The sequence below is a fragment of the Ralstonia flatus genome (assembly GCF_958439105.1).
GTDB classification, from domain to species: Bacteria; Pseudomonadota; Gammaproteobacteria; order Burkholderiales; family Burkholderiaceae; genus Ralstonia; species Ralstonia flatus.
In genome coordinates this window covers 113,782-168,509 of record NZ_CAUDLI010000005.1, presented here as the reverse complement: position 1 = coordinate 168,509, position 54,728 = coordinate 113,782, and the positions used below count along the sequence as shown (strand labels likewise).

Below are 54,728 nucleotides of genomic sequence, written 5' to 3'. Positions count from 1 at the left end.
CGACGAACTTGGCGACGGTGTCACGCACCACGCCCAGCGCTTCCTCGGTCTGGTCCTTGCGCGTCTGCAGCGCCAGTTCGAACGGACCGGGCTGCGCAGCGGGCGCGAAGTAGCTGCCGATGCTGTACGTCAGGCCGCGCTTCTCGCGCACTTCATTGGTCAGACGCGCGCTGAAGCCGCCCCCGCCCAGCACGTAATTGCCGACCAGCAGCGGGAAGTAATCCTTGTCGCCTCGCGCGATACCCGGTTGCCCCAGGATGATCGTCGCCTGCTGCGCCGGGTGCGGAATGCGGATCGTCTCCGCCTTCGGCAGCGGCATCTTGACGTCAGGCAGCGCCGGCGGCGTGGCGCCGTCAGCGGGCAAGCCGCGCGTAATTTGCTCGGCGATGGCCTCGGCTTCCTGGCGGCTGATCGCGCCGATCAGCGTCACCACCGCGCGCTTGGCCGTGTAGTTGGCCTGGTAGTAGCGCACGATGTCGTCGCGCGTGATGCTCTCCACCGTTTCCGGCGAAGCGGTCTGCCCGTACGGATGCGTGCCGTAGATGGCCTTGCCGAATGCGCGCTCGGCGAGCACCGACGGCTTGGTCAGGGATTCGCGAATCGCAGCCACCAGGCGCTGCTTGTCCCGCGCGAGCACGGCATCGGGAAAGGTCGGCGCCGAGACGATCTGCGTCATCAGCGCGATGGCCGGGCCGCGCTCAACGGGGTCGGACAGCGTGCGCAGGCGCAGGCTCGTGCGGTCGCCACCGGCGCCGCCGCCAAAGCTCGCGCCCACATCGGCAAACGCATCGGCAATGGCCGCTTCATCGCGCGCTGGCGCATTGCCCTGCGCCGCGACGCCCTTGTCGAGCATGCCCGCTGTGAGCGAGGCGAGGCCCACCTTGGCAGCCGGCTCATAACGCGAACCCGCATCCACATCGAGATTGATGTCCAGCATCGGAATCGACGGGCTCGGCACGAAGAACACGCGTGCGCCGGTCGGGGCCGTCCAGTGTTCGATCGGCAGCGCGGCCAGAGCGCTCTGCGCCGCCGCAGCAACAATGGCGACCAGCGCCGTCTTCAGGGTCAGAGACATGGCGCGCATCAACGCAGCCCTCCTTCATCGCGCATGCCGGGAACAGCCTTGCGCGCCGGTTTATTGGGATCGATCGGTTGCGGCAGCAGCGTGGCGACGACGAGGTTGTCTTCGCTGAAGTAGGTCTGGGCCACGTGCTGAATCTGCGCCGACGTCACGGCCTTGATCTTCTCGAGCTGGCGATCGATGGAGCGCCACGACAGGCCGCTCATCTCGTTCATGCCGATCTCCATGCCCTGGCCGAAGACCGAGTCGCGCTTGTAGATCTGCGCGGCCACAACCTGTGCCTTCACGCGCTTCAGTTCGGCATCGGTCACGCCTTCCTTGGCGATGCGCTCGATCTGCGCGCGCAGCGCCTGTTCGATCTCGGCGGTGGTGTGGCCGTCGGCAGGCGTGCCGTCCATCAGGAAGATCGACGGGCCGCGGTTCAGGCCGTCGTAGCCGGCATTGACGTCGTCGGCGATGCGCTTTTCGCCCTTGACGAGCTGGCTGGACAGGCGCGCGTTGTCATAGCCATCGAGCACGGCAGACAAGACCTCCAGCGCATACGGATCGACGTCTTTCTCCACATCGCTCAGGCGCGGCACCTTGTAGGCCAGCACAACGTACGGGTTCTCGGCCGGCGCCTTCACCCAGATGCGCTTCACTCCGATCTGCTTGGGCTCTTCCTGCGCATAGCGACGCGGCAGCGCATGCGGCTTGAGCTTGCCGTAGGTGCGCTGCGCAAGGCGGAAGACTTCGTCGGGTTTCACATCGCCCGCGACGATCACGGTGACGTTGTTGGGCGTGTACCAGGCGTGATACCAGTTCTGCGCGTCCTGCACCGTCATCGTGTCGAGATCGCCCGGCCAGCCGATGGTCGGGTTGCGGTAGGGCGCGGCATTGAACAGCGTGGCGAGCATCTGCTCATACACGGTGGAACGGGCGGAGTCGTCGATGCGCATGCGGCGCTCTTCCTTCACCACGTTCATCTCCGGCTTGAACTCCTTGTCGGTGAGCTGGAGATTGGCCATGCGATCGGCTTCGAGCCCCATCACATCTGCCAGGTGCGATTTCTCGATCTGCTGGAAGTACATCGTGAAGTCGCGCGTTGTCATGGCGTTTTCACGGCCGCCCAGGGCCGCCACGCGGCGGGAGAACTCGCCCGGGCCGACTGCCTTGGTACCCTTGAACATCATGTGTTCGAGCATGTGGGCGACACCCGTGGTTCCGTTGTGCTCGTCGATACTGCCGGCGCGATACCAGACCATGTGCGCCACGGTGGGGGCGCGGTGGTCTTCCTTGACGATCAACCGCAGCCCATTGGGCAGTTTGTATTCGTGCGTGTCGGACTGGCTGGCGCCCACCTTGCCACCGGTGACGGCTGCGGCGGGATGCCCCGGTGCAGCGGCCAGCTCCTGCGCGCCAACATGACCGGCCAGCAGGCCGGCCGCCAGGGCCGTCGCGGCCAATTGCCAGACTCGCGACCGAGCCCGGTTTGAAACGATTCGCATGGAAGAGCGCATAAGGGCTGTCTGATAAAATTCGACGCTTGATTCTAACGGCGAAATAGACTGCCTTTTACGATGTTTAGTTTCTGGAAGAAGCGCAAGGCAGAGCCCCAACCGGCCGCCGAACCCACGCCCGCAGCGGCACCCGAAGCCGCGCAGGCGCCTGCCCCGGCTGCCATCCCTGGCGCCGCCCCCACCCCCATACCCGCACCGGTTACCGCCCCCCAGCCCGTCTCTGCACCGGCTCCCGCGCCCGCACCTGTCGCGGCGCCGGCCCACGTTGCCGTGCCGGACGCACCTGCTGCGCAACCTGCGCTCGACGTGCAAGCCGACGACGTCGAAACCGTGCCCACGCCCGCCGTGATCGAACAGGCCCGCAAGGGGTGGATGTCACGCCTGCGCTCCGGACTGTCGAAGACGAGCAAAGGCCTGACCACGCTCTTCGTCGGCGTGAAGGTGGACGAAGCGCTGTTCGAAGAGTTGGAAACCGCGCTGCTGATGGCCGATGCCGGTGTCGACGCCACCGAATACCTGCTCGGCGAACTGCGCCGCCGCGTCAAGGCACAGCGCATCGAAACGGCCGAAGGCGTGAAGACGGCCCTGCGCGATCTGCTGGTCGAACTGCTGCACCCCTTGGAAAAAACCATGGTGCTCGGCCGCGAACAGCCGATGGTGATCATGATCGCGGGCGTGAACGGCGCCGGTAAGACGACCAGCATCGGCAAGCTCTGCAAGCACTTCCAGACCTACGGTCAATCGGTGCTGCTGGCAGCGGGCGACACGTTCCGCGCCGCCGCGCGCGAGCAGCTCGTGATCTGGGGTCAGCGCAACAACGTCACGGTCGTGGCGCAGGAATCGGGCGACCCGGCCGCCGTGATCTTCGATGCAGTGAACGCAGCGCGCGCACGCGGCATCGATATCGTCATGGCGGACACCGCCGGCCGTCTGCCGACGCAGCTGCACCTGATGGAAGAACTCAAGAAAGTGCGCCGCGTGACCGCCAAGGCGATGGCCACGGCGCCGCACGAAACGCTGCTGGTGATCGACGGCAACACGGGGCAAAACGCCCTCGCGCAAGTCAAAGCGTTTGACGAAGCGCTTGGCCTCACGGGCCTGATCGTCACCAAGCTGGACGGCACGGCCAAGGGCGGCATCCTGGCCGCCATCGCGCGGCAGCGTCCGGTGCCGGTGTACTTCATCGGCGTGGGCGAGCAGGTGGAGGATCTGCAGCCGTTTTCCGCGCGCGAATTTGCGGATGCGTTGTTGGGGTAACCCCCTCGCACACAACGCTTCAACGTAAAAACGCCCTGATTTGGTCAGGGCGTTTTTGTTTTGCGCAGTAACGCTGCAGATTATGCGGAAGCCGCATCCGGCTGCGCCGCAGGCGCCGCCCGCTGAAACGCCTCCTGGGCCATACAGTGCTCAAAGATGCGCGCAAGCGTTGGGTAATCCTCCACCGCCACATCAAACCGCTTGCCGTTGAACACCTGCGGCACGAGGCACACGTCGGCCAGCGTCGGCGTGTCGCCAACACAGTAGGCACCGGTCAGCGGCGACTGTGACAGCCGCGTTTCCAACGCCGCAAACCCCAGCTTCACCCAGTGGCGATACCAGTCGTTGCGCGCTTCTTCTTCCACGTTGAACGTGTTCTTCAGATACTTCAGCACGCGCGGATTGTTCAGCGGATGGATCTCGCAGGCAATCGCAAGGGCAATCGCGCGGATGTGTGCGCGATTGCTGGGCGAGCCCGGCAGCAGCGTGGGCTCGGGGTGCGTCTCTTCCAGGTATTCGACGATCGCCAACGACTGGTTCAGCACGTCGTTGCCGTCGCACAGCACGGGCACCAGCGCGTCGGGGTTCAGCTTGACGAAGTCGGGCGCCAGTTGCTCGCCCTTGAGCAGGTGCACCGGCGCGTAGTCGTACGGCAGGCTCTTGATCTCCAGGGCGATGCGCACACGGAACGACGCCGAACTGCGGAAGTAGTTGTACAGCTTGATCGACATGGCTTCTGACTCTTCTGTCGCGTCTATCAAATGACCTTGACGTGCAGTTCGCCCACGCCGTCGATCTTGCCGACCATCAGGTCGCCGACGACCACGGGGCCAACGCCTTCGGGCGTACCTGTGTAGATCAGGTCGCCCGGGCGCAGCTCGAACAGGCGCGACAGATACGCAATGGTTTCCGGCACCGACCAGATCAGGTCCGACAGGTCACCGCGCTGGTGTTCGCGGCCGTTGACCGACAGCGTGATGGCGCCCTTGTCCGGATGCGCCACATCCTTGGCCGGCACGATCGGGCCGATGGGCGCCGAGCCGTCGAAAGCCTTGCCGGTCTCCCAGGGGCGGCCGCCCTTCTTTGCCGCGTTCTGCAGGTCGCGGCGCGTCATGTCCAGGCCGATGGCGTAACCGTAGATATGGTTGGCTGCCGTTTCCACGGCGATGTCGCGCCCGCCCGTGCCGATGGCGACCACGAGTTCGATCTCGTAGTGGCAATCCTTCGTTTCAGTCGGGTAGACGAACTGGCCGGTCTCGCCGTCTGCGATGTAGCGCACGGCGTCGGCCGGCTTGCAGAAGAAGAACGGCGGCTCGCGGTCGGGGTCGGAACCCATCTCGCGTGCATGGGCGGCGTAGTTGCGGCCGACGCAATACACACGGCGCACCGGAAACTGGCCTTGCCCGCCACGCACGGGAATGCCATTGACGGCGGGCGGGGTGACGACGAAATCGGTCATGCGGGTCTCCTCTGACTAAGCGGATTGGAACAGGTGGGAAACTGCGGCCACCGCCCCCCGGCGACCGACGAGTTTGCGAGGATACACCCGCACCGGGCCGGCGCGGTTCTTGCATGAGCAGCGTGCACCCTGCCCCACTTTGCACCATGCAAACGAAGCCGCCCATTCCAACCGCCCCACCCGCCGCTGCGCCCATGCGCGTGCTGCTGGTGCGTGATCCGCTCGACGCTGAACAGATCAATCTTGAGCTGATCCGCGCCGGGCTGGCGGAGGCCGGCTTTGTGGACGTCGGCCTGGCGGACGCCGACCTGACGCTGCCCGAGCGCATCGCCGAGACACAGCCGGACATGGTGATCGTTGCCTCCGAATCGGCCGCGCGGGACACCATCGAGCACGTCTGCGTGGCCACGCAGCATGCACCCCGCCCGATCGTGCTCTTCACCGACAACGACGACGCCACGCGCATCAAGACGGCGTTTGCCGCCGGCATCACCGCCTACATCGTCGACGGGATCAAGCCCACGCGTGTGAAAGCCGTGCTGGACGTCGCCTATGCCCGCTTCGAACACGAGCGTGAATTGCGGGCCGAGCTGGACACCGCCAAGACGCAACTCGCCGAGCGCAAGGTGCTCGAGCGCGCCAAGGGCCTGCTGATGAAGCAGATGAACCTGTCGGAGGACGACGCCTTCAAGCGCCTGCGCAAGATGGCGATGGATCGCAACATCAAGCTGGTGGAAGCCGCCCAACGCGTGATCGACGTGATGGCCGGCTGAGCAGTCAGACCGCCGCCCAGTTTTGGTGCGTCGCACAACTCCGGCGCTGGAAACGCACCAGTCGCGCGCGGCGTTCCGAACCCCACACGTGGCGTTCCGAGCCTCAATCGCCGAGCTAAAAGCCTCGCGCGCCGAGCTCTGAGCCTCAACCGCCGAGCTAAAAGCCTCACGCGCCGAGCTCTGAGCCTCAACCGCCGAGCAAAAAGCCTCGCGCGCCGAGCTCTGAGCCCCAATCGCCGAGCTAAAAGCCCCGCGCGCCGAGCTCTGAGCCCCAACCGCCGAGCAAAAAGCCCCGCGCGCCGAGCTCTGAGCCTCAACCGCCGAGCAAAAAGCCTCGCGCGCCGAGCTCTGGGCTCGGAACGCCGAGAAAAAAGCTCGGCGCGTGGAGATCGGAGCTCGGAACGCCAGCATGCCTCGGTCAACGTTGGCATACCCCTTGCAAGTGTCGCTGCGAAGCCGGTGCCAACGTGGGTACCGGCACGGGACAACGGCGTCCCGATGCACGGCAGCGTGCCCCTCTTTCGGATGGGCGGCGGTCGCGCGTCGGGACGCTTTTTCTTTGGAGCCATGGATGGCCGCGCCAGACAAGACCGACGCTCTCGTCAACCCGATCAACCCGAAGCGCCGCAGCATCATGAAAGCCGCGGCGACGATTGCAGGAGGCAGTGCCGTGGCATTGATCGATCCGCTGGTGCGTGCCGGGGCCTGGGCCGCCGGCTCCGATGCGCCCGAGAAGACCGAGCTGAAGGTGGGTTTCATCCCCCTCACGGACTGCGCCTCGGTGGTCATGGCGTCCACGCTCGGCATCGACAAGAAGTACGGCATCAAGATCACGCCGTCGAAAGAAGCCTCGTGGGCGGGCGTGCGCGACAAGCTGGTATCGGGCGACCTGGATGCGGCGCACGTGCTGTACGGCCTGATCTACGGCGTGCAACTCGGCATTGGCGGCCCCAAGAAAGACATGGCCGTGCTGATGACGCTCAACAACAACGGCCAGGCGATCACGCTGTCGTCCAAGCTCAAGGACGCGGGCGTCAAGAATGGCGCGTCGTTGAAGGCCGTCATGGCGAAAGACAAGCGCGAATATGTGTTCGCGCAGACCTTCCCGACCGGCACGCATGCGATGTGGCTGTATTACTGGCTGGCCGCGCACGGCATCCACCCGCTGCAGGAGGCGAAGGCGATCACCGTGCCGCCGCCGCAGATGGTCGCGAACATGCGCGTAGGCAACATGGATGGCTACTGCGTGGGCGAGCCGTGGGGTGCCCGCGCAATTGCAGACAACATCGGCTTTACCGCCGAGACAACACAGGCCATCTGGAAAGACCACCCGGAGAAGGTGCTCGGCACCACGGCCGAGTTCGTGCAGAAGTATCCGAACACGGCGCGTGCCCTCACCGCGGCAGTGCTGGAGGCGAGCAAGTTCATCGATGCGTCGGCGTCGAACCGCCGCAAGACGGCCGAGACCATCGCCGCCAAGTCCTACGTCAACACCGACATGGACATCATTCTCGACCGCATGCTCGGCCGCTACACCAATGGCCTGGGCAAGACGTGGGACGACCCGGACCCGATGCGCTTCTACCACGACGGCGCGGTCAACTTCCCGTACCTGTCGGACGGCATGTGGTTCCTCACGCAGCACAAGCGCTGGGGGCTGCTGAAGGCGCATCCGGATTACCTGGCCGTCGCCAAGCAGGTCAACCGCATCGACATCTTCAAGCAGGCGGCAACCGCCACCGGCACGCCGCTGCCCAAGAGCGACATGCGCACGGCCAAGTTGATCGACGGCGTGGTGTGGGATGCGAAGAACCCCGCCGCGTATGCGGACGGCTTCAAGCTGAAAGCCTGACGCCTCGGGCCTTCCAAATTTCTGATTGCGGTCCCTCACATCGATGGAGCCCGACATGAACACGCTCGTCAAAACGTTGTCCGGCGTGCAGTCCGACGCCGCCCCTGAACGTCGCCGGTTCGTTGCGCGCGACTGGTTTGTCGCTGCCGTGGTGCGCGGCTTTCCGCCGGTGCTGGGCTTGGTGCTCTTCGTGCTGGCGTGGCAAGGCATTGCCACGGCCATCCCCGCATTGCCGACACCGGCGGTGACGTGGAAAGCGGCCGTTGCGCTCTTCGCCGATCCGTTCTATCGCAATGGCCCGAATGACCAGGGCGTAGGCTGGAACGTGCTGGCCTCGCTGGCGCGCGTGGGTGCGGGCTTCGGCATGGCGGCCGTCATCGGCATTCCGGCGGGCTTCCTGATCGGGCGCTTTGCGTTTCTCAACGCGATGACCTCGCCCATCATCAGCCTGCTGCGGCCGGTATCGCCGCTGGCGTGGCTGCCGATCGGGCTGCTGCTGTTCAAGTCGGCCAACCCGGCGGCCATCTGGGCGATCTTCATCTGCTCGATCTGGCCGATGGTGATCAACACTGCCGTGGGCGTGACGCGCGTGCCGCAGGATTACCTGAACGTGGCGCGCGTGCTGAATCTCTCCGAATGGAAAGTGTTCACGCGCGTGCTGTTTCCCGCGGTGCTGCCGTACATGCTGACGGGCGTGCGGCTGTCGATCGGCACGGCGTGGCTGGTCATCGTGGCGGCGGAGATGCTCACCGGCGGCGTCGGCATCGGCTTCTGGCTGTGGGACGAGTGGAACAACCTGAAGGTCGAGCACATCGTCATCGCCATCTTCGTGATTGGTGTGGTGGGCTTGCTGCTCGAGCACGCGCTGCTGGCGATTGCGCGGCGCTTCTCGTACGACGCGGTTTGAGGACATTGGGGGAGCGCCATGACAGACAAATTCCTGCGCATTGAAAACGTCGGGCAGACGTTCAAGACCAAGCGCGGCCCGTTCGTCGCCCTGCGCGACATCGACCTGACGGTGGCGCGCGGTGAGTGCATCGCGCTCATCGGGCACTCGGGGTGCGGCAAATCAACGTTGCTCAATCTCATTGCCGGCCTCACGCGGCCGACCACAGGTGGGTTGATCCTTGCCGAGCGCGAGATTGCCGGGCCGGGGCCGGATCGCGCGGTGGTGTTTCAGAACCACTCGCTGCTGCCGTGGCTTACGTGCTTTGACAACGTGTATCTGGCCGTCGAGCGCGTCTTCGGCAAGACCGAGACCAAGGCGCAACTGCGTGAGCGCACGCATGCAGCGCTGGCGCTGGTCGGCTTGTCGCATGCCGAGCAGAAGCATCCGCATGAAATCTCGGGCGGGATGAAGCAGCGCGTGGGCATTGCGCGAGCGTTGTCCATGGAGCCTAAGGTGTTGCTGATGGATGAGCCGTTTGGCGCGCTGGATGCGCTCACGCGGGCGCATCTGCAGGACGAGTTGCTGAAGATCGTGGCGGCGACCGGGAGCACGGTGGTGATGGTGACCCACGATGTGGATGAAGCGGTGCTGCTGGCGGATCGCATCGTGATGATGACGAATGGGCCGGCTGCGACGATTGGCGAAGTGTTGACGGTGGATTTGCCGCGGCCGCGGGATCGGATGGCGTTGGCGGAGGATGCGGCTTATCACGCTTGCCGGACGGCGGTGTTGGATTTTCTTTATCGGAAGCAGAGGCATCCGGTGGCGGAGGCTGCCTGAATTTTTGTGTTTGGTCTTTTGGTTTTGAGGTTGGTGGTCCATCCCCCTTTCGTCCCCTGCCGGGGCCGACTTACTTTCTTTGTCTTGCCCAAAGAAAGGTAAGCAAAGAAAGGCGCGCCCGAGATGGCGAAAGACTCCTTGAATTTATGTCGCAGGGAGGGAGGGGAGGCAAACTCGCTGCGCTCAGACAGGCCTCCCCTCTTTTTCCTCCCTGCGACAGAAATTCAAGGCGCCATCTAGGGCAAGGGGAAAGCAAACCCTCTTCTGCCAGTGCCCGACTTCGTCTTGCATTCCAAACGTTCGCCGCGCAGTCGGCCTCTTTCTAGCGCTTGCCTTCGCACTCTGTCGGTGTGGCCTTTGACGTTCCTGCCCTAGATGGCGCCTTGAATTTGTGTAAGCGGGCGGAAACAAGACGGGGAACTGTCTGAGCGAAGCGAGTTTTCCCCGTCTCCGCCCGGTTACACAAATTCAAGGAAGGGGTCGCCATCTCGGGCGCGCCTTTCTTTGGTTACTTTCTTTGGGCAAGACAAAGAAAGTGACTCAGCCCCGGCAGGGGCTGAAACAAGGAATTCACCACCATCAAAGAACATCCCACGTCCCACGCTAGCGCCAGCGCAAACCCCAGCGCTATGATCAAACCCAAGCAAACACCCCCGCCACATCCTGATGCCCGCTCCCCCCATCCTCCCCGCCACCGCCACTGAAGACGCCTTCGCTAACGGCCCCTTCCCCGCCGCCCGGTTCATCAAGGAAATCGGCCGCGGCGCAGACGGCGCCCGCGCCCTGGTCAAGCACGACGCCCGTGCGCTCTTCACCGCCATGCTGGAAGGCCGCATCTCCGACGTGCAGCTCGGCGCCATCCTCATGGCCTATCGCATCAAGGGCGAGACGCCGGAAGAACTCGACGGCATGCTGGAGGCCACGCATGCGCATTGCCGGCCGCTGCCGGCGCCGGACACGCCCGAACATTCGCTGCCGGTCGTCATCCCGAGCTACAACGGCGCCCGCCGCCAGCCGAACCTCGTGCCGCTGCTGGCCAAGCTGCTGGCGCGCGAAGGTGTGCCCGTGCTGGTGCATGGCATCCGCCGCTTCGACGGCCGCATCACCACGGCGGCGTTGTTCGAAGCGCTCGGCTGGCCGGTCTGCGAACACATGGACGACGCACGTCAGCGCCTGGAACGCGATCGACTGGCGTTCGTGCCGATCGACGTGCTCTCTCCGCAGCTGACATCGTTGCTGGACAAGCGCGAGATCGTCGGCCTGCGCAATTCGGCCCACACGGTGGTGAAGATGCTGCAGCCCATTGGCGGGCACGCGCCGCACGAGGCGTTACGGCTGGTCAGCTACACGCACCCGGAATACCGCGACACGCTCACCGATTACTTTCTGCGCCACCCGGCCAATGTGCTGCTGGCACGCGGCACCGAGGGCGAGGCGGTGGCCGATGCGCGGCGCGGCAGCGCGGTGGAGTGGCTGCACGACGGCGCGCATGAAACGGTGATCGAAACGGTGGAAGGTTCGAGCGACGCACCGCCTGAGCTGCCCGCGGGAACGGACGTGGCGGCGACGGCGCGCTGGATTGAAGCGGTGCTCGACGGCAAGCAGCCGGTGCCGGAGCCGATCGCCAAGCAGGTCCGCGCGATCGTGCGCTGTGCACGACCGGCGCAGGCTGCCTGAGCGATCGCCGGTCTTACTTGGACGGCAGCGGAATGCGCTCCGTTTCGCCGGGCACGTGGGCGAAGGCGTCGGCCTCCCAGCGCTGCTTGGCGTCTTCAATGTCGGCCTTGTCGCTGGCGACGAAGTTCCAGTAGATGTGGCGGTGGCCGTCGGTCGGGTCACCGCCCAGCAGCATCACGCGCGACGACACCTGGGCGGTGAGCGTCACGTCGCCGCCGGGTTCCAGCACGGCAAGGTGGTGCGGGTCGAGCGCCTCGCCGTCGATGGTGACGGCGCCCTCGACCAGATACAGGCCGCGGTCTGCATGCTCGGGCGGAATCACCAGCGATGCACCGGCGGCCAGTTCCAGCGCCACATACAGCGTGCGCGAACTCACCTTCACCGGCGACGTCAGCCCAAACGCATCCCCCGCAATGACAACGCCCTGCACACCGGGGCATTCCAGCTTGGGCAGCGTGTCGGCCGCGTGATGGGCGAAGCTGGCGTCCACCTTTTCCTGATCCTTCGGCAGCGCCACCCAGGTCTGGATGCCGTGCACGCGCGCGCCCTTTTCGCGCCCTTCCGGCGAGGAACGCTCGGAGTGGACGATGCCGTTGCCGGCCGTCATCCAGTTCACGTCGCCGGGCGTGATGGTCTGCACGCTGCCGAGGCTGTCGCGATGGACCATGCTGCCGTCAAACAGGTACGTGACGGTGGCCAGCCCGATGTGCGGGTGCGGGCGCACGTCGATGCCCTCGCCCGGCGCGAAATCCACGGGGCCCATGTGGTCGAAGAAGATGAACGGCCCGACCGTCTGCCGCGCGGCCGAGGGCAGCACGCGCTTGACCGAGAAACCGCCGAGATCCCGCACGTGCGGGCCGATGATGTGCTGAATGGACGTCATGGTGGAAAGCTCCTCAGGCGCGCTCGGCCAGCTCGGTGTCGACGCTGATCTCGACTTCCGTCATCAGCTTGTGAATGGGGCATTTGCCGGCCACGCGCAGCAGGTCGGCGCGCTGCTCGTCGCTCAGGTCGCCGTGCAGGGTCAGCACCGTGCGCAGCCTGTAGCGGCCCTGGCGCTCCTGGGTGCCGTCGTGCTCGACGGCCACGTCGATGGAATCGAGCGGGTACTTGCGCTGGCGCGCATACAGCGTGACGGTCAGCGCCTTGCAGCTGGCCAGGGCCGCGTCAAAGTAGGCGTGGGGGTCGGGCGCGCTGCCTTCGCCTGTCGGCTTGGGCACATCGGTATAAGTGACGCCTTCGGGAAACGTCACCTTGTGGCGGAAAAGGCCTTCGGTGTCCTTGCTGACGACGATCGTCATGACGGCTCCTGTAACGGTTTCGGCAATGTCTGGGCAGTGTAGCCAACTTGCGTGACGCCACGGGAGCCGACGCAAAGTGCCGCGTGCATCGCATTGAACAACGCCGCGATCACGCGACATTGCAGACATGACAATTCTGTCCACCCATTTGGGTGGAAACGCTCAAGCGGCGCGGTTTTCCGCCGATCTTCCGGTTAGAAGACATCCGCCCAGAAACCGCCCCGCTTACGCGTTACCTGCATGGTTCCTCGCCGGCCGCTTGTCGCCCTAGCCGGCGGCATCGGCTTTCTCCTCGTCCTTGTCGGGCTGACCGTGATGGTCGGCTGGCTGCGGCATTGGCCGTGGGCAGTGAAGGTCGGCACCGATCGGCTGCTGATCGTGTTTGCCACCGGCATCAACCTGACCCTGCTTGGCGCGGGGCTGACGGCGCTGCTTGTCGGCACGGTACGGCCGAATGTGCGCTGGGCGGATCCGGTGGGCCGGGGGCTCGGCGGCGTGGTGGCCCTGCTGTCCACGCTGCGGATAGCGGAGATGATCACCGGCTGGCCGATCGGGCTGGATTTTCGGGGCGTGCACACATGGCTGGACCGCCAGTGGGTGACCGGATGGATCGGCGGCATGCACCCAAGCCACGCGCTGGCGATGGCCGCATCGGCGACGGCCCTCAGCCTTGTGCCGACGTTGCGCAAACCGCACCGCGCGCGGTGGTTCTGGGGCCTGGTCGCCATGGCAATGCTGCTCTGCGCTGGCGACCTGCTGGGCCGCGCCATGGCGCTCGAATATCTGTACCCGATATGGTTGGTCTGGCGCGCCTCGGACGTCGCCGCCATCTGCACGCTGCTGGTGGTGACGGGCGTGCTGTGCGTCGCCATGGTCCGGTATCCGGGCCTGCTGCGCCTGCAGCTGTCGCCGGAAGACACCATCGTCTGGATCAGCGGCGGCTGCGTGGTCCTTGCGGGCCTGGGCGCCACCATCACGGCGTTCATCATCCAGGTCGACAGCGTCAGCCAGACGTTCGGCATCACGCGCGCACGGGCGCTCTCCAGCTACGCAGAAGAGTTCGATCAGCTGCTGGCCATGCGCGCGGAGAGCCCGCGGCTGGTGGCCGCCGCCACGCACATCCAGGACGTGCTGCGGCATCCGGCCGACAACGCAGCGCGCCTGCGCAGCGAGAGCGCGCTGCAGGCCTATCGCGAACAGGGCTACTCGTACCTGCAACTGCGTACGCTCGCGGGCGAGGGCATCGTCAGTCTCGGCACGCAAACGCCCAAGCCCGAGCTGTCGATTCCGCTGCACGCCGGCCTCGCGCCCGAGCGCGTCACGCTGCAATGGGTACACGGATTTGCCATGCGCACGGAAACGCCCGTCCTGACAGACGGCATGCAGATCGGCTGGCTGGTCGCCGAGCAACCGCTCGCCCACATGACCGCACGCTACGCCAACGAACGCGGCATCGGAAAGACCGAAACGCTCGCGATGTCAGGCGTTGATGCGCGCGGCCGCGCCATGTCGTTTCCGCAGCGCTTCGATGCGTACGTGTTCGAGCTGCCGGCACTGACGCTCGACCGCCAGCCGCTGCCGTCGCGCCTGGCGCTTGCCGGCGAGGCAGGCTACGGCCAGTGGCAGGACATCCACGGCATGCCGACGTCGTTCAGCTACACGCCGATCGGCCACACGGGCCTGGCGCTGATCAGCAAGATCGCCTGCGCCGAGCTGTACGCCCCGATGCGCGTGCAGTTCGAGCGACTCGCCGCCTTCATGCTGTGCCTGATGATCGGCAGCGTGCTGGTCATCCGCCTGACGGTGCGTCCGTTTGCCAACCGGCTGGCCGCGTCCGAACGCGCGCTGCGCACGGCCAACGAAAGCCTCGAGCGCCGCCGGGACGCCCTGCGCGCCAGCCGCGAACAACTGCGCCTCGTGGCCGACAACGTGCCGGCGCAGCTCAGCTATGTCGACCCCGACGGCATCGTCCGCTTTGCCAGCCGCACTCTGCTCGAAGCCTTCGGCCGCCGCGAAGACGAGATGCTCGACCGCCACGTGCGCGACATCTATGCCCCTGAGGACTATCGCGCGCTGCTGCCCTACATGACGGAGGTGCTGGCCGGGTACCCGGTGCAGTTCGAGATCCAGTCGATGCGCACCGGCGTGCCCCGCTACCTGAGCGGTCATTACTTTCCTGACTACGACGATCGCGGCACGCTGCGGGGCTATTTCTCGGTGCTGCAGGATCTGACGGCCCGCACCGCCGCCGAGCTGGCCCTGGCGCGCAGTGAACGCGCGCTCAAGCTGGTGCTCGACAACGCGCCGCTGCTGGTCTCGCACATCAACCCAGACGGCGTCTTCACCTTCTGCAACGTCACGCACGCACGTTGGCTGCAGCGCACCCCGGAGGACGTCTGCGGCCAGACGCCGGAACGCGTCTTCACGCCCGGCACGTACGCCCTGCTCGCACCGTATCTCGCGCGCGCCCAGCGCGGGGAATCGGTCCAGTTCGAGATCACCGCGCCGTGGTACGAAAAACCGTCTGCCAGCGGCCTGCGCAGCCGCACGCGACACTTCCGGGGCCAGCTCGTCCCCGATGCCGGCGAAGCGCAGGACGGCCGCTGCGGCTTCTATGCCTTTGTGCAGGACGTGACCGAAGCCAAGCGCAGCGAGATGGAGCTTTCGCGCATGGCGCGCTTTGACGCCCTCACCGGCCTGCCCAACCGCTACGAACTCTACGAGCGCCTGCGCGCCGCGCTGGAGCGCCGTCAGCGGCTGCCTGCCCCGCTGGGCGTGCTGTACCTGGACGTCGACCACTTCAAGCACATCAACGACACCTACGGCCACGCCGCCGGCGATGCCGTGCTGGTGGAGGTCGCACGCCGCCTCCAGCGGGCCGTGCGTCGCACCGACACTGTCGCGCGCCTCGCAGGTGACGAATTCATCATCCTGCTGGACCCCATCGACGCCCCGGATGATGCGCTGCACACCGCCCAGAAGATCGTCGGTGCAATCCGCCCGCCCATCATCCTGCCCGGCGACACGATCCTGCACGTCACCACGAGCATCGGCGTGGCGTGCCCCGGCCCTGAGGTCCGTGAGCCCGACGCCGCTCTACGGGAAGCCGATCGCGCACTTTATTGGGCCAAGTCTCGCGGCCGTAACACTGCGGCCTAGCCGAGAACCGATGCCGTGAGCGACGGTCTATGACTGGGTGCGCCGCCTATATTGCTGCGGCGCAAACATCACACTATCAAGGCAAATCGCCTGATTTACGGGAACTATCAAGCAGGCAAAAATGTCCTATTAGCACTCTTCCGGTCGGAGTGCTAAGATGCCTTTCCAAACCTCCACTGGATTTCGACAGGAGTCCTGAGTGAACGCAGTCATCCCCGTGAATACCGTTTCCGCAATCGCCACCCAGCCGTCCGGCAACGCCGGTAATGGATGGGCGCTGGCGTTCCCCGGCAACCTGGGCAACATCGACGCCTATATCCAGAGCGTCAACCGTGTGCCAATGCTGTCGGCTGAAGAAGAACAACGCCTGGCCCGCGAATATCGCGACAACGACAATCTCGATGCCGCCCGCCGTCTGGTGCTCTCGCACCTGCGCCTGGTCGTGTCGATTGCACGTGGCTACCTGGGCTACGGCCTGCCGCACGCCGACCTGATCCAGGAAGGCAACATCGGCCTGATGAAGGCCGTCAAGCGCTTCGACCCGGATCAGGGCGTGCGTCTCGTCTCGTACGCGATGCACTGGATCAAGGCCGAGATGCACGAGTACATCCTGAAGAACTGGCGCATGGTCAAGGTGGCCACCACCAAGGCGCAGCGCAAGCTGTTCTTCAACCTGCGCAGCCACAAGCAGGATGCGCAGGCGACCTTCACGTCGGACGAAATCGACGCCGTGGCGGCCGAACTCAACGTCAAGGGCACGGAAGTGCGCGAGATGGAAACGCGCCTGTCGGGCGGCGACATTGCGCTGGAAGGCCAGTTGGACGACGGCGAGGAGTCGTTCGCCCCGATCGCCTACCTGGCCGATACGCACAACGAGCCGACCCGCGTGATCGAAGCGCGTAGCAACGACCGCATGCAAAGCGAGGGCATCGAAGCCGCTCTGGCCAAGCTTGACGATCGCAGCCGCCGCATCATCGAGGCCCGCTGGCTGAACGTGAACGACGACGGATCGGGCGGCTCGACGCTGCACGAACTGGCAGACGAGTTTGGCGTGTCGGCCGAGCGCATTCGCCAGATCGAATCGGCTGCGATGAAGAAGATGAAGGGCGCGCTGCAGGCTTTCGCCTAAGCTGCGTTCCTTGCAATGAAAAGCCCGCCAGGATCGGCGGGCTTTTTCTTTTGGGGCTGGCGGAAGATCAGTCGGCCAGCAGTTGCTTGATGTCGTGTGCGATCGGCTCCGGGCCCTGGCCGTGCTTGATGAACAGGCGCAGGTTGCCCTTCGGATCGAACATGTAGCTGCCGGCGGTGTGATCCATGGTGTAGTTGTCGGGCGAGCTGCCCGGCACCTTGTTGTAGAACACCTTGAAGTCGGACGCGACCTTCTTCAATTCAGTCTCGTTGGCCGGACGCAGGCCGATGAAGCGCGGATCGAACGCGGGCACGTACTTGGCCAGCAGGTCTTGCGTATCGCGCTCCGGGTCGACGGTGACGAACAGGACCTGGACGCGGTCGGCGTCTTTGCCGAGGGTATCCATCACGGCGCGCAGCTCAGCCAGCGTGGTCGGGCAGACATCGGGGCAATGCGTGTAACCGAAGAACATGACGACGACCTTGCCGCGGAAATCTTCCAGCGTGCGGCGCTTGCCGGTGTGGTCGGTCAGCGAGAAATCGGTGCCGAAGCTCTTGGAGCCGGTGATGTCGAGGTTCTTGAAGGCGGGCTTGTCGCTGCACGCTGCGAGCGCCAGCACGGCGACGGCCAGCATGGCGAACAGCGCGGCGCGGAGGTGTCGGAAAGAAAGCATGGTCATCGTGTTGGAAGCAGACCGCCTAGCGTAACGCCAACGGCACATGCATGCTGGCGCGCCTGCGCGTCACAGCGCCGCGCTTTGCGTAAGCGCCGGGCCGAACTTGAAGTAGTGATCAACCAGCAGCGCGGCAAACAGGATCGACAGGTAGATGATCGAGTAGCGGAAAGTCTTCTGCGCCAGCGCGTCGGAATACTTGCGGTACATGCGCCACGCATACGAGAGGAAGCCGAAGCCCAGCACCAGCGCGGTCACCAGGTAGATGTAGCCGCTCATGCCGTAGACGAACGGCAGGATGGTCGCGGCAATCATGATGAGCGTGTACAGCAGGATGTGCAGCAGCGTGTATTTCTCGCCGTGGGTGATCGGCAGCATCGGCAGGCCCGACTTGGCGTAGTCGGCGCGGCGATATAGCGCGAGCGCCCAGAAGTGCGGCGGCGTCCAGGTAAAGATGATCAGCACCAGGATCCACGCCTCGGCCGGCACGCTGTTGGCGACGGCCGCCCAGCCCAGCGCCGGCGGCATCGCCCCCGAGAGACCGCCGATCACGATGTTCTGCGGTGTGGCCGGCTTGAGCAGCAGCGTGTAGATGATCGCGTAACCGATGAAGGTGGCGAACGTCAGCCACATCGTCAGGTCGTTGGCGAACACGTGCAGCGTCCACATGCCTGCACCGCCGAGCACCACCGAGAACACCAGGATCTGCCGCGTGCCCAGCTCGCCGCTGGCCGACGGGCGCCAGGCCGTACGGCGCATCATCGCGTCGATCTTGCGCTCGACCAGGCAGTTGATGGCGAAGGCAGCGCCGGCAAACAGCCAGATGCCAACCGCGCCGCCGATCAGCACCGGCCACGGCACCATGCCCGGCGTGGCCAGGAACATGCCGATCACGGCGCAGAACACGGCAAGCTGCGTGACGCGCGGCTTGGTCAGCGCCGCATACTGCGATGAGGTCGTTCGCCAGCCAGGAAGTTGGGTGGAAGTTGTTGGGGTTGCCACGGTATTCATAAAAAACGTTCAGACGGCATTCAGACGACGGCAGCCGCCACAGGCATCGGCGCCCGCGCTTGCGCGAGCCCGATCAGGTAATGCAGACGCACCATCAGCAACAGGAGCACGGCCGCGCCGCCGTTGTGCGCCACGGCGGCCAGCAGCGGCCACCCCAGCACGATGTTCGACAGCCCGGTCGCCAATTGCACGGCCAGCACGACGAGCAGCACCGTCGCGACACGGCCAATACCGTCGATGCGACGTGCGCGCACGCCGAGCCATGCCAGATAGCTCAGGACGACGACCGCAAACACGCGGTGCGTCCAATGGATGGCAACCAGCGCGTCGTGCGAGATGAAATCGCCGCCGGCAGTCTTGCCAAGTTGGCGCCAGAACGTGAAGCCGTGTGCAAAGTCCATCGGCGGCACCCACTGGCCGTTGCACAGCGGGAAATCGGTACAGGCGAGCACAGCGTAGTTCGTGCTGACCCAGCCGCCCAGCGCAATCTGCACGACGAGCAGCGCGAGCCCGATGGCCGCCGCCATGCGCAACGAGGCACCACGCTCATCCACCATACGCGGCACGTCGTTCTTGCAGCCGAGCCAGATCAGCGCGGCCAGCAACGACATGCCGAGCAGCAAGTGCGTCACCACGATGGCCGGCTGCAGCTTCAGCGTGACCGTCCACGCGCCAAAGGCACCCTGCACACACACCAGCGCCAGCACGGCCGTCGCATACCAAGGCGATTGCTTCAGCTCCTTGCGCTTGACCCATGCCAGCACCACCAGCGTGATGATCAGCACGCCCAGCGCGAGCGCGAAGTAGCGGTGCGTCATCTCGATCCACGCCTTCATCCACGTGACGGGGCCACTCGGCATGGCGGCCTGTGCGGCATGGATGTCGTCACGGGCGTGGAACGGGTTGGAGGTGCCGTAGCAGCCCGGCCAATCCGGGCAACCGAGGCCTGAATCCGTCAGACGCGTGAAGCTGCCGAACATGATCAGGTCGAGCGTGACGAAAGCGGTGATCCACACCAGCTTGCGGTACTTGTTGCGATCCCCCTTGACCAGCACGTAGCACAGCGGGATCAGCGCGATCAGGATGCCGATGGAAGCAAGTTGCAGCAGCATGGCTTATCCGATGCGCGAATACTTCAAGAGCCGCGTCATGTCTCCACGCACCTTCTTCGGGTCCGGATCTTTCGGGAACTGCATCATCAGGTTGCCAAGCGGATCGACGAGGAAGAGGTGGTCCGTCGGCGGCGTCTTGCCGTCGGCAAGCCAGTTCTTCGGCAGGTCGGGGGCGCGCAGGAAGCGCACGGCACCGTAATCGTCGTTGTAGGCCTTGATGAGGCGCGGGTCGATTTCACCGCGGTCGGTCACCAGCCAGACGGGGACGATGCGGTCGCGGTCCGGGCCTTGGCCGATGCGCAGTTGGCGCATGGTGAACAGCTTGCGCGCGCAGTTGTCGTCGCAGGCGCTGCCATCCACCGACACCATCAGCCATTTGCCCTTGAGGCTGGCGAGCGGCACTTCAGCGCCGTGCTCGTCCTGCACCATCAGGCCGCTCGGGATGGGGCGCTGCGGATCGACCAGCGCGCCATACGCCGCCTTGCCACCGGCCGGGGTGAACACGTAATACGCGAGGTACGACGCGATCACCGGAGAGGCACACACCAGCAGCAGCAACAGCATCATCCAGCGGCCCCGGCGCGTGCGCGCGTCGATGCGCGGGTCTTCGGACGCCCCGAGTGTGCCCGGCGCGCCGGGTGCGGATTCCTGATTCACCATGTGATTCCCAATCCATTCCGCTGCGGCACTAAGCCGCAACGCGAGTTCGTGTTCAGGCGGGCTCGGAGGAGCCCACCAAGCGGCGATAACGCCGCACGCTGTAGAAGACCATCAGCCCGAGCACCGCCGCCGCCATCGCAAACCATTGGAATGCGTAGCCGTAATTGCGCTCAGCGCCCAGGTCTGCGCGTGGCCAATCGCGCAACAGGCCGTCCTCCACGTCGGATTGCTGCTGCACCACGAACGGTTGGAGCGGCACGCCGATTTCGCGCGAGAAAGCGTCGAGGTCGATATTCTGCCTAAGTCGCTGGCCGACTTCATCAGCGCCGTCCTTGCCGCCCAGACTGAAGACCCGGCTAGCATGCGGCACCGCCATCCCCTCAACCTGCACTTCGCCCGCCGGCGTGGTGTACGGCGCGATGCGCGTGCGGTCGGCCGGGTCGCGCGGCAACCAGCCCCGGTCGACCAACACGGCGCGCCCGCCGGCGCCTTCCAGCCTCAGCGGGATGAGCACCTCGAAACCCGGGCGCGATACGTCGTTGGTGACGTGCGGACGGTTCTCGAGCAGCACCGTGTGCGCCACGTCGAACGTTCCACGCAGCAGCACCGGCCGGTAAATCACCGACTCTGCTGTCACGGGCTGCGCGGTGATGCGCTGGGCGGGTGCGTTTTCCAGCGCCATGATGCGGGCCTGGCGCTCGATGCGCTCGTGCGCACGCGAAAGCTGCCAACGCCCGAGCGCGCACGTCAGCGCGATCAGCGCCACGCCCGCCAACATCGGCACAGGCGCAAACCACTGGCGCATCGGCACGCGCACGGTCATCGCACAGCCCCGGTGCGATAATGCTCGGCAGTCATTTCCAACCCGTTATTGCCCAACCGGCAGCCCTCCATGCGCATCGTTGTTGCCATTGCGTTTCTGCTGATCCTCGGCAGCCTTGCCTCCGCGCTGTTCTTCCTGATGCGCGACAAGGGCCACAGCAACCGCACCGTTCGCTCGTTGATGTTCCGCGTCGGTTTCTCGATCGCGCTGTTCATCTTCATCCTCGTCGCGAACCGGCTGGGATGGATTCACAGTACCGGCATCCGCTTCGGCCAATAGCCCACGTCAGATCAGTCAGTCCAGAAAAGCGAAAACGCCGCAGCGGTGTCCCGTCTGCGGCATTGTCTTCGCCGGCCGTTGGCCAGGTCATGGAGCGACGCTGCGCCGCCCCGATCCGATGCTGTCTTACAGCCAGTACACCACCACGTACAGGCCCAGCCACACCACGTCCACAAAGTGCCAGTACCACGCAGCGCCTTCGAATGCGAAGTGATGCTCCGGCGTGAAGTGGCCCTTGATCACACGCCCCAGCACGACCGACAGCATGATGGCGCCCATGGTCACGTGGAAGCCGTGGAAGCCCGTCAGCAGGAAGAACGTCGAACCGTAGATGCCCGAGGTCAGCTTCAGGTTCAGTTCGTGATAGGCGTGGATGTATTCGAACGCCTGGAAGCCCATGAACGTGAAGCCCAGGAGGATCGTCAGCAGCAGGCCCTGGATGACCTGGGCACGCTTGCCCTCACGCAGCGCATGGTGCGCCCACGTGAGCGTTACACCGGAGGTCAGCAGCAGCGCCGTGTTGATCGTCGGGATCGGCCATGGGCCCATCGTCGTGAACGGCGAGACCGTGCCGGCCGGACCTGCGTTCGGCCACATCGCGTTGAAGTCGGGCCACAGCAGCTTGTTGTTCAGATCGCCCAGCCACGGCATGGCGATCGTACGGGCATAGAACAGCGCGCCGAAGAACGCCGCGAAGAACATCACTTCCGAGAAGATGAACCAGCTCATCGACCAGCGGAACGAGGCATCCACGCGGTCGCCGTACTTGCCCGTCTCGGATTCGGAGATGGCGTCGGCAAACCACGCGCGCAGCACAAAGAGGAACCACAGCAGGCCGACCAGGAATGTCCAGGGGGCCCAGGGCTGCGCATTCACCCATGCCGCAGAACTCAGCAGCACGATCAGCAGGCCGAGGCTTGCCGAAATCGGATGCCGCGACGGCCCGGGCACGAAGTAGTACGGAGCGTTTGCTCGATTCGCACTCATCTCTTTTTCTCCAGCTCTATTTTTTTAAGAATCCACTCGATGTTGCCCGGCCCGCGCTGCAGGGCCGTCTCCTCAACCTTCTCAACCGTCAACCGACCACGGCTCGCACGAGCAGCAACAGCACAACGACAAACATGACCGCCGCCAGAACGCCCGCGATGATCACGTGCACCGGATTCAACTGCGCCATGTCACGATCGTGATCGCGGCCTTTGCGCACACCGAAGAAGGACCAGAACACCGCCTTCATCGTCTGTGCGAATGATGCGCGTCGCTTGGTCGCTTCCTTCAGTTCGTCCATGTCCTCAGGTTCCCTTGTTCGGCATCGCCGGCGCAATGACCGACGGCGCGTGGATTTCAAAGAAAGTGTAGGACAAGGTGATCGTCTTCACGTCCTTGGGAAGATCCGGATCAATCACAAACACCACCGGCATCTCGCGCGATTCGTTGGCCGTCAGCGTCTGCTGCTTGAAACAGAAACACTCGATCTTCTTGAAGAACTCGGTTGCCTGCTTGGGCGCGTAACTCGGGATGGCCTGGGCCTCCACCGTACGCCCCTCCTTGTTCACCACCTCGTAGACGATCTGGCTGATCTCGCCCGGGTGTACATCCATGCTGTTCTTGACCGGGCGGAAGCGGAACGGCCCCTGGCTGTTCGAATCGAATTCCACCGTGATCGTGCGCGTCTTGTCGACCTGCGAGTTGCGCAGCGCGCCGCCGTCTTCATCGCGCGTGTTGAGCACGTTGATGTTCGTGATCTCGCAGATCTTTTTGTACAACGGCACCATCGCGTAGCCGAAGCCAAACATGATCACGACCACGACGGCCAGCTTGCCGAGCATCGAGCGGTTCAGGCCGCGCTCCAGCGCTTTGTCGTTTTGGGTCGGATCCGGCTGCGCCGGTGTCTGGCTCATAGAGGTCTCGCGAAATCTCGGTTCAGCGACCAGCGCATCGCTTGCCCGGCTAGCCGCCGAACACCACGCGCTTGAAAATCACACCCAGAAAGAAGACCAACGCGATCGTGCCAAGGATGAACCCCAGGCGACGGTTGGCTGCGCGTTGCTCGGGCGATGGGCTTTTTTCTGGATTCGACATCGTTGTCCGGAGGACCGCGGGGCCGGCACTCGCCTGCCCCGCGACACCTGCATTACTTCACGAGCGGCGGTTCTTCAAAGGTGTGGAACGGCGCCGGCGACGGCACGGTCCACTCCAGGCCTTCCGCGCCATCCCACGGCTTGTCGGCGGCCTTCTCGCCACCGCGGTACGACGGCAGCACCACGAAGAAGAAGAAATACACCTGCATCAGGCCGAAACCCAGCGCGCCAATCGACGCGATCGCGTTGAAATCGGCGAACTGCTGCGGGTAATCCGCATAGCGGCGCGGCATGCCCGCCAGGCCCAGGAAGTGCATCGGGAAGAACGTGAGGTTGAAGGTGATCATCGAACCCCAGAAGTGGATCTTGCCGCGCGTTTCGCTGTACATGTAGCCCGACCACTTCGGGCCCCAGTAGTAGAAGCCCGCGAACAGCGCGAACAGCGAACCGGCCACCAGAACGTAGTGGAAGTGCGCCACCACGTAGTAGGTGTCCTGCAGCTGGATGTCGATCGGGGCCACGGCCAGGATCAGGCCCGTGAAGCCGCCCACCGTGAACACGAAGATGAAACCGATCGCGAACAGCATCGGCGTCTCGAACGTCATCGAGCCGCGCCACATCGTGGCCACCCAGTTGAAGATCTTGACGCCGGTCGGCACCGCGATCAGCATCGTCGCGTACATGAAGAACAGCTGGCCCGTCACAGGCATGCCCGTCGTGAACATGTGGTGCGCCCACACGATGAACGACAGGATGGCGATCGACGCCGTGGCGTACACCATCGAGCTGTAGCCGAACAGCGGCTTGCGCGCGAAGGCCGGCACGATCTGGCTGACGATACCGAACGCCGGCAAGATCATGATGTACACCTCGGGGTGCCCGAAGAACCAGAAGATGTGCTGGTACATCACCGGGTCGCCGCCGCCGGCTGCCGAGAAGAAGCTCGTGCCGAAGTGGCGGTCGGTCAGTACCATGGTGATCGCGCCTGCCAGCACCGGCATCACGGCGATCAGCAGGTACGCCGTGATCAGCCACGTCCAGCAGAACATCGGCATCTTCATCAGCGTCATGCCGGGCGCGCGCATGTTCAGGATGGTCACGATGATGTTGATCGCGCCCATGATCGACGATGCGCCCATGATGTGGACTGCGAAGATCGCCATGTCCATGCCCGGGCCCATCTGGACCGACAGCGGCGCGTAGAGCGTCCAGCCGGCAGCCGTGGCACCGCCCGGTGCGAAGAACGAGCCCACCAGCAGCAGTGCCGCTGGCGGCAGCAGCCAGAAGCTGAAGTTGTTCATCCGCGCGAAGGCCATATCGGAGGCCCCCACCTGCAGCGGGATCATCCAGTTCGCGAAGCCCACGAAGGCCGGCATGATGGCGCCGAACACCATGATCAGGCCGTGCAGCGTGGTGAACTGGTTGAACAGCTCCGGATGGAAGAACTGCAGGCCGGGCTGGAACAGCTCAAGGCGGATCAGCAAGGCCAGCGTGCCGCCCGAGAGCAGCATCATGAAAGAGAACAGCAGGTACAGCGTACCGATGTCCTTATGGTTGGTCGCGAACAGCCAACGGCGCCAGCCGTGCGGATGGTCGTGCGCGTGGTCGTCTCCATGACCGTGCGCGTGATCTTGCGGGTGCGTAACAGCGGTGCTCATCGAGGAACTCCTAGGTTCGGTTCGTCACGCAGACGATCAATCAGCCAGCGTTGCGGTCTTCGGCCGCATTCGCTTGTTTGGACGCCACCTTACCGGCGGATTCAGTTGCAGCAGTCTTGGCGGCCCCGCCTTCGGGCATCTTGCCGCCGCGCGCATCCTTCACTTGCGTCGGCTGCAGCAGGTCACCGGTATGGTTGCCCCAGTTATTGCGCTCGTAAGTGACGACGGCAGCGATTTCGACATCGTTCAGCGCCGAAGCCCAGGGCGGCATCGCGCCCTTGCCGTGCAGCACGATGCCAACGTGGTCGGCCAGCGGGCCATTGGCGATCTTCGAGCCATCCAACGCCGGGAACGGGCCACCGCCCTTGCCGTTCGGCTGGTGGCAGACCGCGCAGTTGGCGGTATAGACCTTCTCGCCGCGCGACTTCAGCTCGTCCAGCGTGTAGGTCTTGTTCGGGTCATCGGCCTTGGCGGCCATTTCCTTCTTCTTGCCGTCGACCCACTTGGTGTAGTCATCCTGCGAGAGCACGCGTACAACGATCGGCATGAAGGCGTGTTCCTTGCCGCACAGTTCAGCGCACTGGCCGCGATAGACGCCGACCTTCTCTGCCTTGAACCATGCGTCGCGCACGAAGCCCGGAATCGCATCCTGCTTCACGCCAAACGCCGGGATCATCCACGAGTGGATCACGTCGTTGGCAGTGGTGACGATGCGCACCTTGCGGTTGACCGGCACGACCAGCTCGTTGTCGACTTCGATCAGGTACGTGGTGCTCTTGGGCGCCTGGTTGTTGATCTGGTCGCGGGGCGTGGTCAGCGTGGAGAGGAACGAGATGCCCTCGCCTTCGCCCTTCAGGTAGTCGTAACCCCACTTCCACTGGTAGCCGGTGGCCTTGATGGTGAGGTCGGAATTGGTGGTGTCCTTCATGGCGACCACGGCCTTGGTAGCCGGCAGCGCCATCCCGATCACGATCAGGAACGGCACGATGGTCCAGATGATTTCAACCGTGGTGCTTTCGTGGAACGTCGCAGGCTTGTGGCCGACCGACTTACGGTGCTTGAAAATGGAGTAGAACATCACCCCGAAAACACCGATGAAGATCACGATACAGATGATCAGCATCATCCAGTGCAGCCAATGGATCTCGGCAGCGATCTTGGTGACCGGGGGCGCGAGATTGAGCTGCCGCACTGCGGGGCCGCCCGGCATGTCTTCCACTGCCAGGGCCGTTTGACTGAGGGCGAGGAGTGAGCCTGCCGCCAGCAAACTTGCCAATGTCTTATTCAACATTTTCATTTTTTATCTACCCAATTGACAGATTCCACTCTGCCCCGGTGCGCGGCTCATGAGACCTGGGTTGGTTGCCCGTGTCTCAAACACCGGGAAAGCTCGTCCACAAGCTTGCGCCACCAGACGCTCACCTGCTGGACTGCGAGCGCGCCGTCTTCTCCAGCCAGACGTGCCCGTAATCGGAGGCGTGGCGGGCATAGTACAGCAATGCCCATCCGAGAATCGCGACCTCCAGCCCCGCATCAGGCAGCACCAAACGCGCCTTGCCAAGCAGAAAACCAAGCGATGACGAACGGGGGAATGACGACCAAGGGGGTGAACCAGCCAATCTGGCGGGTTGAAAGCGAGCAGTTTCGCTTCATGAGCCAGTTCTCGCGCGGCGATTCCGAGATGGTGGAGGCGCCGCATGCTGGGTGGAGCGCGGTTTCAATGTCGTGCATTGAACCACTCCTGCCTCGGATGCATACCCGAACGGTTCGCCCGTGGCAAAAACGGGATAGGCCTTTGGGGGACTGCTGCTGCGACAAACTGGCGCATTATATGGCCGCGATTGACCCCAAACAAGGCAAAGCGCCTTTATGCAAGTCCCGGCTTGACAAGGTGCAGTCAATGCCGTTGCCGCATTAAAAGCGCGTCAGGCGCGCGGTTTGCGACCGATCTGATCGATCGGGATCATCGCCCGTCCCTGGTCGTCCAGCGCCTGCCGCTGGGTCGGCGCAAGCTTCCAGGCATGGCCGTAAACGATTTCGAAGGTGAGCGGAATCACACCGTCGGGATTGCGCTGCGCATCGAGTGCGTCGAATAGTCGCTGGCGCCAGCGGGGCGTGTGCAGGCCGGCCCCCGCGAGACTGCGGCCGGCGTCGTCCGTCAAGCCAGCCATGCCACCCAGCAAATGCACATCGGCCAGCAACGCCTGCGGCGTTTCGTAGGTGATCGTGATCTGCTCCATGTCCATGACAGGCGTGGACCAGCGGCTATGCACCAGCATGTCGCCAATGTCATGCATGTCGACAAAGCGCAGCGTATGGATGCCCGCGTCGATGCCGGCCAGGGCGCTGCGCAGCTCGCGCAAGGTGTCGGGGCCGAACAGGCTGAACATCAGCAGACCACCTTCCGTGGTGATGCGGTGCCATTCGGGAAAGATCGCGTGCGGCGCCGGGTCCCAGTGCAGCGCCAGGTTCGACCACAGCAGGTCGAACGACGCGCCGGCAAAGGGCAGCGCTCGGAAATCCGCCTGGGCGAAATCAAAGACCGGGCGCTTCTTCAGCAGCCTGCCGAGCCACCCCGCGTCGGTGCGTTGCGGATCGAGTTTCTGCGCTTGCGCCAGCATGGCGGACGACCAGTCCACCCCGCAGATCTGCGCATCCGGATATTGCGCGCGCAGCACCGCCAAGCCTTGTCCCAGGCCGCAACCCAGGTCCAGGGCCCGAGCGGGCGTGGCCTTGATGTAGGACAGCCGGTCCTGCATGCGACTGCCCACTTCGCGCAGCAAAAAATCCACGTCGGCGAAACGCGCGGCGCGGCGATCGAAGGCGCGCCGCAAGGCGGCAGGGCGAGCAAGGACGGGATCGGACATCGACAAGGCGGGGCGGGACACTGCGGTCGCCAAGTATACCGGCCCGCAGTTTGAGGCGCCGTCTGATAGCGCAGAAGCCGCAAATCGGCTTGGATAGCGGCTTTTTGCATGCACAAACACACGTTATCGGCATGGTTTCGGGCCGGACTGCGCCATTTGCTGCCGTGCGCCTGCGCGCTTTGCGGCGCGGTCCAGGACGACTTGGTGTGCAACGGCTGCACGGGCGACCTGGCCCCGCATCTGTACAGGCGGCGCTGCATCCAATGCGCCATTGCACTGGACGCCCGGCACGTCGCCCGGCATTGCCGCGCGTGTTTGGCCGGCGCGCCCGACTTTGATGCGACCGTCGTCATTGCCGACTACGCCTGGCCGCTCGATCACCTCGTCACCGGATTGAAATTTCGGGCGCAATTGCCATTGGCAGATTGGCTGGCAGATCAATTGGTTAAAGCACTGGAGGCGGCGCGGGGCGACTTGCCCGACGTGTTGCTGCCAGTGCCGCTGTCACCGGCCCGCCTGCGCTCGCGCGGCTACAACCAGGCGTGGGAGATTGCCCGCCGGATCGCCCGCCGATTGGACATTCCGGCCCACGCCGGCGCCCTGCATCGTGTGCGCGATAACGTCGCGCAGGCCACGCTGGATCGCGCCGAGCGGCTGGCCAACCTCCACGGCGCATTTGTCGTTGCCGAGCCGGCGCGCATCGCAGGGCGTCACATCGGCATCGTCGACGACGTGATGACCACCGGCACGACCCTCGGCGAGATCGCCACACAACTCAAACGCGCCGGCGCGACCCGCGTCACGAACGTGGTCGCCTTGCGCACGCCTTGATCACGTGCTTATGCGACATTGTGTCGCGCCAACTGTGCCAAGCTGTGGCGGGGTGACAACCCTTCCCAATGTGGATAAGCTCGCCGCCGAAATTCCTCCTGCCGCCCGGTCATGTTCAACGTCGTCCTTGTCGAACCCGAAATCCCGCCCAATACCGGCAATGTGATCCGCCTGTGCGCCAACACGGGCGCGCAACTGCATCTGATTGAACCGCTGGGTTTTCCGCTCGAAGATGCCCGCATGCGCCGCGCCGGCCTCGATTACCACGAGTACGCGACGATGCGCGTGCATGCCGATTGGGATGCCTTTCTGCGCGATGCGCAGCCCGATCCTGCGCGCATGTTCGCGCTCACGACGCGCGGCTCGACGCCGTTTGCCAGCATGGCGTTTCAGCCGGGCGACTGGTTCGTGTTCGGGTCGGAAACGCGCGGGTTGTCGGAAGAGCGGCGCGAGTGGTTTCCCGCTTCGCAGCGGATTCGCCTGCCGATGCGGCCGGACAACCGCAGCCTGAATCTATCGAACACGGTGGCGGTGGTGGTGTTCGAAGCGTGGCGGCAGAACGGGTTCGCGGGCGGCGCCTGATCCAGACGCGCCGGCCGATTGCGGCGTGGCTAGCGTGCCGATTCGGATTTGGCGTCGCGCTGCAGCAGACGCTCGACCGCTTTCGCAGCAGGAAGCCCTTCGAACAGGACTTCGCAGACGGTAAAGGTAATCGGCATATCCACGCCCTTGGCGCGCGCAAGCGCCGCCACGGCCCGCGCACAACGCACGCCCTCCGCAACGTGACCAAGGCTGTGGAGGATGTCGTCCAGGGTGCGGCCCTGCGCGAGCTGCATCCCGACCGTGCGATTGCGTGACAGGTCGCCGGTGGCGGTCAGCAGCAGATCGCCCATGCCGGTCAGCCCCATGAAGGTTTCGGGTCGACCGCCGAGCGCCAAGCCGAGGCGCGTCATCTCGGCCAGCCCGCGCGTCACCAGTGCGGCGCGCGCGTTCAACCCCAGGCCCAGGCCATCGGCGGCCCCTGTCGCGATGGCCAGCACGTTCTTGACGGCACCGCCCACTTCCACGCCGACGAGGTCGTCGCTGGCGTACACGCGCATCGCGTGATGGTGAAAACCACGCTGCGTGAGCTTGCATAGCGCCTCGCTGGTGGAGGCGACCGTCATGGCGCACGGCAGACCCTGCGCGACTTCCTTGGCGAAACTCGGGCCCGACAGCACGCCGACGGCAAGGTCGGTACGGCCCGACGCCTTCAGCACATCGGCGACGATGGCGTGCGGCAGTGCGCTGGTCTCGGGGTCGAAACCCTTGCATAGCCAGATCACGTTGCGCACGCCGCCGTGTGCCGCAATCGTGCGGGTCAGGTCAGCAAGCCCGGCCACAGGCGAAGCGATAACGGCAAGCGCATCGTCGCCCGCCGCATGATCGAGGGCGGCTTGCAAATCAGCAGAAAAACGCAACGCTGCCTGAAGCGTCATGCCCGGCAAATACGGCGCGTTGATGTGCGTGGCGGCCATCTGCGTGACGAGGTTCGCGTCACGCCCCCACAGCACGACGTCGTGCGATTGCGCGGCGTGGCTGGCCAGGGCAGTACCCCAGGCGCCGGCACCCAAAACGGAAATTCGCATGCGCGTATTCAACATCGGTCAGGCAAAGGTCGAGCAACAGGTCGGGCAAAAAAAAAGCCCGCGCAAGCGTGCGGCTGGCGCGGGCCTTTGGCGCAGTGCGCCTCCTACTTAGTGCGTGGCCTGCGAGCCGTCCGGCATCACCAGACCAGCACCGCCGGCTTGGCCTTGCTGCTCCATGGCAGCGGCCAGGCGTTGTTCGTACAGCGCCTGGAAGTTGATCTCGGCCAGGTGGATCGGCTGGAAGCCGGCACGGCCGATGGTGTCGGCAATGTTCGAGCGCAGGTACGGGTACACGATGGTCGGGCAGGCGATGCCCAGCAGCGGGTCCATCTGCTCGGCAGGCACGTTGCGGATATCGAAGATGCCCGCTTGCTTGGCTTCCACCAGGAAGGCGACCTTCTCTTGCACCTTGGTCGTCACGGTACCGATGACGGTCACTTCAAACACGCCTTCGGCCAGCTGCGAAGCGGCCACATCGACCTGCACTTCGACGGACGGCTGTTCCTGCTCGAGGAAGATGTGCGGCGAGTTCGGTTGTTCCAGCGACAAGTCCTTCAGATAGACGCGCTGGATGTTGAAGAACGGCTGGCCATCCTGGCCCGGTTGCTGCTGTTGCTGGTCGCTCATGACTCGCCTTCAAATGGAATGTGGTCAGTGCTTGGCGGAAGCGTCCGCCGCGCAAGACGCGTATGGTACATGACCCAATGGTGCCCGCTATGAGCGCCGGCCCAAAAGTACAACGCCCGGTCTGAGCCGGGCGTTTTCGTGCGGTGCGCAGGCGCGGGACAGAGCCGCCGGATCAGGCAGCCAGCAACGGAACCAGGCCACCTTCGCGGTCGAGCGCAGACAGATCGTCAAAGCCGCCGATGTGGCGCTCGTCGATATAAATCTGCGGAACCGTGCGGCGGTTCGTGCGCGTCATCATCTCTTCGCGCTTGCCGGGTTCGCGATCGATCAGGATCTTCTCGATCTGCTCGACACCGCGCTGCTTCAGGAGTCGTTCCGCTGCCACGCAATAGGGGCAGACGGTGGTGCTGTACATGACCACGTGCGCCATAACTTCAACCTCGTATCTTTATTTCACAACCGGAAGGCCGGCTTGTTGCCAGGCGGCCAATCCGCCCTCAAGCGAATACACCTCACTGTAACCGGCCTGCTTCAGGACTGCTTGGGCCCGCCCAGCGCGCTGGCCGGTCTGGCATACGAGGATGATGGGGGTCTCTTTGTTCTTTGCAAGGCTCGATGCCTTTCCTTCCAGCTCGCCGAGCGGCGCGTGCTTCGCTTGCGGCAGATGCCCGGCGGCGTATTCGCCGCTTTCGCGTACATCCACCACCACGGCGTTGCGGCGGTTGATGAGCTGGGTGGCCACTGGGGCACTCACCTTGGCGCCACCACCGCCCGCGATCCGGCGCTGGATGGGCGCCCAAAGCAGCAGCAGACCCGAAACGATGGCGACAGCGAGCAGTGCGAGGTTGTTGTAATCGGCGAAGAACTTCACGGTATCGGTTTCCTGGGATGAGTCGGGCAAGTCTAATGGGCGAACATCAGCCGAACGGTTCGGGGGCCCAAAGCCCGCGGCATTATAAAATAGCTGGTTTCGGCGGCCGCACGATGACGTACGACACGTCGCCCCGCAAGCCGCGCGCAGGTTTTCTCACTTCTCATCATGGCAGTCATGCATAAGCTCGTCCTCATCCGCCACGGCGAATCGACGTGGAATCTGGAGAACCGTTTCACCGGCTGGGTCGACGTCGACCTGACCGACACGGGCGTCGCCCAGGCCCGCCAAGGCGGCAAACTACTGCGCGAAGCCGGCTTCACGTTCGATCTGGCCTACACCTCGGTGCTCAAGCGCGCGATCCGCACGCTGTGGCATGTGCAGGATGAAATGGACCTGATGTGGATTCCGACCCGCAACGAATGGCGCCTGAACGAGCGCCACTACGGCGCGCTGTCGGGCCTGAACAAGGCCGAAACCGCCGCGCAATATGGCGACGAGCAAGTCCTCGTCTGGCGCCGCAGCTACGACACGCCGCCGCCCGCGCTCGAACCCGGCGCCGACAACGACGCCTTCGGCAACCCGCGTTATGCGGGCCTCACGCGCGAGCAAGTGCCCCTGACCGAATGCCTGAAGGACACCGTCGCACGCGTGATGCCGCTGTGGGAAGAGTCGATTGCACCGGCCATCAAGAGCGGCAAGCGAGTGGTGATCGCCGCGCACGGCAACAGCATCCGCGCGCTGGTGAAGTACCTGGACGGCATTTCCGACGCGGACATCGTCGGTCTGAACATTCCCAACGGCACGCCGCTTGTGTATGAGCTGGACGCCAACCTCAAGCCGATCCGCCATTACTACCTGGGCGACCAGGAAGCGATTGCCGCCTCGCTCGCGGCGGTGGCCAGCCAAGGCAAGTCGAAATAAACCGTAACGGGCGCTGCGGCACTCCAACGCCTTTATACTGTCGAAGCCTGTAGCCCGGGATGTGCGCGAGCCGTCCCGGGCCATGTTTATCTACTGTTCCCACGTCCACGCTCGACACATGCGAACTTCGCTCAAGAACATCAGCTTGATCGCCATCGGCCTCGTCACCGGGGTGCTGGCGACGCTCCAGCTCTCCGCCACCGCGCAAAACGCGACGGTCGGGCCGCTTCCGCTGGAGAAACTCAGGCTCATGGCGGACATCTTTGGCCAGATCAAGCGCGAATATGTCGAGCCGGTGGACGACGACAAGCTGCTGACCGAAGCCATCAAAGGCATGGTCGCCAGCCTCGACCCGCATTCCGCCTACCTGGACAAGAAGGACTTCCAGGAACTGCAGGAAGGCACCCAGGGCCGCTTTGCCGGTCTGGGCATCGAGATCTCGCAGGAAGAAGGCCTGGTCAAGGTCATCAACCCGATCGAAGACACCCCCGCCTTCCGCGCCGGCGTGCAACCGGGCGACCTGATCACCCGCATCGACGACAAACCCGTGCGTGGCATGCCGCTCGAGCAAGCCGTCAAGCGCATGCGCGGCGCGCCGGGCACCAAGGTCACGCTCACGATCTATCGCAAGAAGGAAGAGCGCACGTTCCCGCTGACCATCACCCGCGCCGAGATCCAGGTGCAGTCGGTCAAGGCCAAGATGCTCGACAACGGCATCGCCTGGGTGCGCATCACCAGCTTCCAGGAACGCACCGTGCCGGACCTGGCCAAGAAGCTCAATGACCTGGCCAAGCAGGACGCCCACCTCAAGGGCCTGATTCTGGATCTGCGCAACAACGGCGGCGGCGTGCTGCAGGCGGCGGTTGGCGTGTCGGCTGCCTTCCTGCCGCCGGACGTGACGGTGGTATCGACCAACGGCCAGGTGCCGGATGCAAAGCGCACGTACAAGGCGACCTTCGCCAACTACCGCTTGAGCAACTTGGATTCCGATCCGCTGGCCAACCTGGACCCCGAGTTCAAGACCGTGCCGATCATCGTGCTGACCAACGCCTACACGGCGTCGGCGTCGGAGATCGTGGCTGGCGCCCTGCAGGATCATCACCGCGCCAAGACGATGGGCAAGACGACCTTCGGCAAGGGTTCGGTGCAGACGGTGCGTCCGCTGTCGAACGACACCGGCATCAAGCTGACCATCGCGTACTACTACACGCCGTCGGGCAAGTCGATCCAGGCCAAGGGCATCCGCCCGGATATTCCGGTTGATCAGAACCCGGATGGCGACCCGGACGATGCGCTGATCACGCGCGAAATCGACACCGAACGCCACCTGCACAACAAGCAGGAATCGGAAGAAGCCGAGATGACCGAGCGCGAAAAGCGCCGCGTTGAAGAGCTGCGTCGCCTGGAAGAAGAAAACGCTAAGAAGACGCCGGAGCAGCGCGAGAAGGAACGCAACAAGAAGCCGATCGAGTTCGGTTCGGCCGAAGACTTCATGCTGCAACAGGCCATCGCCGACTTGAAGGGTCAGCCGGTCAAGCGCTCGAAGTCGGTGCTGGAAGCTGCGGCGGCCGCGGTGCCGGACAAGGCGGTGAAGTCGCCGGCGGCCAAGGAATCGAGCGCCCCGGCCAAGCTGCCCAAGGGCAAGGCCGCGCCGGCTTCCGAGCCGGCCGCACCGAAGCCCAATGTTCCGGCGAGCGGCGTGCAGCCTGCCCCGGAACCGACCGGCGCCCGTTAAGACACCCGCCGGCAAACACTGGCAAACTTACGAGGCCGTGCACTGCACGGCCTTTTTCATTGCTCCGCCATGAACGACGATCAACTGCTGCGGTACTCACGCCATATCCTGCTCGACGAAATCGGCATCGAAGGGCAAACGCGCCTGCTTGAGAGCCATGTACTCGTCATCGGTGCGGGCGGGCTTGGCGCCGCGGCCCTGCCCTATCTGGCTGCGGCCGGCGTGGGCACGCTCACCATCGTCGACGACGACACAGTGGACTTGACCAATCTGCAGCGCCAGATCATCCACACCACGGAATCGGTCGGACAACCGAAGGTGGCATCGGCCCAGGCGGCCATTGCCCGGCTGAATCCGGACGTGCGCGTGAATGCCTTACAGCGCCGGCTCGATGCCGACGCCATTGGCGCGCTGCTTCAAGGCGTGAGCCTAGTGCTGGACTGCTCCGATAACTTCGGCACTCGCCAGGCCACCAATCTTGCCTGCGTGCGGGCTGGGGTGCCGTTGGTGTCGGGCGCCGCCATCCGTTTTGACGGGCAGATCAGCGTATTTGACAGCCGCGCCGGCGGCCCCTGCTACGCGTGCCTGTTCCCGCCTGACGAGCCCGCGCCCGACGTCGCGTGCGCAACGATGGGCGTGTTCTCGCCGCTGGTGGGCATGGTGGGTACGGTGCAGGCTGCCGAGGCGCTGAAGCTGATCGCAGGCGTCGGCCAGTCGCTTGCTGGTCGCCTGCTGATGCTCGATGGCCTCTCGATGGAATGGACGACGATGCGCATCGCGCGTCAGCCGTCGTGCCCGGTCTGCGACGGCGCCCACTGAACGCCCGAACACGCGCAACAAAAAAGGAGGCCGAGGCCTCCTTCTTTTTTACCGCCTGACGACACTTACTCGCCCTCGGGCTCCATCTGCGATTGCAGGTAGTTCTGGATGCCGACCTTGTCGATCAGTTCGAGCTGCGTTTCCAGCCAGTCGATGTGCTCTTCGGTGTCGTCCAGGATGTCGACCAGAATTTCGCGGCTGACGTAGTCCTTCACGGATTCGCAATAGGCGATGCCCTCGACCACGGTGCCGTGTGCGGCGCGCTCCAGCTTCAGGTCGCACTCGATGACCTCTTTCGTGTCCTGGCCGATGAAGATCTTGCCGAGATCCTGCAGGTTGGGCAGGCCGTCGAGCATCAGGATGCGTTCGATCAGGCGATCGGCATGCTTCATCTCGCCGATCGACTCCTTGTATTCGTGGTCCCCAATGCGCTTGAGCCCCCAGTGGCCGTACATGCGGGCGTGGAGGAAGTACTGGTTGATGGCGGTCAGCTCGTTCTTGAGCTGGGCGTTCAGATATTGGATGACCTTCTTATCGCCTTTCATTCTTGGGGCTCCAGCAAAGTGCAACTGCGGTGATGGACGCACGCACGCGTCCGCTCAAGGCGAGCCCAGTGCCTGACCAGAAAGCAACAAATGCCACCGAGGCTCAACGCCTGGGCGGCAATTCGCGGCGACAGGAAAAAACGGGGAATCAGGCAGCCAACGCTCCAGGCGCAATGGCCTGATCATTGGCAACGGGCTCGTCGCGACGTTCGATTATGGCATGCGTGCTGGCACGGCCCAAGATTTGATCGACGGGGATGCAGCTCACCGCTTCGGCAAGCACCTGCTTGGCGCAGTCCCGGCATTGTCCGCAGCACGTGCCCACGCCGAGCGTTTCGGCGAGTTCGTCCATTGTCGACACGCCCAGACGGGCGGCGCCATGGATTTCGCGGTCGGTCACTTGGTTGCAGATGCAGACGTACACGGGATTCCTCCGCAGCGCTCAGAACGCGCTGTAAAACCAGAATAACAGAGAATGGAAATGAGAACAATTCTTGTTCGACCCCATTCCGCACGGAGGGTCATGCAGGTGCACGTGAGCCGTCTTTATAGAGAAAGACGTGCAATTTCAATCACTTAGGAAGGAATTTCGCCAACGGAGGCGACGCGCCGGCGCGACACTCGGTGCAGCCGGCGCTTAAGAAAACCGCTTGTCAGGCTCGCGCCAGCGCGTCGAGCGCCTCTTCGATTTCGGCCGGTTCGCAGGCATGCAGCAGGCGGTCGGCCTCGCGCATCAGACGCGGCCGGTCCGCGCGCAGGATCTGCTGCTTGACGCTCAACAGTTGCGACGGATGCATCGAAAATTCGGTGAGGCCCATGCCGAGCAGCAGGCGCGTCATGGAAGCATCGCCCGCCATCTCGCCGCACACCGAAACCGGTTTGCCGGCCTGATGCGCCTCTCGGATGGTACGTGCGATCAATTGCAGCACCGCCGGATGCAGTGGGTCGTACAGATGCGCGACCGCGTTGTCGGCGCGGTCGATGGCGAGCGTGTATTGGATCAGGTCATTCGTGCCGATCGAGAGGAAATCCATGCGGCGCAGGAACACCGGCAGGATCAGCACGGCAGCCGGAATCTCGATCATGGCGCCGACTTTGATGCCCGGATCATAGGCTAGGCCGTCGGCGTCGAGCGAAGCCTTGGCGCGCGCCAGCAATTCCAGCGTCTGGTCGATTTCGCGGGCGTGCGCCAACATCGGCACGAGAATCTTGATCGGCCCAAATGCCGACGCCCGCAGCAGCGCGCGCAACTGCGTCAGGAACATCGCCGGCTCGGAAAGCGACCAGCGAATCGCACGCAAACCCAGCGCCGGATTGGGCGCGGTCTCGAACACGTCGTCGCGGATGTCCAGCGGCTTGTCGGCGCCGATGTCGATGGTGCGGATCGTGACGGGCAAGCCCATCATCGATTCAACGGCGGTGCGGTACGCGCGGAACTGCTCTTCCTCGTCGGGCAGCGCGCCACGACGGTTCATGAAGAGGAATTCGGAGCGGAACAGGCCCACGCCCACGGCGCCGGCTTTGACAGCGGCGGCCGCGTCTTCCGGCATTTCGATGTTTGCCTGCAGGTCGATCTGCGTACCGTCGAGCGTGACGGTGGGCGTATGGCGCAGGCGCTCCAGGCGCTTCTTCTGCAGCTCGCCTTCGCTGCGGCGATGGCGGTATTCCTCGAGGATGGACGCGTTGGGATCGACAATGACGATACCGTTGTCGCCGTCAATGACGACGATGTCGTCCTGGCGAATCAGTGTGCTGGCGTTGTGCACGCCCACGGCGGCCGGAATGTCGAGGCTGCGCGCCACGATGGCGGTGTGCGAAGTGCGACCGCCGAGGTCGGTCACGAAGCCGGCGAAGGTCTGGCCGCGGAACTGCAGCATGTCGGCCGGCGCAATATCGTGCGCGACCACGATCATGCCGGCATCCGGATCGCAACTGGCCGCGACCGGCGCAGGCGCCAGCGCCGGGGCGCCGGCCAGCACCTTCAGAATGCGCTCGACGACCTGCTCGATGTCGGCCTTGCGCTCGCGCAGGTATTCGTCTTCGATTTCGCCAAACTGGCGGATCAGCTCTTCAAGCTGCGTTGTGAGCGCCCACTCTGCGTTGTAACGTCGCTGGCGAATCAGCGTCTCCGGCACCTGCGAGAGCAACGCGTCATCCAGAATCATCGCGTGCACATCGAGGAAGGCGCCCATCTCTTCCGGCACATCGGTGGGCAGGTCACGCTTGAGGGCGGCCAGTTCGGCACGCACGGTGGCGCGGGCGCTGCGCAAGCGCTCGACCTCGGCGTCGAGCTTGTCTTCGTCGACAAGGTAATGCGACACATCGAGCGCCGCACGCGCCAGCATGTGGGCGCGGCCGATGGAGATGCCGCGCGAGACCGGAATACCGTGCAGGGTAAAAGGCATAGACGCTGGCCGGAGCGGCGTTGAAATGGTGCGGCGGGCGGGTTATTCGCCTTCGCCGAAGCGATCGTTGATGAGCGCGACGAGACCATCCATGGCGTCGTGCTCGTCGGGGCCTTCGATCTCCAGCGTGACGGTGGAGCCGATGCCCGCCGCCAGCATCATCACGCCCATGATGCTTTTTGCATCGACCTGACGGCCGTTGCGCGACATCTTGATCTGGCTGTCGAACTTGCTGGCGAGCTGGGTGAGTTTGGCGGAAGCGCGAGCATGCAGCCCCAGCTTATTGATGATGGTGATATCCCTCTGCAGCATATTTGTCCGGATGGTTGGCAACCTGGTTCTGAACGGCTGTCGAGCCGACCTGCAGTACGCCTTGCGCGCCGCCGGCCAGGGCCTTGGCGGCAAGTTGTTCGAGTTTTTCGGAGCGATAGCAGATGGCGCGCACGAGCATCGGCAGATTCACGCCAGCCAGCACGCGTACGCGGCCAGGATCGGCCAGACGCGAGGCGATATTGGCGGGCGTGGCGCCGAAGATGTCGGTGAGCACCAGCGCGCCGTTGGCCTCGATGAGTTCGGCGAGCTTATCGCGCGCCTGCGCCAACACGGCAGCTGGCTCGGCATCGGGCAGGACATCGATTGCGCCCAGCCGCTCGGGCTGACCGCAATAGACGTGTGCAGCGCAATCGCGCAATGCGCTGGCCAGCGGCGCATGGGCGATGATCAGAATCCCTGCCATGATCGAAAAGCGAATCGGTGTAGCGCCGATTGTATCAGGGCCATTTGACGCGATTGCCGGCCCGTGCACCGAATCTCCCCCTTGTGGAGGACCCTCGGCGGTGGGGCCCTGGCGTCATGTCAGACCGGCTTGCGGCCCAGCGAGTTCGGCTTGCCTGCGACGCGTTCCAACGCGTCGATGAACATCCCAGCCACGTTAAAGCCGGTCTGCTGCGTGATTTCCTGGAAACACGTCGGGCTGGTGACGTTGACCTCGGTGAGGTAATCGCCAATGACGTCGAGGCCGACGAGCAGCAGACCGCGTTGCCACAGCACGGGCGCAAGTGCATGTGCAATCACCTGATCGCGCTCGGACAGCGGCTGCGCCCGGCCCGTACCGCCCGCCGCCAGATTGCCGCGAACTTCGCCCGCCATCGGCACCCGCGCGAGCGAATGCGGCACCGGCGACCCGCCGATCAGCAGGATGCGTTTGTCGCCCTCGCGAATCGCGGGGATGTACTGCTGAGCCATGATCGTGCGAGCGCCGTTGTCGGTCAGCGACTCGATCACCGCGCCGAGGTTCATGCCATCCGGGCCCACGCGGAAGATGCCCGCGCCGCCCATGCCGTCGAGCGGCTTGAAGATGACGTCGCCCTGCTCGGCATGGAAGTCGCGCAGGCGCTTGGCATCGCGCGACACGATGGTCGGCACGGTGAACTCGCGGAACTGCGCGATCGCGAGTTTCTCCGAGTGGTCGCGAATCGCCTGCGGCTTGTTGAATATGCGCGCGCCCTGACGCTCGGCAATCTCCAGCAGCCACGTGCTGGTGACGTACTCCATGTCGAACGGAGGGTCCTTGCGCATCAGGACCGCGTCAAAACCTGTCAGCGGCAGCAGGCGCGCATCGCCGGCGCGATACCAGTCGTGCTCGTCGCCAGTCAGGGCGATTGGCGTGGCAACGGTTTCGACGACGTTGTTCGCCAGCGTGAGCTGCGACTGCAGGCACGTGTAGATGGCATAGCCGCGCGCCGCCGCCTCGCGCATCATCGCGAAGGTGGAATCCTTGTAGGTCTTGAACGTCGACAGCGGATCGACGATGAACAGGATGCGCATGGCGGTTCCTTCTACAGCGTTTTATGGCCGATCAGATCAGCGGGTTCGGATCGGTCTTCTCAAGCTCAAGCGACGCAGCCAACAGCGCCAAGCGCGCCACCACGCCGTACATGTAGAAGCGATTCGGCTCGCCGGCGCCGGGCTTGGCATGGCTGTCCGGCAGCGAATTCGAGGCAAACGGCAGCGGCACGAAATGCATGCCCGGCGCATTCAGATTTTCGTCCACGCCGCGGCCGGTGTGAACCCGGTAGAAACCACCCACCACATAGCGGTCGATCATGTAGACGACGGGCTCGGCCACCGCCTCGTTGATCTTCTCGAAGGTGTGCACGCCTTCCTGCACGATCACTTCGGAGACCTCCAGGCCCTCCTTGACCACGCTCATCTTGTTGCGCTCCTTCCGGTTGAGGCCCTTGACCTCGGAAGGATCGCGCACCGTCATCACGCCCATGCCATAGGTGCCGGCGTCGGCCTTGACCACCACGTACGGGGTCTCGTTCACGCCGTATTCCTTGTATTTCTTGGCGGTCTTCTTGAGCACCGTTTCCACCGCGTGCGCGAGTTCTTCCTCGCCGGCGCGCTCATGGAAGTCCAGCCCGCTGCACTTGGTGAAGTACGGGTTGACCATCCACGGGTCGATGTCGATCAGCTTGGCAAACTTCTTGGCCACTTCGTCGTAGGCGGCAAAGTGGTGGGTCTTGCGACGCTGCGACCAGCCGGCATGGAGCGGCGGCAGCAGATATTGTTCGTTGATGTTCTCGAGGATGGGCGGCACGCCGGCTGACAGATCGTTGTTCAGCAGGATCGAGCACGGATCGAAGTCTTCCATGCCCAGGCGACGGCCCTTGGTGCCGATGCGCTTGATCGGCTCGACGACGAGGCGCTGCCCATCCGGCAAATCGATCGGCGTCGGCTCGGTGATGTCCTCGGAGAGCGACCCCAGGCGCACATTCAACCCGGCTTGACGCATGATCTGCGACAGGCGCGCGACGTTCTGCAGATAGAACATGTTGCGCGTGTGGCGCTCCGGGATCAGCAGGAGGTTCTTGGCGTCCGGACAGATCTTCTCGATGGCGGCCATGGCGGCCTGCACGGCCAGCGGCAGCATCTCGGGCGCCAGGTTGTTGAAGCCGCCGGGGAACAGGTTCGTGTCGACGGGAGCCAGCTTGAAGCCAGCGTTGCGCAAATCGACGGAACAGTAGAACGGCGGCGTGTGTTCCTGCCACTCCAGGCGGAACCAGCGTTCGATGGCGGGCGTGGCGTCAAGAATCTTCTGCTCGAGCTCCAGCAGCGGCCCGTTCAGCGCGGTGATCAAGTGCGGAACCATACCCTTCCTATTGATGTTATTTATCGCCGACTCCGATTGTAGAGGAACAGGCAATAGCTTGCAGACGATAGCGGACTATCGATATGCGGTTAGGAAAGAGGATTCGCAAGAGGCAAAGTGCGGCAGTGCAGCAGGCCACACAAAACTGACGGACAAAAAAAAAGCGCGGGGCTGCCGCGCTTGGGGAATAGCCTGACAGATACGGGGAGCGTTCTGCAGGTGGAGGAAACCACGTCTGCAATGTAAGCGTCCGCATAACGAGAGGCAATTGAACGTTTTTAACATCGGACTTAAGGGCGCCCGGCTCAGGAGCGGCATAACAAAAAACCCGGCGCTGGGCCGGGTCTTTTGCGGGATGAGGCAGACGATCAGTCTTCGTAGGCGGTTTCGCCGTGGGACGTGATGTCCAGACCCTCGCGCTCCTCTTCTTCCGGCACGCGCAGGCCGACGATGGCGTCGACGATCTTGTACGAGATGAACGCCACCACTCCAGACCAGATGATCGTGGTCGCCACGCCCTGGAACTGGATCCACAGCTGACCAGCGATCGAGTAGTCATCGGCAACCTTGTTGGCGACATAGTCGTAGATGCCAGTGCCGCCGAGGCTCGGCGACGCCAGCACGCCCGTCAGCAGCGCGCCGAGGATACCGCCCACGCCGTGCACGCCGAACACGTCCAGCGTGTCGTCCATGCCCAGCATGCGCTTGAGGCCGTTCACGCCCCACAGGCACAGCAGGCCGGCGAGGATACCGAGCACGATCGAACCCATCGGGCCGACGAAGCCGGCAGCCGGGGTGATGGCAACCAAGCCAGCCACGGCGCCCGACGCAGCACCCAGCATCGACGGCTTGCTCTTGCCGATCCACTCACCGAAGCTCCACGACAGCACGGCAGCGGCGGTCGCCAGCAGCGTGTTGACGAAGGCCAGCGCGGCGCTGCCGTTGGCTTCCAGGGCCGAACCGGCGTTGAAGCCGAACCAGCCGAACCACAGCAGCGAGGCACCGACCATCGTGAGCGTCAGGCTGTGCGGCTTGAGCGCCTCGCGGCCAAAGCCGATGCGCTTGCCGAACAGGAATGCGCCCACCAGACCGGCCACAGCGGCGTTGATGTGCACGACGGTACCGCCGGCAAAGTCCAACGCGCCCTTCTGGAACAGCCAACCCGACTTGGCCGTCATTGCTTCAGCAGCCTTGGCATCCGTGAAGCCATCCGGACCCGGCCAGAACCAGACCATGTGCGCGATCGGCAGGTAGCTGAAGGTGAACCACAGCACCACGAACAGCAGCACGGCCGAGAACTTCGCACGCTCGGCGAAAGCGCCGATGATCAGCGCGCAGGTAATCGCCGCAAATGCACCCTGGAAGGCGAAGTACGCATATTCCGGCACCACCACGCCCTTGCTGAAGGTGGCCGCTACCGAATCCGGCGTCAGGCCCTTCAGGAACAGGCGATCCAGGCCGCCGAAGAAGGCGTTGCCCTCGGTGAACGCGAAGCTGTAGCCGTAGATGGCCCACAGGATGATGATGAGCGAGAAGATGCCCGTGCACTGCATCAGCACCGACAGCATGTTCTTCTTGCGCACCAGGCCGCCGTAGAACAGCGCCAGGCCCGGCAGCGTCATCAGGATGACGAAGGCGGTGGAGACCAGCAGCCACGCCGTATCGCCCTTGTTGGGGACGGGCGTTGCAGCGGCGGGTGCAGCGGCAGCCGGAGCAGCGGCGGCGGCAGGCGCTGCAGCCGGGGCCGCGGCAGCCGGTGCGGCAGCGGCAGGCTCGGAAGCGGCAGCCGCGGCAGCCGGCGCCGAAGCTTCTGCCGCGGGCTTGTCCTGTGCAACGGCCGGCGCCGACATCACGGCGCCTGCGAGCACGGCAGCGACGGCCCCAGCCGTCAGGAATCGTGTGAACCAGGTTTTCATGTTTTGACCTCTTCCTTGGCGGATTGGGGCTTATAGGGCGTCGCCGCCGGTCTCACCGGTGCGGATGCGGATGACTTGTTCGACCTCGGCCACGAAGATCTTGCCGTCGCCGATCTTGCCGGTGCGGGCAGATTTTTCGATGGCTTCGACAGCGCGCTCGACCACATCGTCGGGCACGGCCACTTCGATCTTTACTTTAGGCAGGAAGTCGACGATGTACTCCGCGCCGCGGTAAAGCTCGGTATGACCTTTCTGGCGTCCGAAGCCTTTGACTTCCGTGACGGTAATGCCCGACACACCCACTTCGGACAGCGCCTCGCGGACCTCGTCGAGCTTGAACGGCTTGATGATGGCCATGATGAGTTTCATGCTGGTTGCTCCTCGGTCGGCGGCGCCGAAGCACCGCCGCGCATCGTTATTGGAAAGTCTTGGTGATCGACAGCAGGGCCGTTGCCTTGCCCATGTAGTTGCCGCGCGTGTTCGTGTAGAACGCGCGCGCAGCATTCGTATCGATGTAGGCCAGCGATGCGGCCCAGCCGTTGCCGAAGTCTTTCGTCACGCCAACCTTCCAGTCGGCATACGAGGCGCGCACGGCCTGGTGCGGCACTTGCTGGTAGCCGGCATGCAGGTTCAGCGTCAGGCCCCAGAAGCCGGTGTCGAAGTTGCCCGACAGGTCGAAGTACTGGCTGTGATGCGAATCGGGCGTGCCGAACAGGTTCGAGAACGCGTGCGAATACTTGAACGTGACCGGGCCGTAGCCGATCTGCGCATAGCCTTCGGTGGTGTGCGGACGCGTGAAGCCGTCGGGGTAGCTGCCCGGGTAGTAGTACTGCAGCACGCCCACGTCGATCGGCACGTCCTTGATGATCTCGGTCTTGTAGCCGGCGTAGAAGTCCATCTCGATCGGCGCGGAGACGTTCGAGTTGGAATCGCTCAGCCAGCTGATCGAGGAGTTCCAGTTACCGACGTAGAAGCCTTCAGGCAGCACACCGCCAGGAATGGCGTAGTCGAAACCGCCCTGGATGGCCGGCTTGTTGTTGGTCTGCATGATGCCGCGGTAGCGGTATTGGCTGGCCAGCGTGACGTTGGCCGTGAGCGCGGCGGGCGCGGGCGCCGGTGCGGCGGCCGGTGCATCAGCCGCGGGTGCGGACTGCGCGATGGCGGATTGGCTGACACCGGCAACGGCACCGGTCAGCAGTACCAGACTGGCTGCGTACGCAAACTTCTTCATAACGGCTCTCCCCCTTTAGACAGTCGCAACGGAATGGAAAAAAAATCGCACCAGTTCTGCAACTGTCATGCCATGTCGTTGTCGCCGGACTGGAGGCCGTCTTCGGTTGTGGCGCGGGCTGCGCCGCACCGCAAAAGCAGAGGAAATTGGGGACGGGTCACGCGGGACATCGCCGGGAGCCCGCCAACGGTTGCCGCAAGCGGGTTCGCCCTTGGCTGCCCCCGCCGTCATGGCGCGATAAAAACCATGTGATAGAGTGATTTCAGCCCGATGCGATTGCGCGCGGGGCCCGGCGCGGAAGCTGCGGCGGCCCGTTCTGTCCCCGTTTGTATGGCGACGCCAATGCCGCATCGCAGCGAGATTTGACGGAAGGTGTGCCGTTCACGACGCTCAGCCGGTACCATCGCGGCGAGCAGCACCGAAACCACGCGCCTCAGACAGGCGTTCGCACCACGACACAGCAATTCACGCGCACGGTTACGGTGCATGCACCGGCCTGGCGCAGACAGCACGACCCACGGAGCAAACAACATGAAACCGACCGACCTCTTTTCCGACTTCCAAAACCGCGTGAGCGAAGCGCTGCGCAACTCGCCGGCAGCCGATATCGAGAAGAACGTCCGCGCGATGATGACCCAGGGCTTCTCCAAGCTCGATCTGGTTACGCGCGAGGAATTCGACGTGCAATCGCAGGTCCTGGCGCGTACCCGTGCGCGTCTGGAAGAACTTGAAACCCGCGTTGCCGCCCTCGAAGCGCAGCTCAAGTCTGCCGCCCCCGCAGATCAGTAATCCGCCCGCCCGGAGTTGCGCCGGGAGCGCATCCGCCGGGCCGCTGTGCGGACCCCCGCACCCCTGCTGCGGCGCACAGCGAAAAGATCGATGTGCCGCCTTGTTGCGGCTGGCGAACTGATCTAGAACGTCCTTAAGACGCACGCGCAGCCGCGCTTGAGGAGAAGATCATGCAGCATCGCCTCTATTTCCTGATGCCGGACGTCGTCAGCGCCCGGCGCGTGATGAATGACCTCCTGCTGGCGCGCATCACCGAGCGCCACATCCACTTCGTCTCCAAGCCCGGCATCGATCTCACCGGCCTGCACGAAGCCAACATCCTCCAGACCTCCGACATCGTCCACGCCACGCAGAACGGGTTGGTGATCGGCGGCGGTGCGGGGGTGCTGGCCGGCATCGTGGCGGCCATCTTCCCCGTCATCGGGGAAGGGCCGCAGTGGGGGATGGTCGGTATTACCACCGTGGTGGGAGCGCTGTTTGGCGCGTGGGCTTCCAGCATGATTGGCAGTTCGGTGCCGAACAGCCGCCTGAAACCGTTCAAGCAAGCAGTGGAGGATGGGCAGATCCTGCTGATGGTCGATGTGCCGCGCTCGCGCGTAAGCGAGATTCGCGCGCTGCTGCAGAAGACGCATCCCGAAGGCCACTTCAGCGGCGAAGACACGGCCATGCCGGCCTTCCCCTGAACTGATCTGCCGACAACAAAGCCGGAGCCGAGTGCTCCGGTTTTTTTTGTCCGTTTCTCATGCCGGCGCGATCGTCAAATTTGGATGCCGGTGGCCATGGCAGCGCTACGGGGCTGGCACAGTGGAGGGTTCCGCAACCGTCACGCTCTGTCGCCATGCACCGATGCCCCGCCCTCCGTCTTGCTCGTGAGTTTTCCCGGAGGGCAGCGCAATGAGCCTTGCCGTACTGCGTTCGCGCGCACTCTCGGGCATCGATGCGCCGGCCGTCTCGGTGGAAGTTCATCTGGCGAATGGTCTTCCCTCGTTCACCATCGTCGGTCTGCCCGATACCGAGGTGAAGGAGAGCAAGGATCGCGTGCGTGCGGCGATCCAGAACAGCCGCTTCGAGTTTCCGGCGCGGCGCATCACCGTCAACCTCGCTCCGGCCGATCTTCCGAAAGAATCCGGCCGGTTCGACCTCGCTATCGCGCTGGGCATCCTCGCTGCGAGCCGGCAGATTCCGCACACGCATCTTGATGCGCACGAGTTTGCGGGCGAGTTGTCGCTCTCCGGTGACCTGCGGCCGATTCGTGGTGCGCTGGCGATGGCCTATGCGCTGTCGCGCAACCCCGCTTCGGCCGACGGCGACGCACCGCTCGCGCGGGCTTTCGTGCTGCCCGCCGAGAACGCCGCCGAAGCCGCGCTCGTCAGCGGCACCAAAGTCCTGCCCGCGCGCACGCTCATCGAGGTGTGCGACCACCTGAGCGCGCCGGATCGCAAGCTCGCGCCGGCCCTGCCCGCGCCGGTCGACGTGGACATCCGCTATCCCGACCTGGCTGACGTGCGCGGCCAGCCGCAGGCGCGGCGGGCGCTGGAAGTCGCGGCCGCCGGCGGTCATTCCATGCTGATGATCGGGCCGCCCGGAACGGGCAAGTCGATGCTCGCGCAGCGGTTTCCGGGCTTGCTGCCGGACATGAGTGACGACGAAGCGCTCTCCGCCGCCGCCGTAATGAGCCTGACCACGCGGGGCTTCGATGCGCGACGCTGGAAGGTGCGCCCGTTCCGCTCGCCACACCACACGGCGTCGGCTGTGGCGATGGTGGGCGGGGGCAATACGCCAAGGCCGGGCGAAATCTCGCTGGCGCATCAGGGCGTGCTTTTCCTCGATGAACTTCCCGAGTTCGAACGCCGCGTGCTCGAAGTCCTGCGCGAGCCGCTGGAAACCGGCCACATCACCATCTCGCGCGCGGCGCATCAGACCGACTTTCCGGCCAGCTTCCAGCTGATCGCGGCAATGAACCCGTGCCCGTGCGGCTATCGCGGCCATCCGCTGCGGGCGTGCCGCTGCACGCCGGATCAGGTGGAGCGTTACCAGGCGCGCATCTCCGGACCGCTACTCGATCGCATCGACGTGCAGATCGAGGTGCCGACGCCCTCGCAGGAAGAGTTGCTCGACGGACCGCCAGGTGAGCCGACGGTCAACGTGGCCGAGCGTGTGGCTGCCGCGCACGCGCGACAGCTCGCACGACAAGGCAAGCGCAACGCCTTGCTGGGCGGCCATGAAATCGATCTCCAATGCAGCCGCACCGACGCGGCCGATGGCTTGCTGCGCCACGCGATGACGCGCTTTTCGTGGTCGGCCCGCGCCTATGCGCGCGTGCTGAAACTCGCACGCACCATTGCCGACTTAGCGGGTGACGAGCAGATCGATGCCGCGCACGTGGGCGAGGCCATTCAGTATCGGCGTGGGGTGAAGGCGGATTAACGCAGCCGGACGGATCAGCCTCCGTCGACACGCTGCCCTTCGATCAGCTTCCCCAACAGCTTTGCCAGCTGCCGCTGCTCCGTCTCGGTCAGCACGGAAAGCACGGCGCGCTGGTTCGCCACATGCGCGCCGACAACCTCATCGATGAGCGCAAACCCTGCCTTGGTGAGCGCGACGAGCGTGCCGCGCCCATCCTCGGGATTCGGGCGACGCTCAACCCAGCGGGCCTGCTGCAGACGATCAATGCGATTGGTCATGCCGCCCGAGGACATCATCGCCGCGTCGTACAGTGCGGTGGGCGTGAGCGCATACGGGGCGCCGCTGCGGCGCAGGGTGGCGAGCACGTCGAACTCGCCGGGCTGCAGACCGTACTCCGCAAACAGCGGATTCAGCCGTTCACGCGCGATGACGAGCGCCGCTTCGCCCAGGCGCCCGAGCAGCAGCATCGAGCTGACGTCCAAATCCGGGCGCTCGCGATTCCATTGTTCGACGGCTTGGGCAGCGCGGTCCATTCTCCCTTCCTCCAACGGTGGTTATCTTGACGTCGAGATAACTCGTTTTTATCTTGACGCCAAGATAGTGCAATACGGATTCGGCAGATGCAAGCGGGCTGTCACAACGTGGCACCACCGCGCGTCTTCGAGATGGCACTGAACCTCTTTGCTGGAGCGCAAGATGAGTCCAACCTCGATCAACGCAGACGAAGCCTCGTGGCTTGACCTGTTTCGCGGCGCTAACGCGCTGCGCGTGCTGGTGCTGGCTGCCGGCGTGGCGTTGCACGCCATCAATCTGTACCTGACCACGACCATCCTGCCGAGCGTGGTCGACGATATCGGCGGCGTGGCCTTCTATGCGTGGAACACAACGCTGTTCATCGTCGCGTCGATCACCGGGGCGGCGGTGGCTGCGCAGGTGATCCAGCATGCGGGGCCGCGCGGCGCCTACCTGCTGGGGGCGGCGGTGTTCGGCGGCGGCTCGGCGCTGTGCGCGCTGGCGCCCACCATGCCGGTGCTCCTGATTGGCCGCGTGCTGCAGGGGCTCGGTGGTGGCGCGCTGCTGTCGGCGCCGTATGTGCTGATGCGCACCGTGCTGCCGGAGCCGCTGTGGCCGCGCGCGCTGGCGCTGCTCTCGGGCATGTGGGGCATTGCGACGCTACTGGGGCCGGCCGTAGGCGGCGTGTTTGCGCAGTATGCGACGTGGCGGTTGGCGTTCTGGTCTCTGGTGGCGCTGATCGGCCTGGCGGCTGCGGCTGCCGTGGTGGTGCTCAAGCCAACGTCTGGGCGCGCCGAGCAACCGACGCCCGTGCCGGGGCGCCAGCTCGTGCTGCTGGCGGTCGCCGTGGTCGCAGCATCGTGGAGCAGCGTCAGCGCTACGCCGTGGCTCGGCGCCCTGGGGCTGATCGCCGCAGCGGCCACGATGCTGGCCATCCGCCACGTCGAAATGCGCTCATCGCGCCGCATCCTGCCGGCCGATGCGTACACGGGCCGCACGACGCTTGCGGCACTCTACGGCGTGTCCGCCTTGCTGGCCGTGACGGTCACTTGCACGGAGATCTTCGTGCCGCTCTTCCTGCAACGCCTGCATGGGCAAAGCCCGTTGATTGCCGGCTACATCGCGGCGACGGCCTCGGCGGGCTGGACGCTCGGTGCCATCCTGAGTGCCACGCTGCGGGAATCGTCCGCCACGCGGGTGATCCGCGCGGCGCCGTGGGCGTGCGCACTGGGCCTGCTCGTGCTGGCGATGCTGATCCCGACGGGCGCGGGCGATGCGTGGACGACCGGACTGATCATCGTCGCGCTGACGCTGGTGGGGCTGGGCGTGGGCGTGGCGTGGCCGCACCTGGCCAATCGCATCATGACGGCGGTGCCGGCGGAAGACCACGATCGCGCGTCGGCATCGATCGTGACGGTGCAGTTGGTGGCGACCGCGTTGGGGGCAGCGCTGGGCGGCGTCGTGCTCAATACGCTGGGCACGGCCGGCCCGTCGCCCGATCTGGGGGTGGCGTCGCGCTGGCTGTTCCTCCTGTTTGCGGCGGCGCCGGTGGGGGCGCTGCTGATTGCGCGCGCGGGGCTCGGCACGCAGCCCGCCCCGCTGGCGCGATAAGGCTCAGTTGGTCTGCCGCTTCACGAAGAACAGCGCCGCACCAATGCTCATCAGCATGCCGCCGAAGAAACGGCTCTGCCAGCGCAGCGCACGCGGGTTGCGGAACAGGCGCTGCGCCCGCGAGGCCAGCAGCGCATAACCGTGCATGACGATCAGGTCGACGAACACCATCGTCGCCGCCAGGATGCCGAGCTGCGAAAGCAGCGGCTTGGCCGGATCGATGAACTGCGGCAGCACGGCCACCATGAACAGGATGCCCTTCGGGTTCGTCAGGTTGGTCAGCAACCCGACCAGGAACCGGCGGCGCGCCCCGCTGCCCGAAACCTTCACGGGCTCGCCCTCAGCCGGCTTGTTGATCTGGATGGGCGTGCGCCATTGCACGATGCCCAGGTAGATCAGGTACATCGCGCCGATGATCTTGATGGCCATGAAGGCGTGCTCGGATGCAATCAACAGCGCGCCCAGCCCCGCGCCGGCAATGAACAGGATGACGACAATGCCCAGCTCCAGCCCGGCAATCGTGACCGACGTGCGGCGCACGCCGTGCGTCAGGCCATGGCTCATGCAAAGAATGGCGCCGGACCCCGGCGAGATGGCGATCACCCAGGCGGCCAGAAAAAAGGCCAGCCAGACTTGCAACGTCATGATGGTTCCCCGTGATGTGGTGGACGTGTAGCGTGTTGCGATACAGCGGAAGACGCCGATTGTGCACCGGCTGCGGCCGATGTGCTCGTCCTGCTCAGGGCCTAATACGGATGGAAGCTGGAGAGGAACTGGTCGACTTGCTCCTGCTGGCGCGCGTCGCGCGCGGCATCGCCCGATTCCAGCACGACGGCCTGGTAGGCGTGCTTGCCCGTGGCGACCACGCGGGCGGTCAGCCGGCGCGGCGCGGGATCGTCTCCGCCCGCACCCTGCGCAATCAACTCCACCGCCGGCAATGACAACGGCGGCTGCGCGGCGGTTTGCACGGCGATGTCGCGCGCGGTCACGGGGCCCTTCAGGTTGGCGGACAAGCCGGTGCGCAGGGCCTCCACCGCGCGCTGACGCCAGACCGGATCGTCCGCCGGCAGTTCCACCACGCCGACGGCGAACAGGGTGCCGTCGACGCTGGCGGCCTGCATCGTCATCGGCATGCGCTGGCCGTTGATGATGACGGGACGCGCCTCTGCGGTGGGCTTGGCGGGGTAATCCACGGCGTAGGCGCCCTCGCTCGAATGGACCGTGCGCCAGTCGTACTTGGGCGAACAGGCCATCAGCAGCGCGCACGCCAACGCGCCCAACCCCATCCGCCAGCCTGCCCTCGCTTTGACTGCCACGTCGCCTCCCGTCAGTTTTCGGTCCGATTCTGAGCCGCCTATTATCGAGCAGAGACGCCCGCCCGCGTCTTCCCCGTCAAGGACCGCGCCATGCCAACCCCGTCCGTCACGCTGCGTGCCCTGCGCGGCGACATCACCACGCTCGACTGCGATGCCATCGTCAACGCTGCGAACAGCTCGCTGCTGGGCGGGGGCGGTGTCGATGGCGCGATCCACCGCGCGGCGGGGCCGGAATTGCTGGAGGCGTGCCGTGCACTCCATGGCTGCCGGACCGGTGAAGCCAAACTCACGCCGGGCTTCGCGCTGCCGGCGCGCTACGTCATCCACACGGTCGGGCCGATCTGGCGCGGCGGCCGGCAGGACGAGGCGGCGCTGCTGGCCGCGTGTTACCGCAACAGCCTGGAACTGGCGTGCAAATACGAGGTACGCAGCATCGCGTTTCCGTGCATCAGCACCGGCGTGTATGGTTTCCCGCCGCAATTGGCCGCGCCGATTGCAGTCCGTGCCGCCCGCGAGCATGGCAGCCGTCTGGAGACGATCACCTTTTGCTGCTTCTCGGCTGCGGATTTGATCCTGTACGAAGCCGCCCTCGGCAACGGAAAGTGACCCCTGAATCGCACTGCGGACGGATTGACGCGACGCACATGCGGCGGTGGCACGGCGGGCCTACAATAGGCGTCTGATTTCTTTCCGGATCCCGTTGCCGACATGGCCTCGACCCTGACTTCCTCCGCAGCCCCGGCATCTGGCGCCACCTCAGGCGGGCGCCGCTGGCTGCTTCCCGTGATCGTGCTGGTGCTGGCCGTGGCCGGCTGGTTCGGCTGGCGTGCGTTTTCGCCGTCGCAGCAGGTCCCGGCGGCGACCTTCACGCTGCTTGATGGGCAAAAACTTTCGACGCAAGACCTGAAGGGCAAGGTCTATCTCGTCAATTTCTGGGCCACGAGTTGCGCGACCTGCGTCAAGGAAATGCCCAACATGGTCCAGACGTACAACAAGTACAAAGGCGAGGGCCTCGAGTACGTGGCCGTGGCGATGAGCTACGACGCGCCAATGTATGTGATGAACTTCAGCCAGACGCGCCAATTGCCCTTCAAGGTCGCGATGGATGCCGATGGCTCGGCCGCCAAGGCCTTCGGCGACGTGCAGCTCACGCCGACCACGTTCCTGGTCGACCGCGACGGCCGCATCCTCAAGCGCTACGTGGGTGAACCGGAATGGTCGTCGTTCGACGCGCTGCTCAAGCAGACGCTCGGCAAGCAGGCCTGAGCGTCCACGCCTCAATTCAAACGAAACGCCCGGTGAATGCCGGGCGTTTTTGTTTCCGGGCAACGCACGTTCCACACTAGGTTCACGCGGGCCTGCTGCAATGGCGGTCCGTCAATCCCAGGTTCGATGGAGCGCGCATGGCCAATCACTACTGCATGTTCAAGGGCAAGCTGAAATTCGGTGTGCCGTATCTGGAGGGCTACAACGGCAATCCGCATTACGCGATCGTGGTGGAAGCGCCGGACGGGTCCGAATTCGTGGTGCTCGCCAACGTGAAATCCGACTCGAGCATGCCGGGCGCCGGCGCCGCGGGTTATCACGTGCTGTATCAGTGGACGACCGATCTGCAGCTGCCGATCACCGCCGACCTCGCCGCGCTGGCCCCCGGCCTGCACGAGAGCGGCTTCCCGCGCCTGGATTACGTGCGCGACGCCGGGCTGGTCGACTTCGCCAACATGCGGCCGATCGCGCTGGATACCGCGACGGAGCACAACGACATCAACGCGCTCGTCGACGACATGCTCAACCTCGACCGAACCGCCACGCCCATCGACTACGTCTACCACGGTAGCTCCGGCGATGACGACCGCAAAGGCTGGCCGCCACGCACCGACGTGACGGTCTACGGCTTCGGCTTCCTGTTCGAGCCGCAGCACAACGGGCTGCACGAAACACACATGAACCAGGGCAATCCGGTGGTGCACACGCCGGGCGTGAAGGACCATTCGCGCGAGAACGGTATACGGCAGGACGGTGCTGTCATCGTGGAAATCGACGGCAAATTCCAGGCGCTTCTAATCGCGTTTCAGACGCAACGGATTCCGACGGATGACCGCGGATATCCGGTGGCGGATGCGCATCCGATTCTGGGTTGAGCGCGAAAAGAAAAAAGAAAACGCCCGGTCGATGCCGGGCGTGTTGCGTGCGAGCGTGCCGGGTCAGAGGCCGTATCGCTTGATCTTGTCATACAGCGTGGCGCGGCCGACCTGCAGAATGTCGGCCGCCTGATGCACCGAGCCGCCGGTGCGCGCCAGCGTTTCCGCAATCACCGTGCGCTCGTAACGCTCGACGCGTTCCTTGAGCGGCATGCCGTCTTCCGATGCATCCGACACGACCGGCGTGCGGCCGACGCCCAGCACCAGACGATCGGCCGCGTTGCGCAGTTCGCGCACATTGCCGGGCCAGTTCGATTGCATCAGCTCGTGGCGCTGACGCTCCGCCAGCATCGGCAGCGGTCGCTGATAGCGCACGGCGGCTTCGAGCAGGAAATGTTCGAACAGCGGGATGATGTCTTCGCGGCGTTCACGCAGCGGCGGCAGATCGATGGCGACAACGTTCAGGCGGTAATACAGATCGCGCCGGAAACCGCCCGCCTCGATCAGCGCCTCCATATCGCCCTTGGCGGCCGCGACGATGCGTACATCGATGCGCACCGAGGCATTCGAGCCGAGCCGCTCCAGCGCGCCCTCCTGCAGCACGCGCAGCAGCTTGACCTGCAGCGCGATCGGCATGCTCTCGATCTCATCAAGGAACAGCGTGCCGCCCGAAGCGTGCTCGAGCTTGCCGATGCGTCGCTTGCCCGCGCCGGTGAATGCGCCGGCTTCGTGGCCGAACATCTCGCTCTCGAAAATCTGTTCGGGCACCGCGCCGCAGTTCAACGCAATGAACGGCTTGTCGTGACGCGGCGACAGCATGTGCAGACTGCGCGCCACCAGTTCCTTGCCCGTGCCGGTCTCGCCGTTGATGAGCACCGGCGCATCGGTGGTCGCGACGTTTTCGATCAGCGCGCGCACCGCGCCCATCGCAGGCGAGCGCCCGATGATGCGCGTGCCGGCCGCCGGGCCTGCCAGTTCACGGCGCAGTGCGCGGTTCTCCAGCTCCAGCGCGCGGCGTTCGACGGCGCGGCGCACGGTCTCGGTCAGGCGTTCGGCGGGAAACGGCTTCTCGATGAAATCGAACGCGCCTTCGCGCATCGCCTGCACGGCCATCGTGATGTCGCCATGGCCGGTAACGAGCACCACGGGAATCCCCGTGCCAAACGACTGGCAGTGGGCGAGCACG

General features: G+C 64.7%; 58 protein-coding genes and 1 pseudogene (2 of these 59 only partly in view). 21 read left to right on the top strand and 38 right to left on the bottom strand.

The annotated features are described in order from the left end of the window. Together R2676_RS13600 and R2676_RS13595 are read right to left on the bottom strand one after the other, a co-directional pair. Positions 1–1,084: the 5' portion of a M16 family metallopeptidase gene (locus tag R2676_RS13600; RefSeq protein WP_206272370.1), read on the bottom strand. It extends 269 nt beyond the left edge of the window; 1,084 of the gene's 1,353 nt are visible here — the first part of the coding sequence; the start codon lies at positions 1,082–1,084; its stop codon lies off the left edge, out of view. Next, positions 1,084–2,580: a M16 family metallopeptidase gene (locus R2676_RS13595; RefSeq protein ID WP_206272371.1), complete on the bottom strand. Its 1,497-nt coding sequence runs from the start codon at positions 2,578–2,580 to the stop codon at positions 1,084–1,086. Before R2676_RS13595 ends, R2676_RS13600 begins: the two co-directional genes overlap by 1 nt. Before the next feature lie 60 nt (positions 2,581–2,640). On the opposite strand from R2676_RS13595, the gene ftsY reads away from it, so the two are divergent. After that, complete coding sequence (ftsY, locus tag R2676_RS13590; RefSeq protein WP_206272372.1) at positions 2,641–3,837, top strand: signal recognition particle-docking protein FtsY; 1,197 nt, start codon at positions 2,641–2,643, stop codon at positions 3,835–3,837. Positions 3,838–3,917: 80 nt separating this feature from the next. Here ftsY and maiA read toward each other — a convergent pair whose 3' ends face one another. Then, positions 3,918–4,568 carry a maleylacetoacetate isomerase gene (gene maiA, locus R2676_RS13585; RefSeq protein ID WP_206272373.1) on the bottom strand — a complete coding sequence of 217 codons (651 nt, stop codon included), beginning with the start codon at positions 4,566–4,568 and terminating at the stop codon, positions 3,918–3,920. Between the two features lie 26 nt (positions 4,569–4,594). Continuing rightward, positions 4,595–5,296 carry a fumarylacetoacetate hydrolase family protein gene (locus tag R2676_RS13580; protein ID WP_027678326.1) on the bottom strand — a complete coding sequence of 234 codons (702 nt, stop codon included), beginning with the start codon at positions 5,294–5,296 and terminating at the stop codon, positions 4,595–4,597. 146 nt (positions 5,297–5,442) lie between these two features. Here R2676_RS13580 and R2676_RS13575 point away from each other — a divergent pair, with 146 nt between their 5' ends. From R2676_RS13575 to ybiB, 5 genes are all read left to right on the top strand, one after another. After that, the gene (locus R2676_RS13575) at positions 5,443–6,069 is read left to right on the top strand and encodes an ANTAR domain-containing response regulator (protein ID WP_027678327.1); all 627 of its coding nucleotides are present in this window, start codon (positions 5,443–5,445) and stop codon (positions 6,067–6,069) included. A 571-nt stretch (positions 6,070–6,640) separates the two neighbouring features. Next, complete coding sequence (locus R2676_RS13570; RefSeq protein ID WP_206272374.1) at positions 6,641–7,921, top strand: CmpA/NrtA family ABC transporter substrate-binding protein; 1,281 nt, start codon at positions 6,641–6,643, stop codon at positions 7,919–7,921. Positions 7,922–7,976: 55 nt separating this feature from the next. After that, entirely contained in the window at positions 7,977–8,828 is an 852-nt protein-coding gene (gene ntrB / locus R2676_RS13565; protein WP_206272375.1) for a nitrate ABC transporter permease, read from the top strand. Positions 8,829–8,846: 18 nt separating this feature from the next. After that, positions 8,847–9,650 carry an ABC transporter ATP-binding protein gene (locus R2676_RS13560; protein ID WP_062739113.1) on the top strand — a complete coding sequence of 268 codons (804 nt, stop codon included), beginning with the start codon at positions 8,847–8,849 and terminating at the stop codon, positions 9,648–9,650. A gap of 666 nt (positions 9,651–10,316) precedes the next feature. Continuing rightward, complete coding sequence (gene ybiB / locus R2676_RS13555; RefSeq protein WP_206272376.1) at positions 10,317–11,327, top strand: DNA-binding protein YbiB; 1,011 nt, start codon at positions 10,317–10,319, stop codon at positions 11,325–11,327. 13 nt (positions 11,328–11,340) lie between these two features. On the opposite strand, the gene R2676_RS13550 is transcribed toward ybiB, so the two are convergent. Together R2676_RS13550 and R2676_RS13545 are read right to left on the bottom strand one after the other, a co-directional pair. Beyond that, positions 11,341–12,210 (bottom strand): pirin family protein, encoded by an 870-nt coding sequence (locus tag R2676_RS13550; protein WP_102064433.1) that lies wholly within the window; start codon positions 12,208–12,210, stop codon positions 11,341–11,343. A gap of 13 nt (positions 12,211–12,223) precedes the next feature. Further along, a complete protein-coding gene (locus tag R2676_RS13545; protein WP_206272377.1) occupies positions 12,224–12,628 on the bottom strand; it encodes an OsmC family protein in 405 nt (134 codons plus the stop codon). A gap of 240 nt (positions 12,629–12,868) precedes the next feature. Between R2676_RS13545 and R2676_RS13540 the strand changes: the two genes are divergently transcribed. Both R2676_RS13540 and rpoH read left to right on the top strand, forming a co-directional pair. Next, positions 12,869–15,787, top strand: a complete 2,919-nt coding sequence (locus tag R2676_RS13540; protein WP_206272378.1) for a diguanylate cyclase domain-containing protein — start codon at positions 12,869–12,871, stop codon at positions 15,785–15,787. 235 nt (positions 15,788–16,022) lie between these two features. Then, a complete protein-coding gene (rpoH, locus tag R2676_RS13535) occupies positions 16,023–16,916 on the top strand; it encodes an RNA polymerase sigma factor RpoH (RefSeq protein WP_410482496.1) in 894 nt (297 codons plus the stop codon). Positions 16,917–16,983: 67 nt separating this feature from the next. Here rpoH and R2676_RS13530 read toward each other — a convergent pair whose 3' ends face one another. The 5 genes from R2676_RS13530 to R2676_RS13510 form a co-directional block, all read right to left on the bottom strand. Further along, entirely contained in the window at positions 16,984–17,589 is a 606-nt protein-coding gene (locus R2676_RS13530; protein ID WP_206272380.1) for an SCO family protein, read from the bottom strand. 69 nt (positions 17,590–17,658) lie between these two features. Further along, positions 17,659–18,600, bottom strand: a complete 942-nt coding sequence (cyoE, locus tag R2676_RS13525; RefSeq protein WP_206272381.1) for a heme o synthase — start codon at positions 18,598–18,600, stop codon at positions 17,659–17,661. 20 nt (positions 18,601–18,620) lie between these two features. Continuing rightward, positions 18,621–19,712, bottom strand: coding sequence for a COX15/CtaA family protein (locus R2676_RS13520; RefSeq protein WP_206272382.1), 1,092 nt, complete (start codon positions 19,710–19,712; stop codon positions 18,621–18,623). Between the two features lie 3 nt (positions 19,713–19,715). Beyond that, the gene (locus tag R2676_RS13515; RefSeq protein ID WP_206272383.1) at positions 19,716–20,372 is read right to left on the bottom strand and encodes an SCO family protein; all 657 of its coding nucleotides are present in this window, start codon (positions 20,370–20,372) and stop codon (positions 19,716–19,718) included. Positions 20,373–20,424: 52 nt separating this feature from the next. Then, complete coding sequence (locus R2676_RS13510) at positions 20,425–21,195, bottom strand: SURF1 family protein (RefSeq protein WP_206272384.1); 771 nt, start codon at positions 21,193–21,195, stop codon at positions 20,425–20,427. Between the two features lie 69 nt (positions 21,196–21,264). On the opposite strand from R2676_RS13510, the gene R2676_RS13505 reads away from it, so the two are divergent. Then, complete coding sequence (locus R2676_RS13505; protein WP_024976747.1) at positions 21,265–21,474, top strand: twin transmembrane helix small protein; 210 nt, start codon at positions 21,265–21,267, stop codon at positions 21,472–21,474. Between the two features lie 126 nt (positions 21,475–21,600). Here R2676_RS13505 and R2676_RS13500 read toward each other — a convergent pair whose 3' ends face one another. From R2676_RS13500 to R2676_RS13460, 9 genes are all read right to left on the bottom strand, one after another. Beyond that, entirely contained in the window at positions 21,601–22,461 is an 861-nt protein-coding gene (locus R2676_RS13500; RefSeq protein WP_206272385.1) for a cytochrome c oxidase subunit 3, read from the bottom strand. Positions 22,462–22,549: 88 nt separating this feature from the next. Continuing rightward, positions 22,550–22,762 carry a DUF2970 domain-containing protein gene (locus R2676_RS13495; protein WP_206272386.1) on the bottom strand — a complete coding sequence of 71 codons (213 nt, stop codon included), beginning with the start codon at positions 22,760–22,762 and terminating at the stop codon, positions 22,550–22,552. A 4-nt stretch (positions 22,763–22,766) separates the two neighbouring features. Beyond that, positions 22,767–23,375 carry a cytochrome c oxidase assembly protein gene (locus R2676_RS13490; protein WP_027678344.1) on the bottom strand — a complete coding sequence of 203 codons (609 nt, stop codon included), beginning with the start codon at positions 23,373–23,375 and terminating at the stop codon, positions 22,767–22,769. A gap of 49 nt (positions 23,376–23,424) precedes the next feature. Further along, entirely contained in the window at positions 23,425–23,556 is a 132-nt protein-coding gene (locus R2676_RS13485) for a cytochrome oxidase small assembly protein (protein WP_316857268.1), read from the bottom strand. 52 nt (positions 23,557–23,608) lie between these two features. Then, the gene (gene ctaD / locus R2676_RS13480; protein ID WP_027678345.1) at positions 23,609–25,213 is read right to left on the bottom strand and encodes a cytochrome c oxidase subunit I; all 1,605 of its coding nucleotides are present in this window, start codon (positions 25,211–25,213) and stop codon (positions 23,609–23,611) included. Between the two features lie 40 nt (positions 25,214–25,253). Then, complete coding sequence (gene coxB / locus R2676_RS13475) at positions 25,254–26,510, bottom strand: cytochrome c oxidase subunit II (protein ID WP_027678346.1); 1,257 nt, start codon at positions 26,508–26,510, stop codon at positions 25,254–25,256. Positions 26,511–26,631: 121 nt separating this feature from the next. Further along, entirely contained in the window at positions 26,632–26,757 is a 126-nt protein-coding gene (locus R2676_RS13470; RefSeq protein WP_316857292.1) for a hypothetical protein, read from the bottom strand. Further along, positions 26,747–26,944 carry a hypothetical protein gene (locus R2676_RS13465; RefSeq protein ID WP_027678347.1) on the bottom strand — a complete coding sequence of 66 codons (198 nt, stop codon included), beginning with the start codon at positions 26,942–26,944 and terminating at the stop codon, positions 26,747–26,749. The genes R2676_RS13470 and R2676_RS13465 overlap by 11 nt, the downstream gene beginning before the upstream one ends. 194 nt (positions 26,945–27,138) lie before the next feature. Then, positions 27,139–28,080: a methyltransferase domain-containing protein gene (locus tag R2676_RS13460; protein ID WP_206272397.1), complete on the bottom strand. Its 942-nt coding sequence runs from the start codon at positions 28,078–28,080 to the stop codon at positions 27,139–27,141. Between the two features lie 108 nt (positions 28,081–28,188). Between R2676_RS13460 and R2676_RS13455 the strand changes: the two genes are divergently transcribed. Both R2676_RS13455 and trmL read left to right on the top strand, forming a co-directional pair. Continuing rightward, the gene (locus tag R2676_RS13455) at positions 28,189–28,911 is read left to right on the top strand and encodes a phosphoribosyltransferase family protein (RefSeq protein WP_206272387.1); all 723 of its coding nucleotides are present in this window, start codon (positions 28,189–28,191) and stop codon (positions 28,909–28,911) included. A 111-nt stretch (positions 28,912–29,022) separates the two neighbouring features. Beyond that, a complete protein-coding gene (gene trmL / locus R2676_RS13450) occupies positions 29,023–29,493 on the top strand; it encodes a tRNA (uridine(34)/cytosine(34)/5-carboxymethylaminomethyluridine(34)-2'-O)-methyltransferase TrmL (protein WP_027678350.1) in 471 nt (156 codons plus the stop codon). 29 nt (positions 29,494–29,522) lie between these two features. On the opposite strand, the gene R2676_RS13445 is transcribed toward trmL, so the two are convergent. The 4 genes from R2676_RS13445 to R2676_RS13430 all read right to left on the bottom strand — a co-directional run bounded on the left by R2676_RS13445 (position 29,523) and on the right by R2676_RS13430 (position 32,037). Continuing rightward, positions 29,523–30,539 (bottom strand): NAD(P)H-dependent glycerol-3-phosphate dehydrogenase, encoded by a 1,017-nt coding sequence (locus R2676_RS13445; protein ID WP_206272388.1) that lies wholly within the window; start codon positions 30,537–30,539, stop codon positions 29,523–29,525. A 108-nt stretch (positions 30,540–30,647) separates the two neighbouring features. Continuing rightward, positions 30,648–31,166 carry a protein-export chaperone SecB gene (gene secB, locus R2676_RS13440; protein WP_027678352.1) on the bottom strand — a complete coding sequence of 173 codons (519 nt, stop codon included), beginning with the start codon at positions 31,164–31,166 and terminating at the stop codon, positions 30,648–30,650. A gap of 172 nt (positions 31,167–31,338) precedes the next feature. Further along, entirely contained in the window at positions 31,339–31,596 is a 258-nt protein-coding gene (gene grxC, locus R2676_RS13435; RefSeq protein ID WP_004633497.1) for a glutaredoxin 3, read from the bottom strand. Positions 31,597–31,614: 18 nt separating this feature from the next. After that, positions 31,615–32,037 (bottom strand): rhodanese-like domain-containing protein, encoded by a 423-nt coding sequence (locus R2676_RS13430; RefSeq protein ID WP_206272398.1) that lies wholly within the window; start codon positions 32,035–32,037, stop codon positions 31,615–31,617. 177 nt (positions 32,038–32,214) lie between these two features. Between R2676_RS13430 and gpmA the strand changes: the two genes are divergently transcribed. From gpmA to R2676_RS13415, 3 genes are all read left to right on the top strand, one after another. Then, positions 32,215–32,961 (top strand): 2,3-diphosphoglycerate-dependent phosphoglycerate mutase, encoded by a 747-nt coding sequence (gene gpmA / locus R2676_RS13425; protein ID WP_024542061.1) that lies wholly within the window; start codon positions 32,215–32,217, stop codon positions 32,959–32,961. Between the two features lie 118 nt (positions 32,962–33,079). Next, positions 33,080–34,696 carry a S41 family peptidase gene (locus R2676_RS13420; protein ID WP_206272389.1) on the top strand — a complete coding sequence of 539 codons (1,617 nt, stop codon included), beginning with the start codon at positions 33,080–33,082 and terminating at the stop codon, positions 34,694–34,696. Positions 34,697–34,765: 69 nt separating this feature from the next. Continuing rightward, positions 34,766–35,515, top strand: coding sequence for a HesA/MoeB/ThiF family protein (locus tag R2676_RS13415; protein ID WP_206272390.1), 750 nt, complete (start codon positions 34,766–34,768; stop codon positions 35,513–35,515). 65 nt (positions 35,516–35,580) lie between these two features. Here the strand turns inward: R2676_RS13415 and bfr are convergent, their stop codons facing one another. The 10 genes from bfr to R2676_RS13365 all read right to left on the bottom strand — a co-directional run bounded on the left by bfr (position 35,581) and on the right by R2676_RS13365 (position 44,766). Continuing rightward, positions 35,581–36,060: a bacterioferritin gene (gene bfr, locus R2676_RS13410; protein ID WP_206272391.1), complete on the bottom strand. Its 480-nt coding sequence runs from the start codon at positions 36,058–36,060 to the stop codon at positions 35,581–35,583. Between the two features lie 148 nt (positions 36,061–36,208). After that, on the bottom strand, positions 36,209–36,484 hold the full coding sequence (locus R2676_RS13405; protein ID WP_027678358.1) for a (2Fe-2S)-binding protein: 276 nt from the start codon (positions 36,482–36,484) through the stop codon (positions 36,209–36,211). A 229-nt stretch (positions 36,485–36,713) separates the two neighbouring features. Next, a complete protein-coding gene (ptsP, locus tag R2676_RS13400; RefSeq protein WP_206272392.1) occupies positions 36,714–38,465 on the bottom strand; it encodes a phosphoenolpyruvate--protein phosphotransferase in 1,752 nt (583 codons plus the stop codon). A gap of 42 nt (positions 38,466–38,507) precedes the next feature. Then, on the bottom strand, positions 38,508–38,777 hold the full coding sequence (locus R2676_RS13395; RefSeq protein WP_012761041.1) for an HPr family phosphocarrier protein: 270 nt from the start codon (positions 38,775–38,777) through the stop codon (positions 38,508–38,510). Then, the gene (locus tag R2676_RS13390) at positions 38,746–39,201 is read right to left on the bottom strand and encodes a PTS sugar transporter subunit IIA (protein ID WP_027678360.1); all 456 of its coding nucleotides are present in this window, start codon (positions 39,199–39,201) and stop codon (positions 38,746–38,748) included. The genes R2676_RS13395 and R2676_RS13390 overlap by 32 nt, the downstream gene beginning before the upstream one ends. Before the next feature lie 119 nt (positions 39,202–39,320). Beyond that, complete coding sequence (gene gshB / locus R2676_RS13385) at positions 39,321–40,292, bottom strand: glutathione synthase (protein WP_206272393.1); 972 nt, start codon at positions 40,290–40,292, stop codon at positions 39,321–39,323. Between the two features lie 31 nt (positions 40,293–40,323). After that, positions 40,324–41,619, bottom strand: a complete 1,296-nt coding sequence (gshA, locus tag R2676_RS13380) for a glutamate--cysteine ligase (protein WP_027678362.1) — start codon at positions 41,617–41,619, stop codon at positions 40,324–40,326. 368 nt (positions 41,620–41,987) lie between these two features. After that, positions 41,988–43,535: an ammonium transporter gene (locus R2676_RS13375; RefSeq protein ID WP_316857270.1), complete on the bottom strand. Its 1,548-nt coding sequence runs from the start codon at positions 43,533–43,535 to the stop codon at positions 41,988–41,990. Between the two features lie 30 nt (positions 43,536–43,565). Continuing rightward, the gene (locus R2676_RS13370) at positions 43,566–43,904 is read right to left on the bottom strand and encodes a P-II family nitrogen regulator (protein WP_027678364.1); all 339 of its coding nucleotides are present in this window, start codon (positions 43,902–43,904) and stop codon (positions 43,566–43,568) included. A 46-nt stretch (positions 43,905–43,950) separates the two neighbouring features. Further along, positions 43,951–44,766 (bottom strand): TorF family putative porin, encoded by an 816-nt coding sequence (locus R2676_RS13365; RefSeq protein ID WP_027678365.1) that lies wholly within the window; start codon positions 44,764–44,766, stop codon positions 43,951–43,953. Between the two features lie 531 nt (positions 44,767–45,297). On the opposite strand from R2676_RS13365, the gene R2676_RS13360 reads away from it, so the two are divergent. From R2676_RS13360 to R2676_RS13350, 3 genes are all read left to right on the top strand, one after another. Continuing rightward, on the top strand, positions 45,298–45,555 hold the full coding sequence (locus R2676_RS13360) for an accessory factor UbiK family protein (RefSeq protein ID WP_004637064.1): 258 nt from the start codon (positions 45,298–45,300) through the stop codon (positions 45,553–45,555). Positions 45,556–45,725: 170 nt separating this feature from the next. After that, the gene (locus tag R2676_RS13355) at positions 45,726–46,238 is read left to right on the top strand and encodes a hypothetical protein (protein ID WP_027678366.1); all 513 of its coding nucleotides are present in this window, start codon (positions 45,726–45,728) and stop codon (positions 46,236–46,238) included. Between the two features lie 211 nt (positions 46,239–46,449). Further along, positions 46,450–47,982 carry a YifB family Mg chelatase-like AAA ATPase gene (locus R2676_RS13350; protein WP_206273312.1) on the top strand — a complete coding sequence of 511 codons (1,533 nt, stop codon included), beginning with the start codon at positions 46,450–46,452 and terminating at the stop codon, positions 47,980–47,982. Positions 47,983–47,996: 14 nt separating this feature from the next. Here the strand turns inward: R2676_RS13350 and R2676_RS13345 are convergent, their stop codons facing one another. Further along, a complete protein-coding gene (locus R2676_RS13345) occupies positions 47,997–48,494 on the bottom strand; it encodes a MarR family winged helix-turn-helix transcriptional regulator (protein WP_206273311.1) in 498 nt (165 codons plus the stop codon). 163 nt (positions 48,495–48,657) lie between these two features. Between R2676_RS13345 and R2676_RS26190 the strand changes: the two are divergent. Beyond that, positions 48,658–49,398 (top strand): annotated as a pseudogene (locus R2676_RS26190) (MFS transporter); the annotation flags it as partial. A 690-nt stretch (positions 49,399–50,088) separates the two neighbouring features. Here the strand turns inward: R2676_RS26190 and R2676_RS13335 are convergent. Together R2676_RS13335 and R2676_RS13330 are read right to left on the bottom strand one after the other, a co-directional pair. Next, on the bottom strand, positions 50,089–50,730 hold the full coding sequence (locus tag R2676_RS13335) for a LysE family transporter (RefSeq protein WP_027678370.1): 642 nt from the start codon (positions 50,728–50,730) through the stop codon (positions 50,089–50,091). 101 nt (positions 50,731–50,831) lie between these two features. After that, positions 50,832–51,401, bottom strand: coding sequence for a hypothetical protein (locus tag R2676_RS13330; RefSeq protein ID WP_206273309.1), 570 nt, complete (start codon positions 51,399–51,401; stop codon positions 50,832–50,834). Positions 51,402–51,491: 90 nt separating this feature from the next. Here R2676_RS13330 and R2676_RS13325 point away from each other — a divergent pair, with 90 nt between their 5' ends. The 3 genes from R2676_RS13325 (at position 51,492) to R2676_RS13315 (ending at position 53,542) form a co-directional block, all read left to right on the top strand. Then, positions 51,492–52,007 (top strand): O-acetyl-ADP-ribose deacetylase, encoded by a 516-nt coding sequence (locus R2676_RS13325; protein WP_206273308.1) that lies wholly within the window; start codon positions 51,492–51,494, stop codon positions 52,005–52,007. Between the two features lie 102 nt (positions 52,008–52,109). Next, the gene (locus tag R2676_RS13320; RefSeq protein ID WP_206273307.1) at positions 52,110–52,667 is read left to right on the top strand and encodes a TlpA disulfide reductase family protein; all 558 of its coding nucleotides are present in this window, start codon (positions 52,110–52,112) and stop codon (positions 52,665–52,667) included. Between the two features lie 137 nt (positions 52,668–52,804). Then, entirely contained in the window at positions 52,805–53,542 is a 738-nt protein-coding gene (locus tag R2676_RS13315) for a DUF2278 family protein (RefSeq protein ID WP_206273306.1), read from the top strand. Positions 53,543–53,605: 63 nt separating this feature from the next. Here R2676_RS13315 and R2676_RS13310 read toward each other — a convergent pair whose 3' ends face one another. Beyond that, positions 53,606–54,728, bottom strand: the 3' portion of a protein-coding gene (locus R2676_RS13310; protein WP_027678375.1) for a sigma-54-dependent transcriptional regulator. The gene runs 194 nt beyond the window's last position; the window shows 1,123 of its 1,317 coding nt (coding positions 195–1,317); its start codon lies off the right edge, out of view — the gene reads right to left on this strand; the stop codon is at positions 53,606–53,608.

Excerpts from the sequence above, each read along its gene's own strand:
- R2676_RS13515 (WP_206272383.1), bottom strand. The coding sequence starts at position 20,372 with ATGGTGAATCAGGAATCCGCACCCGGCGCGCCGGGCACACTCGGGGCG.
- R2676_RS13505 (WP_024976747.1), top strand. The coding sequence starts at position 21,265 with ATGCGCATCGTTGTTGCCATTGCGTTTCTGCTGATCCTCGGCAGCCTT.
- trmL (WP_027678350.1), top strand. The coding sequence starts at position 29,023 with ATGTTCAACGTCGTCCTTGTCGAACCCGAAATCCCGCCCAATACCGGC.
- R2676_RS13335 (WP_027678370.1), bottom strand. The coding sequence starts at position 50,730 with ATGACGTTGCAAGTCTGGCTGGCCTTTTTTCTGGCCGCCTGGGTGATC.
- R2676_RS13390 (WP_027678360.1), bottom strand. The coding sequence starts at position 39,201 with ATGGCAGGGATTCTGATCATCGCCCATGCGCCGCTGGCCAGCGCATTG.
- R2676_RS13510 (WP_206272384.1), bottom strand. The coding sequence starts at position 21,195 with ATGACCGTGCGCGTGCCGATGCGCCAGTGGTTTGCGCCTGTGCCGATG.
- R2676_RS13580 (WP_027678326.1), bottom strand. The coding sequence starts at position 5,296 with ATGACCGATTTCGTCGTCACCCCGCCCGCCGTCAATGGCATTCCCGTG.
- secB (WP_027678352.1), bottom strand. The coding sequence starts at position 31,166 with ATGAGCGACCAGCAACAGCAGCAACCGGGCCAGGATGGCCAGCCGTTC.
- R2676_RS13530 (WP_206272380.1), bottom strand. The coding sequence starts at position 17,589 with ATGCTTTCTTTCCGACACCTCCGCGCCGCGCTGTTCGCCATGCTGGCC.
- ftsY (WP_206272372.1), top strand. The coding sequence starts at position 2,641 with ATGTTTAGTTTCTGGAAGAAGCGCAAGGCAGAGCCCCAACCGGCCGCC.
- R2676_RS13325 (WP_206273308.1), top strand. The coding sequence starts at position 51,492 with ATGCCAACCCCGTCCGTCACGCTGCGTGCCCTGCGCGGCGACATCACC.
- bfr (WP_206272391.1), bottom strand. The coding sequence starts at position 36,060 with ATGAAAGGCGATAAGAAGGTCATCCAATATCTGAACGCCCAGCTCAAG.
- R2676_RS13365 (WP_027678365.1), bottom strand. The coding sequence starts at position 44,766 with ATGAAGAAGTTTGCGTACGCAGCCAGTCTGGTACTGCTGACCGGTGCC.
- R2676_RS13460 (WP_206272397.1), bottom strand. The coding sequence starts at position 28,080 with ATGTCCGATCCCGTCCTTGCTCGCCCTGCCGCCTTGCGGCGCGCCTTC.
- ybiB (WP_206272376.1), top strand. The coding sequence starts at position 10,317 with ATGCCCGCTCCCCCCATCCTCCCCGCCACCGCCACTGAAGACGCCTTC.
- ntrB (WP_206272375.1), top strand. The coding sequence starts at position 7,977 with ATGAACACGCTCGTCAAAACGTTGTCCGGCGTGCAGTCCGACGCCGCC.
- R2676_RS13350 (WP_206273312.1), top strand. The coding sequence starts at position 46,450 with ATGAGCCTTGCCGTACTGCGTTCGCGCGCACTCTCGGGCATCGATGCG.
- gshB (WP_206272393.1), bottom strand. The coding sequence starts at position 40,292 with ATGCGCATCCTGTTCATCGTCGATCCGCTGTCGACGTTCAAGACCTAC.
- maiA (WP_206272373.1), bottom strand. The coding sequence starts at position 4,568 with ATGTCGATCAAGCTGTACAACTACTTCCGCAGTTCGGCGTCGTTCCGT.
- R2676_RS13345 (WP_206273311.1), bottom strand. The coding sequence starts at position 48,494 with ATGGACCGCGCTGCCCAAGCCGTCGAACAATGGAATCGCGAGCGCCCG.
- R2676_RS13370 (WP_027678364.1), bottom strand. The coding sequence starts at position 43,904 with ATGAAACTCATCATGGCCATCATCAAGCCGTTCAAGCTCGACGAGGTC.
- R2676_RS13485 (WP_316857268.1), bottom strand. The coding sequence starts at position 23,556 with ATGTCGAATCCAGAAAAAAGCCCATCGCCCGAGCAACGCGCAGCCAAC.
- R2676_RS13570 (WP_206272374.1), top strand. The coding sequence starts at position 6,641 with ATGGCCGCGCCAGACAAGACCGACGCTCTCGTCAACCCGATCAACCCG.
- R2676_RS13355 (WP_027678366.1), top strand. The coding sequence starts at position 45,726 with ATGCAGCATCGCCTCTATTTCCTGATGCCGGACGTCGTCAGCGCCCGG.
- R2676_RS13315 (WP_206273306.1), top strand. The coding sequence starts at position 52,805 with ATGGCCAATCACTACTGCATGTTCAAGGGCAAGCTGAAATTCGGTGTG.
- R2676_RS13465 (WP_027678347.1), bottom strand. The coding sequence starts at position 26,944 with ATGCACGACATTGAAACCGCGCTCCACCCAGCATGCGGCGCCTCCACC.
- coxB (WP_027678346.1), bottom strand. The coding sequence starts at position 26,510 with ATGAAAATGTTGAATAAGACATTGGCAAGTTTGCTGGCGGCAGGCTCA.
- R2676_RS13575 (WP_027678327.1), top strand. The coding sequence starts at position 5,443 with ATGCAAACGAAGCCGCCCATTCCAACCGCCCCACCCGCCGCTGCGCCC.
- R2676_RS13495 (WP_206272386.1), bottom strand. The coding sequence starts at position 22,762 with ATGGACGAACTGAAGGAAGCGACCAAGCGACGCGCATCATTCGCACAG.
- R2676_RS13445 (WP_206272388.1), bottom strand. The coding sequence starts at position 30,539 with ATGCGAATTTCCGTTTTGGGTGCCGGCGCCTGGGGTACTGCCCTGGCC.
- R2676_RS13360 (WP_004637064.1), top strand. The coding sequence starts at position 45,298 with ATGAAACCGACCGACCTCTTTTCCGACTTCCAAAACCGCGTGAGCGAA.
- R2676_RS13500 (WP_206272385.1), bottom strand. The coding sequence starts at position 22,461 with ATGAGTGCGAATCGAGCAAACGCTCCGTACTACTTCGTGCCCGGGCCG.
- R2676_RS13595 (WP_206272371.1), bottom strand. The coding sequence starts at position 2,580 with ATGCGCTCTTCCATGCGAATCGTTTCAAACCGGGCTCGGTCGCGAGTC.
- R2676_RS13375 (WP_316857270.1), bottom strand. The coding sequence starts at position 43,535 with ATGAAAACCTGGTTCACACGATTCCTGACGGCTGGGGCCGTCGCTGCC.
- R2676_RS13455 (WP_206272387.1), top strand. The coding sequence starts at position 28,189 with ATGCACAAACACACGTTATCGGCATGGTTTCGGGCCGGACTGCGCCAT.
- R2676_RS13395 (WP_012761041.1), bottom strand. The coding sequence starts at position 38,777 with ATGCTGCAGAGGGATATCACCATCATCAATAAGCTGGGGCTGCATGCT.
- R2676_RS13540 (WP_206272378.1), top strand. The coding sequence starts at position 12,869 with ATGGTTCCTCGCCGGCCGCTTGTCGCCCTAGCCGGCGGCATCGGCTTT.
- R2676_RS13320 (WP_206273307.1), top strand. The coding sequence starts at position 52,110 with ATGGCCTCGACCCTGACTTCCTCCGCAGCCCCGGCATCTGGCGCCACC.
- R2676_RS13520 (WP_206272382.1), bottom strand. The coding sequence starts at position 19,712 with ATGCTGCTGCAACTTGCTTCCATCGGCATCCTGATCGCGCTGATCCCG.
- ctaD (WP_027678345.1), bottom strand. The coding sequence starts at position 25,213 with ATGAGCACCGCTGTTACGCACCCGCAAGATCACGCGCACGGTCATGGA.
- gpmA (WP_024542061.1), top strand. The coding sequence starts at position 32,215 with ATGCATAAGCTCGTCCTCATCCGCCACGGCGAATCGACGTGGAATCTG.
- cyoE (WP_206272381.1), bottom strand. The coding sequence starts at position 18,600 with ATGAATACCGTGGCAACCCCAACAACTTCCACCCAACTTCCTGGCTGG.
- R2676_RS13560 (WP_062739113.1), top strand. The coding sequence starts at position 8,847 with ATGACAGACAAATTCCTGCGCATTGAAAACGTCGGGCAGACGTTCAAG.
- R2676_RS13550 (WP_102064433.1), bottom strand. The coding sequence starts at position 12,210 with ATGACGTCCATTCAGCACATCATCGGCCCGCACGTGCGGGATCTCGGC.
- ptsP (WP_206272392.1), bottom strand. The coding sequence starts at position 38,465 with ATGCCTTTTACCCTGCACGGTATTCCGGTCTCGCGCGGCATCTCCATC.
- R2676_RS13420 (WP_206272389.1), top strand. The coding sequence starts at position 33,080 with ATGCGAACTTCGCTCAAGAACATCAGCTTGATCGCCATCGGCCTCGTC.
- grxC (WP_004633497.1), bottom strand. The coding sequence starts at position 31,596 with ATGGCGCACGTGGTCATGTACAGCACCACCGTCTGCCCCTATTGCGTG.
- gshA (WP_027678362.1), bottom strand. The coding sequence starts at position 41,619 with ATGGTTCCGCACTTGATCACCGCGCTGAACGGGCCGCTGCTGGAGCTC.
- R2676_RS13545 (WP_206272377.1), bottom strand. The coding sequence starts at position 12,628 with ATGACGATCGTCGTCAGCAAGGACACCGAAGGCCTTTTCCGCCACAAG.
- R2676_RS13415 (WP_206272390.1), top strand. The coding sequence starts at position 34,766 with ATGAACGACGATCAACTGCTGCGGTACTCACGCCATATCCTGCTCGAC.
- R2676_RS13490 (WP_027678344.1), bottom strand. The coding sequence starts at position 23,375 with ATGAGCCAGACACCGGCGCAGCCGGATCCGACCCAAAACGACAAAGCG.